Origin of the sequence: Labrenzia sp. VG12 (assembly GCF_002237595.1) — a bacterium.
Taxonomy (GTDB): Bacteria; Pseudomonadota; Alphaproteobacteria; order Rhizobiales; family Stappiaceae; genus Roseibium.
In genome coordinates this window covers 4,229,061-4,283,929 of the sequence record NZ_CP022529.1, presented here as the reverse complement: position 1 = coordinate 4,283,929, position 54,869 = coordinate 4,229,061, and the positions used below count along the sequence as shown (strand labels likewise).

Below are 54,869 nucleotides of genomic sequence, written 5' to 3'. Positions count from 1 at the left end.
TCCGGCGATTTCGCGCAGGGCATGGCGGCGCATGAATCTGAAATCTACGAACTTGCCGGCGAAAACTTCAACATCGGCTCGCCGAAGCAGCTCGGCGACATTCTCTTCGGCAAGATGGGCCTTCCTGGCGGCAAGAAAACCAAGACCGGTGCCTGGTCGACCTCTGCCCAGGTGCTGGAAGACCTCGCCGCCGAAGGCCATGAACTGCCGTCGAAGATCGTTGCCTGGCGTCAGCTCTCCAAGCTGAAGTCGACCTATTCGGATGCACTTCCCGGCTACATCAACCCGACCACGGGCCGGGTCCATACGTCCTATGCGCTGGCAGCAACCACCACCGGGCGCCTGTCGTCATCCGAACCGAACCTGCAGAACATTCCGGTCAGGACCGAAGCGGGCCGAAAAATCCGCAAGGCCTTTGTTGCAGAAAAAGGCCACAAGCTGATTTCGGCCGACTACAGCCAGATCGAGTTGCGCGTGCTCGCCCATATGGCCGATATACCCCAGCTCAAGAAGGCCTTTGACGACGGGCTCGACATTCACGCCATGACGGCCAGCGAAATGTTCGGCACGCCGATCGAGGGCATGGACCCGATGGTGCGCCGCCGCGCCAAGGCCATCAACTTCGGCATCATCTACGGCATATCGGCCTTTGGCCTGGCCAACCAGCTCGGCATCGCACGCGGTGAGGCAGGCGATTACATCAAGACCTATTTCGAGCGCTTCCCGGGTATCAAGGACTACATGGAAGCGACCAAGAAACAGGTGCATGCGAACGGTTTCGTCACCACCATCTTCGGCCGCAAGGCGCATTATCCGGACGTGAACACCAAGAACCCGAACATGCGGGCCTTCTATGAGCGCGCCGCGATCAACGCCCCGATCCAGGGCTCGGCCTCCGACATCCTGCGCCGCGCCATGGTGCGCATGGAGGACCGGCTGACGGCGTCCAAACTCACTGCGCAAATGCTGTTGCAGGTGCATGATGAACTGATTTTCGAAGTCCCGGACGGCGAAGTGGATGACACCATCCCGGTGATCCGCGACGTCATGGAAAATGCCTGCGATCCGGCGCTGAAACTCTCCGTCCCGCTGCAGGTCGATGCAAGGGCGGCGGACAATTGGGACGAGGCACACTAGGGGAGCCTCGTCCTGTTTCCGGTTCAAAGACATGGCGCGCGCCTTTGCCTGCGGGAGTGGCGCCATGACGATGCAAAAGCCATGCATCGCTGGATCGGCAATGCCGAGGTCATGCGGCACCTGACCTGGGGGACCGGAAGCCTTTCGGAGACAGAGACCTATCTGGCATCGCTCATCGCCAGACAGCGCCGTCACCCCCGGAAGGAATACTTCCTGGCCGTCGAAACGAGTGTGGACAGCGTCGTCATAGGCGATGCCGGGTTTACCTGGGTCTCGCCCGGAACGGTGGAAATCGGATATTTCCTCGAACCTGATCAGTGGGGCAAGGGCCTTGGCCTGGAAGCTGCCAGGCTGATCATCGACCTGGCCACCGATCTTGGCGCAGAAACGATTGCGGCGACCTGTTTCAAGGACAATTGGCGCTCGGAGCGCGTGATGCAGGCCTGCGGCATGACCCGGCAGCCACATCCGGATCCGGACGTTCTGAAATACGCCTTGTCAACACCGGGAAATACCGATTCCCGAAAGCGCCTTACACCATCGCCATAACCCTGGACGGCCCTCCCGTGCCACCGCGGTTCTTTGGCGCTCCGACAATCAAGGTGGCACCGCTGGCGGGCAGGGCATCGAGATTGGCGATGCATTCCAGGCCCCAGCGGTTGCTGGGCAGCCAGCTGTAGTGAACGGCGAAATCCTTTGAAATGCCGTGATCCAGCGACAGGCTGTCAACGGCGATGCCAACCACGTTGGCCTCTTCCATCAGCATTTGCGTGGCTTCCACGTGAAAGCCCGGGAAATGCATGACCCCGTCCGCATCGGCATTGCGGAACTTGTCGCTGTTCACATGCGCATCCCAGCCCGAATTCATGGCCACGCAGGCGCCTTCCGGGATGTCGCCATGGGCCGCAATCCAGGCCTTCAGATCGTCCGGGGTCACCTGGGCGTCCGGGTTCTCCGCCGCCCTGGCCTTGATGTCGACAATACAGAGCGGCGCGACCAGGTTCTCGACGGGAATTTCGGCAACGGACTGACCGTCGGCCGAAAAGTGCAGCGGCGCATCCAGATGCGTGCCGGTGTGTTCGTTGACGCGCAACTCAAAAAGATTGTAGCCGTCCTTGGCAATGTCGAAGATCCGGCTCATTTCAAACTGCTGACCGCCGCCGAAGGCCGGGAAGGTCGGGTGCATCTCGTGGGTCATGTCCGAAATCTTAGTCGGTGCCTGGGCCATGGCCGGCATGGCGCCGGTGAAGGAGGCAGCAGTCGCGACACCAGCGCTGACGGCGGTTGCCCTGAAGAAGTCCCGCCGGGACAGCATGCGTTGCTTGACGGACTGGATGACGCAGAAATCGCACATGAGAATTCCCTCCAATTGACAAGGCACCGGCCCGTTTCGGAGCCGGGCCTTGCCAATCCTAGCAGAATTACTCAGGCGTGCAGCTTGCCGCTGCAATCAACCCGGCCGCGATGCCGCCTGCGATCTCGCGTTGACCCAGATGAGCCGTCTGACGCATGGACATGAAAACCTCCACCAGACTGCCGGCAAGCTGGTCAGGGTCGAGCGGCTGCAGGGTCTCAAGATTCAGGTCTGCCGGCAGGTCTCTCAAATCGGCGGCAACCGGTTGACCCTTGCAGGCAAAGTCCTGACCTGCCAGATCAAACACGTAGGTATTTGCCATTTGCGGAACACGGAGATTGATCACCTGTGCCAGAGGTTCGAAAACCAGCTGCCAGCGGGTCTCCGGATTGGACAACCGGTTCAGAACACCAAAGGCCTCCGTGGAGGTGATGCCCTTTCTGGCGAACCGGGTGGCATTGGCGGCGATCGCAAAGCGGTCGAGACTGTTGTCCTCATCGGACCGCTGGCGTTCGGGAATAGGCATGTCGCCGCCAAATCCCCGGTATTGGCCAAGGTGATCAAATGACAGCTCGTAGCCGTTGTTTGTCAGCGCCGGAACCGGCAAACCGGCGCCCGTGTTCACGGACAATCCGTCTGCCGTCGGTGTCACGACCGCCGCCTCACCCGTGCCGTCAAACAGGAAATAGTGGATCGGCACTAGTCCCTCGATGCGGATCCTGTCCAGCGACGCCAGCGCCTCCTCCACCGACCCGGATGTGTCGAGCAGGTACTGGATGAATTCAAGCTCGCTCAGGGCCGGCGCAGCCTGGGGACCACCATAGACAGCCGCCTCGTTCCACATGAGCGTAACCACCAGACCCGCACTATTCATGCCGGCCGTCGGCATGCCGGGCCCGATCTGATTGACAGTGATGCTGCCAAAACGGGCCACCCATTTCGCCGGTGCCGCCTCCAAGACGGACTGACGCCGGATCTTTGCCGGGTTCAAGATGAGATAGCCCGCGCCGGTTTCGGCAAAATCGAAATTGTAACTGAGAAGGGGCGCGGTCTGCGCCGGAAAGGCGACAGTGGAACAGGCCATGCCCTGGGTTACCGGGACAGCAATGGCAAGGCAAAACACCGCAAGGGCGCGGACCCGTTGTTTGAGCCGCCGAACAGGAACATCCATGGTTTCCTCTTGTTTCATGCGCTAATCTGAAGTTCAGACATGCGCCGTGGGTCCGGCAGTTCCAAGGAGGATTTCGCCAAGTGCAGCAATCATTCGCCAACAACACCCTTGTTCGCCAGATGCTGCTCGACCTGATGGCGCCCTTCCTGTCACGGCACAGCATTTTGTTGCTTGCCACGCTCGCCGGTCTGGCCGGACTGGTCGGTCCTTTCGGTACCTACGACATCTTTCCACCCGGAGAGAGGCTGATCTATTGGGCCGCGATTGTCCTCGGCACTGCCGGCATCGGCCACGCCGCAACATCCGGCCTGGAACGCACCCTGCGCAGACTGGGTGTTCCCGTCTGGCTCGAACTGGCTGCAATCGCCTTTCTGGCAGCCGTGCCGGTCTGTCTGGTGGTGGCCCTGGTGAGTTTGGTCTTCGGCTTCAACCCGTTTTCGGGTCATCTGCCGGTGCTGTACCTGCAATGTGTTGCCGTTCTCGGCGGTATTGCTGTCCTGTTTCACTTGGCAGCGCCTTCTCCGGTCGCGGACGCGTCGGACGAAAAAGAGCAGCGCGCGGCCAGACCCATGCTGCTCGATCGCCTTCCGGTGGCCAAGCGTGGCCGTATTCTGCGATTGAGCGCGCAGGATCACTACGTAGAGGTGGTCACGGAAAATGGAAACGCCCTGATCGCCATGCGCTTCCGGGATGCAATCGCCGAAGCATCGCCGGAACCGGGCCTGCAATGCCATCGCTCTCACTGGGTGGCGCTGCATGCCATTCAGGGGCGCACACGCAAAGACAAACGCGCCGGGCTAACGACGACTTGTGGTGCTTTCGTCCCCATAGGACGCACCTACAGTACTTCTGTGACGCGGGCGCTGCAGGGCGCGTAGGTCGAGATCTGACCAGGCATCTCGCATCGAAAGGTTCGCCCGTATCGTCCGACCAGTTCAGACACAAATTAACTCTAGGTCCTCTTCTCCTGGGTAGCTAGTTAAAATTGTCCATGCGTTGATTAAGCAAGGTTCCCGAAACCAGTTTTGGTCCAAAGTTCTTTTCTTTTTCAATAACTTTCCCGCCCTAAATTGCATGGCAGACATGTTTATCCGGAAATTAACTTGACCAAGTTTATAAAATCCATATCTGTGTCGTCGTCCCAGACATAAACCGGATACTCAAAGGAAAGGCACCTTGACTGTGCGGACGGTTCTACTTGCCATTTTTTTTACGTTGGCATGCCTGCCGGCAAAAGCGGAGCAGCTGAATGTGTCGCTCATCGGTGGCGGCTATGGCCGCTCCGTGTTTTTTGAATATGGGCAACGTTTCAAAGCCGAGACAGGCATCGACATCAAGTGGACGGTCAAGCACGACGCCGACTACAAACAAAGCCTTAACGGCTGGTTTGAGGGCGCTGAGACCCCTGATGTCATTCAATGGCAGGGCGGCGAACGCCTGTTTCAGTATGTCCGCAAAAACTGGGTTGAGCCGATTACGGACTTTTGGATCGACAATAGCCTGGGTTCGTCTTTCACACCCGCGATCCAGGGAACCGTTACCTATGGCCAAGAGATCTATGGGGTGCCCTACAGTTTCTATCACTGGGGCTTCTACTACAAACACAGCGTGTTCCAGTCGCTGGGGATCCAACCACCTCAAACCTGGGATGACTTGCTGGCCATGTGCACGACAATGCGGGCTGCCGGGCTCGAGCCGATTGTCATTGGCACAAGGTATCACTGGCCCGCAGCCGCCTGGTTCGACTATCTCAATCTGCGCCTCAACGGCAGTGACTTTCATCTCGCGCTGACGCGTGGCGAAATCAATTATACCGACGACAAGGTCAGGGACGTCTTTGATCACTGGAAAGAATTACTTGATGCGGACTGTTTTATCGCCGCCGCCACGCACCGAAAAATGAACTGGCGTGATCCGCTGCCCTATCTCTACCGCGATATGGCTGGAACCGGACTGTTTGGCAACTTCGTTACAGGGGAATTCGCCCCACGGTATGAAGCTGATTTCCGCTTCTTTCCGTTTCCGAAAATCAATGATGTACCAAGGGCGGAAGAGGCGCCGACCGATATTTTCCTTATTCCTGCGCGAAGCAAACACAAGGAAAATGCGAGTAAGTTCCTTGCTTTCATGGCCCGCGCTGACATCCAGGAAGAAATGAGTAGACGGCTCAAGACGATCCCGACCAACAAGTATGCGGCCATTTCCAACGATCGCTTTATTGCCCAGGGGTCTGATCTGCTTCAAACCGCAGATGGTGTTGCCCAGTTTTTCGATCGTGACACGCCAAAACCGATGGCCGACACAGCAACAGTTCTCTTCACGGACTTCATGGAAACGGGCGATGTAGATACAACCCTCGTCGCGCTGGAGGCCGCGAGACGGAAATTCTACCGAAAATCCGCGACGGCAGCTCTTTCTGACCTCACCCTGATCGACTGAGATCCATGCCCCTCTGGTCTAAGCTCCATTTTCAAGATGCAGCCCGCGCTGAGCCGCCAAGCGCGTCAGACCACCCTCAGGTCCGGCGATTTCTTGCCTGCAAGGGCAGATCGCGGCGCGATCGCATTCTGAAGCAGGTCGTTGAGATGCTCTTCCAGGTAGTCAACGATCGGCGACTGGGAGGTCGACTGGGTGTAGATGGCAAGCTGCGTGGCCGGAAGTTTCGGGAAACCGTCCTGCTCCTTGAGTAGTTTCACGCCTTCCTGGATCGCGCCGGAGGGCAGACAGCAGATGCCGGCCCCTGACAGCACCGCGACCTGTGCCGCCGCGACGCTGGTCGTCGTGATCCGCTCATACCACTGGCGCCCGGCGCGGGCGAGCGCGCTGAAGGCGATCTCCCGGAACGGGCAGGGCTCGGGAAACAGGATCAGCGGCAACGGGTCGGTCAGCTGGCAATCGTCACCAACCGCCCAATGCAGCGGTTCTTCCACCACGCCGTCCGGCAACGTCTTGGATCCGGTGACGAGCGCAATGGCCAGGTTGATCTCGTTGTTGCTGAGCATCTCGTGCAAGGTGGCACTGTCGGCAACCGTCATTTCCAGTTTCACATTCGGATGAATGCGCACGAAATTGCAGAAGATCGACTGCAACTGGCCTGTGGCATACCACTCCGGGAGGCCGACATGCACCGTACCGGTGAGTTCCGGCGCCGACAGGCGCAGCCGCGCCTCCTCGTGAGACCGCAGGATTTCCGTCGCGTGCTGATAGAGGATCCGGCCGGCCGGGGTGAGGTTCATGGTGCGCGCATTGCGCTCGATCAGCGGCTTGCCGACCCGGTCTTCCAGCCGGCGCAACTGTGTGCTGACACAGGGCTGGGTCCGGTTGAGCTTGGTTCCGGCATGCGTGACATTGCCGGCTTCGGCAACGGCGACAAAGGCTTCCAGCAACTCAATGTTAAAACGGCCGATCGTCACGTCCCTGCCTCCGTTTTAGCGCTGTCTCCTGTTGGATTGTCCTGCCCTCCAGCGCGCGGCAAGCATAACGTTCCATTATGATGCGCTTCAATTATAAATTTAGGAAAGAGTGAAAAATCCCGTAATCCGGGAGTCTCCTTGTCAAAACGGGTATCCGCCATGACGTTAGCGTTTTCCTTTGACCAGCCGGTGCAACGGCCCGACCAGCAGCCGGTTTTTTCAAAAATCTCGTTGCAGCAAAAAGTTCACCAGGCCATCGCCGCACATACCGAATTCAGTCTTGACCGCATTCTGACCCAGGACAATCGGGTGAAATACACCAATGCCGGATCCAGGGAGGCGTCAACGGACCATCTTGACGAAGTGTTTCATCTGATGCGGCAGCTCAATGAAGGCGGGATCGCGTCAGATACTCTTGGCCGGTTGAGGGAGGACGGGCGGTCTTTCCGGGACGCGCTTGAAGAAACCTGCGCCCGCGTCGCAAAGGATTTTTCCGGCAAACCCCTGACTTATGTCGAACTTGGTCCGGAACCCGTGAAAACGGGTTTTATCCTCAAGACCCTGATCCGCATGGGCGTCATCATTGACCGTTATGTCGCGGTCGACATCAATCCAAAGTCGGCCGGCCCGATGAAGACGGCGCTTGAACTGATCCTGCCGGGCACGGAGCTGATTTTTCTGACGGCCTCCTTCGAAGATGTGCGCCTTGCGGATGTCGTTGGCGATGCAGCCCCGGCAGCGCTGATCACCATGCTGGGTTTCCAGGAAGGCAACGACGATCCGTTCGTCGTCAACGACTGGCTTGCCGCAATCGCCCGGCCCGGAGATCTGCTGCTGTCGGAAAGCCAGCTACACGCGACGGGGCACGTCGACAAGATTTCAAGTTTCTATGCCCACCCGGCGATGCAACGCTTTTCACGCATTGCCTTCGAGCGGGCTGTCGACCGCAATTTGCCGACACTTAACCGTTTCTTTTTGCTGCCGGTTTCCTTTCGCGACGGACAAAGCGCACAGGTGGCTATCCTGGCAGAGGAATTTGCCGGTTCAATCAGTGCAAGAAACTTGCATGTCTCCAACTTCTGCCTGAAACTCACTCTCGAGCAGTACCGTCACTACCGTGAGGAGAGTGGCCGTTTCACGATCATCGGCGAGAGCGCAACGGATGACCAAACACTTCACTTCCAGCTCTCCCGCCGGATATGAGATGACCCAGCGGCAGACCCGGGGACTGACCGCCGCGGGCCTTGCCATTGTTGCCGTCACCTATGGGCTCGCGCGGTATTGCTTCGGCCTGTTTTTGCCGGATATCCGTCTTGAATTCGGGCTTACGCCGGAACTGGTCGGCCTGATCGCAGGCCTCTCCTATCTGGGATATCTCGCGGCGACCTTTGCCGGTTCGTGGTTGTCGACCATGTTCGAGCCACGCCTGCCCATTCTGCTTGGTGGTTGTGCCGCAGCAGCGGGTATGGCGCTGATCGCCTGGTCGCCCTCTCCGGCTTTTCTCGCGCTCGGCGTCTTCATCGCCGGCACCAGCCCGGGCCTTGCCTATCCACCTTTTTCCGATGTGATCGTTCGGCACACGGCGCAAAGCCGCCAGAACGTGGTTTATGCCTGGATCAATTCCGGCACGGGTTTCGGGGTCGCCTTTGCCGGTCCCCTTGCGCTTTATGCCGGTGGCGACTGGCGACTGGCCTGGCTGGTTTTTGCCGGCCTGGCGCTTGTTATCACGCTCTGGAACGGCTTTACGCTGCCGCGGCGAAGCCCGCATCTGGAAACCGGCTCCAGAAAGGTCTCGCTCTGGATCCTGCTGGAGCGCTCTGCCCGGGCCCTCTTCATATCGTCGTTCCTGTTCGGCATCGTGACGGCCGTCTACTGGACCTATGCCGTCGATCTCCTGACCACGCTGACTGGCAACCCGCGTGACGCCATCCTGTTCTGGATCGTGCTCGGAATTGCGGGCGTCACCGGCTGTTTTGCCGGCGGGCTGGTGAACCGATGGGGTCTTGGCCGGGCGTATAAGCTCCTGGCGTTTCTCGTCGGCGGCGCCATTGGCACGTTGCCACTGCTGGCCGCCAGCACACTCGGCATGTTTTTGTCCGCAGCCTGTTTTGGTGCAGGTTTCATCGTCATGACGGCCCTGTTCGGCATGTGGAGCATGCGGATCTTCCGGGCCGCACCCTCCATTGGCTTCGGGTTCACCTTCTTTCTGATCTCACTGGGGCAGGGCGCCGGGCCGGTGCTGAGCGGTTTCCTGATCCCGGTCACCGGGCAGTCCATGCTGTTTTTCGGCGCCGGGCTGATCTGCTGCGCGCTGGCCCTGGTGAATACGGCGAGTGGAAGAACGGCTCCGGCATAACAGGTGGTTATGGTGGGATTTGCCCGCATAACCGCTATTTGCTGGCATTTCCCAAAAATTGCATGCATGGTTGCAGCACGCTGTGATTGATTGAAGAATTGTGAACGGATCCATGATTATCGCCCCTACTGCCGCCAGAGGCAGCCATCTCGACATGGAATTGTGCCGGGCCATGTTTGAAAAAGACCCTGACCGGCTGCTCGAGCTGGTGTCGGACTGGCTGGAGGCCAACAGGTTGTCGCCGTCCGAGGATTTCGAGGTTCCCGCCTATCTCGACAAAGTGCTTGCCCACGCCGACAGGCCCTTTGAGCGCACACGTGACCTGCGCGTTCTGGTGTCCTAAACCAAACCAAAGTGTCATCGTTATCCTTCGCCTTGTCGTCCGACGGGCGTTCCAAACTGGTGTGTTGTTCTCGCGATGATTGTCCGTCCGGCTGTGTCTGCCGACGCCGTGGCCATGAGCCATGTTCTCTCTGAAATTCTTCAATCCTGGCAGAGCGATCGTCCAGGCGATCCAGGTCACGTGCTGGCACATTACGTCGAGCACCCGGATTCGGTCGCCTGCACCGTCGCGATCGCCGCTGACGGCAATCTGAAAGGGTTCCAGTCCCTGAAAATCGCCAGGCCGGAAAACGATTACGACGTCCCGGCGGGGTGGGGCGTTATCGGGACTTATGTCAAGCTGTGCTCGGGCCGCTCCGGCATCGGCAAGCTGCTGTTTACCCGGACACTCGATGCAGCAAGGCAGGCCGGCCTGACCAAAATCGACGCAACCATCGGCAAATCCAATTTCTCTGGTCGCGGCTATTATTCCGCCATGGGCTTTCGAACCTGGCGGGACCTGCCAACGGCAACGGGCAAGTGCCTGACCCTCGTGCCGGGTTGAGCAATCAGACGACCCCCTGATATCGGCAACAACAACCATGTCGTTCCATCTTTGTTCTTGCTCGCATCAGAAATATATGCTTGCCTGACCTGCATCTTCTGGTAGAGGGCAATCATGGTCAGCCGGGTCACAACGGTCGCGTTTCAGGGCATCGAAGCCGTGCCCGTGGATGTTCAGGTTCATGTCGGCCCTGGTGCCGTCGCCTTCAATGTGGTCGGCCTGCCGGACAAGGCGGTCGCTGAAAGCCGGGAACGGGTGCGGGCGGCCCTGTCTGCTTCCGGACTGGCCCTGCCGGCCAAACGGGTCACCGTCAATCTGGCACCTGCGGACCTGCCCAAGGAAGGCTCCCACTATGACCTGCCGATCGCTCTCGGCATCATGGCTGCCATCGGCGCCATTCCGGCAGAATTCCTGGATGGATACGCGGTTCTGGGAGAACTCGGCCTTGACGGTACGCTGGCGCCGGTCGCCGGTGTTCTTCCCGCCGCAATGGGGGCAACGGCGCTCGGCAAGGGCCTGATCTGCCCGCAAGCCAGCGGCAGCGAAGCCGCCTGGGCCGACGCGGACATGGACATTCTGGCGCCGCGCTCGCTGATCCAGCTCGCCAACCATTTCAAGGGAACGCAAGTGCTCACCCGCCCGGTGGCGCGCCTGCAGGGTGATCTTGGTCCCTTGCCGGATCTCGCCGAGGTCAAGGGCCAGGAGACCGCCCGGCGCGCGCTGGAAATCGCGGCAGCAGGTGGCCACAACCTCCTGATGACCGGACCGCCCGGTTCCGGAAAGTCCATGCTGGCGAGCCGCTTGCCCTCGATCCTGCCGCCTCTCACCCCGCGCGAGCTTCTGGAAGTCTCGATGATCGCTTCGCTCTCCGGAGAACTTGCAGAAGGCAAACTGACCGACAGGCGGCCGTTCCGGGCGCCGCATCACTCCGCCTCCATGGCCGCACTTGTGGGCGGCGGTCTGAAGGCCCGCCCGGGCGAGGTTTCCCTTGCCCATAACGGCGTGCTGTTTCTCGACGAATTGCCCGAGTTCAATCCGCAGGTGCTCGACAGTCTGCGCCAGCCACTGGAATCCGGCGAAGCCGTGATCGCCCGGGCCAATCACCGTGTGACCTACCCGGCACGGATCCAGCTGGTTGCGGCCATGAACCCCTGCCGCTGCGGTCATGCGGGAACCCCGGGCCACCAGTGCCGACGCGGTGAGCGCTGCGTCACCGATTATCAGGCCCGTGTCTCCGGCCCGCTGCTCGACAGGATCGATGTCCGGATCGAGGTGCCGGCCGTCACCGCCGCGGACCTGATCGGCCCGGTGGCCAGTGAAAGTTCCGCCGATGTCGCGAAGCGTGTCGCCGCCGCGCGCAAGATCCAGGAAGACCGGTTCTTCAAACTGGGCCTTGCCTGCCGCACCAACGCCCAGGCACCGGCTTCCGCTGTCGAAACCATGGCTCAGCCGGACGACAAGGGTCTTGCGTTTCTGCGCGACATCGCCGAACGCCTCGCCTTGAGCGCCCGCGGCTATCACCGGGTTCTGAAACTGGCCCGCACACTTGCCGATCTCGACGGACTGGAGCAGGTCGGGCGCATTCATCTGGCGGAGGCCATGAGCTACCGAGGGCAGGACATGACCCGGCGCGCGGCATAAGAAATTCTTTTTGATGGAGGAGATCCGTCATCGCCGGTATGAAGTCCCCTCTAGCATTGAACTTTCAGAAAGTGTCCAACTTGAGCGTCAATGATCAAATCAAGGAACGCGCCCGGGGCTGTCTCCTTGGCCAACTCACCGGTGATGCCCTCGGATCTGCTGTGGAGTTCAAGGATTCCTACGAAATTGCTGACCGTTATCCGGATGGTGTGCGGACACTCAAGGATGGCGGGACCTGGAACCTGATTGCCGGACAGCCAACAGATGACAGCGAGATGGCGCTCGCGCTGGCGCGCAGTCTGGTGGTGGCCGGCAGGTTTGACGCCGGGCTTGTCGCTGACGCCTATGTGCGCTGGTTGCAGTCAGACCCCTTTGATATCGGTTACACCACCTCAAGTGGCCTTGAGGCTATCTCGGCCGGGCGCCGTGCAACCTCGGGAAGCCAGGCCAACGGTGCCTTGATGCGCATCAGCCCGGCAGGCATCTTTGCAAACGCTGATCCCGGACTGGCCGCCAGGATCGCAGCGAAGGATGCTCTTCTGACCCATCCTCATCCGGTTTGTCAGTCTGCAAATGCGGCCTACGCAGCCGCGATTGCGGTCGGCATTGCAGGTGGTGACTGTGCGGATATGTGGCAGGCCGCCCATGAGCATGCGGCGTCAGGTTCAAAATACCGATCGGGCGCAGCTCCGGTTCGGGATCGCCTGGAAGCGGCTCGTCGCGGCCCGCCCGAGGACTTTCAAGAGAGGACTTTCAAGATCAGATGGGCTGGGTGCTGACCGCCTTTCAGAACGCCTTCTTCCATCTGTTTTCAGGTGGTGCGCTGGAGGACGCGGTTGTCTGGACCGTTGGCAGCGGTGGCGATACCGACACAAATGCGGCAATTGCGGGCGCCTTGCTGGGATCGTTGCAAGGTGAGGGCAGCATTCCGGCGCAATGGCGCGAGGCTGTCCTGTCGTGCCGGCCCGATCAAAACAGCGCCACCGCACATCCCCGACCGGAGGAATACTGGCCTGTTGATGCACTTGATCTTGCCGACAGACTGGTGCGCGCTCGGGCTGCTTCGGCCGAGCGTCACGAGAGTGGTCAAGCCGATCTATCCTGAACCACCTGGTGAAACGCCTCGATCAGTTTCGGGATGGTGGCACCGTTGAGCCGTGCGACATTGACCCGACCGCCCTTGACCACGTGGATGCCATGATCTCGGGTCAGGGCGCGCTCCTGATCGCTGTCCAGCGGCAAAAGGGAAAACATACCGGATTGTCCGCCCAGAAACGCCAGCGTGTCCCGCTGGTACCGTTCCTGCTCCAGCAGGACTATTTGCTGCCGAATACCGGCTACACGCAGGCGCATCTCGTCAAGCTCCCACAACCAGAGCGCCTTGAGATCGGGATCCTGCAATATGCGCCGTACCACTGCGGGGCCATGGTCCGGTGCATGTGAACTGCCGGAACGAATGATGGCGGAAACCGCGCGCTGAAGGCGGGCTCTGGTTTCCGGCCTGCTCTTCAGGAAAAGCGCACCGGCACGATCCCGGTAGATGCCAAAGGATTTCGATAGCGTCACGCAGACAATGCATTCCTCGAAACGCGCGACAATCTTCCTGAGCGGCTCGCAATCGGCTTCAAAGCCCTTGCCGAAGCCGAGATAGGCTAGATCGATCCAGGGAACCACCCCGAGCCGCTCGAGATGGTCCAGAAGCCGGCCAAACTGCTCGTCTGTCATGTCAACGCCGGTTGGATTGTGGCAAGCACCCTGAAACAGGAAGAGATCGCCGGGTCTGGCTGCTTCAAGTCCCGACAGCATCTCTTCAAACCGCATTTGGACACGCGACTTGTCGTAGTAGGGAACCGAACGCCACTGCGCGCCGGCCGCTGTCAGGATTGGCACGTAATTGCCGTATGTCGGGGTCTGCAACCAGATTGTCGGGCTGGCGGGCAACTGCGCGGCAAGATCCGCAACGACCCTCAGGGCAACGGCGCCACCGGCCGTTTGCGCGCTGACGAACTGATAGTCGGAGTAGGCACTGTTTCCGCACAGCTCCTTTCCGAGAAGGCTGCAATAGACCGGATCGCCCGTCAGGGCGGTGTAGGCCTTGGTTTCCTGCCAGTCGATCAGGTCCCTTTCGGCGCGCTTCACGGAAGTCAGGATCGGGGTCTGACCCTGTTCATTTTCATAGACCCCTACTGTGAGGTTCAGTTTGTCGGTACGAGGATCCTGTGCAAAGAGATCTGCCCCGATCATGATCGGGTCGACAGGATAGTCGCCAACGCCTCCAAACATGCCTGCCTTCCCCCGTGCTTGACCTGCACCTGAAGCGCACAGCTTCACGCCAGGGTTCTGCCCATCTCAATAGCGCGGTCGCGCGCCCTGGTCATTGCCTCATTGATGATTTGACCAAATCCGGCCTGCTGCAGACACGAGACTGCCGCGTGTGTTGTGCCACCAGGTGAGGTGACACGCTGTCTCAGTTCGCAGAAGGTCAACTCCGTGTCCGCCGCCATTCGGGCTGCGCCGAGCGCCGTCTGCAACGTCAGGCGGCGCGCATCCTCGGCCGCAAGACCAAGGTTTTGCCCTGCGCGGACCATTTCCTCCATCAACAGGAAGAAATAGGCTGGCCCGCTGCCCGCGACGGCAGTCACTGCATCGAGCTGAGTTTCTGTCGGGAACCGGAGGCTCAAGCCTATGGAGGACAAGATGTCCATTGCCTGGTCGAGATGCGCAGCCGACACATGCCGGTTCGCATAGAAGCCCGTCGCACCAAGCCCGAACGTCGCGGGAGAATTCGGCATCGCCCGCAGAATTGCGACAAGCTCACCGAGAATTTCCTCCAGCACAGCTGTCGTTGTACCCGCGGCAATGCTGATGACCAACTTGCCCTCCAGGACAATCGCATCAGCAATCTGTTTCGCAACCACCGGGACTACGTCAGGTTTGACTGCAAGCACAATGATGCTCGCCCGGCGGCAGGCTTCAACAAGATCTACCGTTGTGCCGACCTCGAAGCGTTCCTGCAACTCCAGACGTCGGGCCTTGCCTGGTTCGACGATCCGAAGATCGGAGGGCGATGTGCCTGCCTCCAGCAAGCCCGCGACCATGGCTGACGCCATGTTACCGCCGCCAATGAAAGTGATTTGCTGGCTCATGATCGGTCTCAGAACCGTGTCACAACTGTCGCCCCGACGGACTGGAACTTGTCCATATCCATCAGGACCTGCACAGAGGCTTCCAGGCTGATCTGCTCGCCAACCAACTGATCCGGCGCCAGTTTGCCAGAAAGAACCATGTCCAGCATCGCCCCGTACCGGTGCGCCTGCATGCCGTGACTGCCAAGGATTTCCAGTTCGTCGGCAATCACTTTGGCCATGGGTATCTGCGGCTGTGCATGGTCGGCGAGCATCAGGCCAACCTGAACATGCTTGCCGCGCTTGCGCAGGTTGCTGACGGAATTGAAGCAGGTTGTCGGATGGCCAAGTGCATCCAGCGACACATGGACGCCACCTCTTGTCGCCTCGATCACTTCCTCGGCGATCCGGTCGGATTTCGCGGCGTTTATCGTTTTGACGGCTCCGAAATCAGCCGCAAGCGCCAGTTTGTCGTCAGCAATGTCCACCGCAATCACATTGGCGCCGACCGCATTGGCGATCATGATCGCCGACAGTCCGACGCCGCCACATCCATGCACCGCAACCCACTGTCCGGCGGACGTCTTCCCCTGGTCGACAACTGCCCGGAAGGATGTCGCAAAACGGCAACCGAGGCTGGCGGCCGTTGCAAATGCAATGCTGTCTGGCAGCGCGACCAGATTGAGGTCCGCGTGATGTATGCCGACATATTCGGCGAAGGAGCCCCAATGGGTGAAGCCGGGCTGGAACTGGCTCTCGCAGACCTGTTGATGGCCGGCGTGACATTCCGGACAGGAACCGCAGCCGCCGACGAACGGCACCGTGACACGGTCGCCAACCTTCCAGTTCTTGACATCCTTGCCAATGGCCTGAACGGTGCCGGCGAGTTCGTGGCCGGGCACATGCGGCAGCGTGATATCCGGATCGTGGCCCATCCAGCCGTGCCAGTCGCTGCGACAGACGCCGGTGGCTTCAACCTTCAGCACCACACCATGCGGTTCGGGCACCGGATCGGGCACTGTGGCCACGGTCGGGGCCTGCGCGAAGGTTTCATAAAGCACGGCTTTCATGGGCGGTTTCTCTTGGCTGATGAGCGGAATGAACGATCAGTATCCTAGCTGATCCGGCTGAAAGAGCTTTGCCGAATTCACTTCAATTTCGAAGTTTTTGAGGCTAATCTGCCAAAATCAAAACAATTTGTAGCAGATGCTTCTCCATGTCGAAGATAGACCGAATTGACGCCGACATCCTGTCCCGTCTGCAAAGCGACGGCAGACTGTCCAATGCCAGACTTGCCGAACAGGTTTCCTTGAGTGAAACACCTTGCTGGCGGCGCTTGAAACGTCTTGAGAAAACCGGGGTGATCGAGGGCTATCAGGCGGTCGTCAACCGGCGTGCGCTCGGACTTGGCGTGATGGCCTTTGTGCAGCTGACCTGCTCCGAACATGACGAGGAGACAACCGCGGAATTCCAGAACGCCATCGAGGCCAGCCCACAGGTCCTGTCCTGCCACAACACAACGGGGGACGCCGATTTTCTGCTGCAGGTCGTGGCCAGCGACCTCGACGATTACAGCCGTTTTGTCGAACAGGTCATCCGCAGGCTGCCGGGCGTGACCAGTATCCGCTCCAATCTCTCCCTGAGGGAACTGAAATCGTCCAACAGGCTTCCCATTCCGGAGGCTGTCTTCCGCTGACAGGCGGGCTGATCCGTGTGCTTCTTAAGCGACTTGTTAGGATCTGGCTGCCAGTATGCCCTCTCAGACTGAAGACCAGCCCGAACCGGAAAAAGCGATGGCGGACGGAGTGAAGCCGAAAAAATCATCGGTCAGCCAAACCGAATGGACCCTCTATTCCCTGGCCGTTGCCACCGCCACCCTTGTGACGCTGGCAGCCATTGTGGCTCACCTGACCTGATCTCCTGCATGAGACCGCAGCAGCCGGTCAAACCCTTGTGCCACCTCAGCTTCCTTGCAATGGCAACCGCCGCTCACCATGTGATTTCGCAGGTTATCACCCCCAACGCATACAAGGAGACGCCATATGCTGGTCACCACCACAAACACCATCCAGGGCCGGGATCTGGACTACAAGGGCCTGGTGACCGGTGAGGCGATCCTCGGGGCAAATCTCTTCAAGGACCTTTTTGCCGGTATTCGCGACATTGTCGGCGGCCGCTCCGGTGCCTATGAGGAAGAACTCGCCAAGGCACGCGAGATTGCCGTCAATGAAATGTGCCAGCAGGCCCAGGCCATGGGTGCCAATGCGGTGATCGGCGTCGATCTCGACTATGAAACCGTTGGCCAGAACGGCTCCATGCTGATGGTCAGCGCCACCGGAACCGCCGTGATTGTCCGCTAAGTCCAAGCGTGGCCCCTTCCATTCGTATCGCACCAGGGTTTCCTGAAACCGAACGGCTCACTGCCGTTCGGCTGTTCTGGCAGGCTTTTTCGGGAAAGCTGGGCACCGTCATGGCGCCGGAAGCAAAGGCTCTTGAGTTCCTGGAACGCGTGATGGATCCCGGCTTTGCGCTTGGCGCCCTCAACCGGGAGGGTCAACTGATCGGTCTGGCCGGTTTCAAGACAGCGGAAGGGGCGCTGGTCGGGGGTGGTCTGAAAGACATGACTTCGGTCTACGGCCTGATCGGAGGAACCTGGCGCGGATTGCTGCTTGACGTTCTGGAACGGGAGACGGAGCCGGACTGCCTGCTGATGGACGGCATCTTCGTGGCCAAGCAGGCACGCGGCCAGGGTGTCGGCAGCGCCTTGCTTGAGGCCATCTGCAACGAGGCCCGTCAACGTGGTCTTTCCCGCGTGCGCCTCGATGTGATCGACAGCAACCCCAGGGCAAGGGCGCTCTATGAACGGGCAGGCTTTGCCGCGATCAGCGAGGAGAAAACGGAGATTTTTGAATTCCTGTTCGGCTTTGCGTCGTCGACACGGATGGAACGGGCGGTTTGAAGCCTGTCACCGGATTCCAGCATCTTGTGTCTCCGAGAAGGCGCAACGCATTCCGGCCCAATGATTTTTCCGGTCTTTCCCGTTTTTCCGATTGATGCTCTAGTGCCGAAAACACCGGACCAGGAGCTTCAGGAATGTCCTCACACGGCTATGAAGGCGGGCGGCTCAATCTGCCCTTTGTCGGCATCTGCACCTTCGGCAAGTATCCCCACCAGCCGGACTGGGACAATATCGACGCGGATGTTGCCGTTCTGGGTGCCCCGTTTGATTTTGGCACCCAGTGGCGCTCCGGTGCGCGCATGGGGCCGCGGGCGATCCGTGAGGCCTCGACCCTGTTTTCCTTCGGTCATGCCGGCGCCTATGACTTTGAGGACGACATCACCTATCTGACCCCGGAAACGACCCGGATCGTCGATCTGGGCGACGCGGACATTGTCCACACCGACACGATGGAAAGCCACAAGCGGATCGAGTTCGGTGTGCGCAAGATCCTCGCTGCCGGTGCCCTGCCCGTGGTGCTGGGCGGCGACCATTCGATCAACATTCCCTGTATCAACGCTTTTGACGGCGAAGATCCCATCCACGTGGTGCAGATCGATGCCCATCTCGACTTTGTCGACGAGCGGCACGGGGTGCGCTATGGCCACGGCAATCCGATGCGGCGGGCCGCCGAAAAGCCCTATGTGACCGGCCTGACCCAGATCGGCATCCGCAACGTTTCCTCAACCGCGCGGGACGGCTATGAGGATGCCCGCCGCATGGGCTCGGACATCCAGTCAGTCCGCCACGTGCGCAAGCTCGGCACCGAGGGCATGCTGGCGCGCATTCCGGAAGGAAAACGCTATTATCTGACCATCGACATCGACGCGTTCGATCCGTCGATCGCACCGGGCACGGGCACGCCCAGCCATGGCGGCTTTCTCTATTACGAGGTGCTGGAACTGATCGACGGCCTGGCAAGACGCGGTGACATTGTCGGCATCGACCTGGTGGAAGTGGCGCCGGACTATGATCCGACCGGCACCACCAGCATTCTGGCCGCGCAGATCCTGATGAACACGATCGGCCGGGTGCTGCATCACCGGTAGGCCTGGTCTTTCGTGCTTCAGCGGAACTCTTAACACCCAATCTGAAGTGCAATTTCCGTCGCACGGTCCCAGGAAATGCCATCTCTCTGATCTACGGCCAATGGATGGATCTGGTCGTCATGAATTCTTATCTGTGGCCGTTGCGTCCCCCAGAAGACGTCCACAGGCAGGTTGACCATCGTTTCACCGCGCTTGTGATAGCCGGGCAGTGCGACCAACAGCCAGCCAAAAGATCCGTCACCTGTCTGATCCTGCGCGAAGGTTTCGACATAGCGAAAGAAATTTGCCTTGCTCTGGGACACCCAAACACCCCAGAGAAAACCGTCCGCACAGTCCCTGATCGGAATTTCAAGTGTTGCGCGAATAAAATAGGTTTCGCCATCCACAACGCAAAGATCGCTGTCAATTTTCACACGCTTTGCGCGTTCTTCTTTGGGCAACCCCGCGATATGTGGTGGCTCCTGAGGTGCAAACGACGGTCCACCTTCCTGCACTATGCCGCAACACGTGCAGGTGTACGAGAAAGTTTTTCTGTGGCCGTCGATTGCAATTGGCATAGGCCTTAAAGACCTTCGAACAGCGCCGTCGACAGATACCGCTCGGCGAAGGACGGGATGATGATGACGATGTTCTTGCCTGCCATCTCCTCCCGCTGACCGACCCGGATGGCTGCCGTCAGTGCAGCGCCCGAGGAAATGCCGACCGGCAGGCCCTCGGTCCTGGCGACTTCGCGCGCCATGGCGAAGGCGTCCTCATTGGCAACGGTCTGGACTTCGTCGAATACGCTCGTGTCGAGAATGGCTGGCACGAACCCGGCGCCAATGCCCTGGATCTTGTGCGGACCCGGTTCGCCGCCGGACAGGATCGGACTGTCGGCCGGCTCCACCGCAACAACGTGGAGACCCGGCTTGCGCGATTTCAGTACCTGGGAAACGCCGGTGATGGTGCCACCGGTGCCGATGCCGGAGACAAACACGTCGACCTTGCCGTCCGTGTCGTTCCAGATTTCCTCCGCCGTGGTGTTGCGGTGGATCTCCGGGTTGGCCGGGTTTTCGAACTGCTGCGGCATGATCGCGCCATCGATATCGGCGATCAGTTCCTCGGCGCGGGCGATCGCGCCCTTCATGCCTTTCGGGCCTTCGGTCAGCTCCAGTTCCGCGCCCAGGATCTTGAACATCTTGCGGCGTTCGACCGACATGGTTTCGGGCATCACCAGGATCAGCCGGTAGCCCTTGGCGGCAGCAACAAAAGCAAGCGCGATGCCGGTGTTGCCGGATGTCGGTTCCACGAGTGTGGTCTTGCCCGGTTCGATCTTGCCGTCCGCTTCCATCGCCTCGATCATCGCGACACCGATACGGTCCTTCACGCTGGAAATCGGGTTGAAGAATTCCAACTTGGCCAGAAGATTGGCTTTCACGCCGTGGGCCTTGGCAAGGCGGTCCAGGCGAACGATCGGCGTGTCGCCAATGGTCTCGGTGATCGAGCCATAGATCTTGCCGCGGCCGCTGGTCTTCATGGTCATGACGGGTCTCCCTGATCGGCCGGGGAGGGATCCGCCGGCATCCTTATTCACTTGAAACGGTAAGATAATACGGGGCCCGGCAAGATTTAAGAGGCGCAAAATGCCTTTGCAGGCGGTCCCGTAAAACCTTTTTCCAGAAATCCTTCAAGGCGTGGAAAGCAACAGGCCGGGCAGGTCCGACATGTTCTCGAACAGAATTCCCCCGGCTTCCGTCATCGCCTCCCGGTCACAGGCCGGATCCTCGACAAAGGCAAAAACCCGCATGCCGGCCGCTGTTGCGGCTCTGACCCCGGGGACACTGTCCTCCACCACCACACAGGTCTCCGGCGCGTGGCCCATCTTTTGCGCCGCGAGCAGAAAGACATCCGGCGCCGGCTTGCCGCGCGCGCAGTCTTCTGCGGAATAGAGCCGTCCTTCCAGCCGCGGCAACAGACCGGAGCTGCCAAGGGTGGTTCTCATTTTCCGGTACTTGCCCGACGACCCGACACAATAGGGAATACCCGCCGCGTCAAGCCTGTCCAGAACCTCGACGATCCCTCTGATGGCCGGCACACCTGCCTTGAAGCGTTCCAGATCCCGCTGGCGGACCTCTTCGGGCCAATCGGCCGGCAGGGTTTTTCCAGTCAGCTCTTCGATCTTCCGTTGCACGTCTTCCAGTGTCCGGCCCATGAACAGCTTCTGACAATCCGGTCCGGTCATCGGATGACCCAGTTCGGTGACCATTTCGGCGAGGTTCTGATTGGCCATGCGTTCGGTATCAACGAGGACGCCGTCGCAGTCGAAGATCACAAGGCTTGGAGGCATTGGCATGGTATCCCCGATCACGATCAGCTGCGGCCGGTCGAGCCGAAACCGCCGGTGCCGCGTTCCGTTTCGGACAGACTGTCAACCTCGCGAATGGAGGCCTGCAGGCAGGGCGCAATCACCATCTGGGCAATGCGCTCGCCGCGGGTGATCTCAAACGCGGCATCACCGAGATTGATCAGGATCACCTTCACCTCGCCGCGATAGTCGGCATCGATCGTGCCGGGCGTGTTCAGGACCGTGACCCCGTGTTTGGCGGCAAGTCCGGACCGGGGCCGAACCTGCGCTTCGAACCCGGCGGGCAGGGCCATGGCCAGGCCCGTCGGGACCAGGGCACGCGCGCCAGGAGCGAGCTGCATGGGCGCGTCAACGGCGGCATAAAGGTCCAGCCCGGCGGCAAGGTCCGACTGATAGGCGGGCAGAGGCAGGTCTCGTCCATGCTCGAGACGTTTCAATTCCAGGGTAACGGTCATCGGATTTCCAGCTGTGCGGTTTCAAGGCGAGTGACGACATTCGCGAGGCCCTGTCAAGTTTGGCAGGGGGATCAGATTATTCCGCATTAAAATCAGACAACTACTTGCGGTCGTTACACAGTCCTGAAACACTCTCACCCATCGTAATGTTGCCGTGTTTGGGAGATTTGCAACATGAGACGTATGATTTTCGCATTGACCGCCAGCCTTATGCTGGCAAGCACCCCCGCAGCCCTTGCGCAGACCGTCGGATTTGCCGAAGCCATCAAGATCCTGGCGGCCAGCTGCGGCAGTGACATTGAAAAATTCTGCAAGTCCGCAACCCTTGCCAATAACGGCATCGGCCAGTGCCTGGACAAGAACCAGGCCAAGGTTTCCCAGAAATGCAACGCCGATCGTGTCGTTGTGCGGTCCCTGATCGAAGAACGCCTCGCGGCCCAGGCGGCCGCGCCGAAAATCTGCGCGCGCGATGCCGCCCAGCGCTGCCAGGGTGTCAAGCCGGGCGCCGGCCATGTTCTGCGCTGCCTGCTGAAAGCCCAGCGCACCGTCAGCGCCAAATGCAACACCGCCATCGACCTGGCTGGTTATCGCTAATTCCGGACTCGGGAGCTTCCTATGAAAAAGATCCTTCTGGCCGGTTTTTCGGCCGCCATTCTTGCCGTCTCCACCGTTGCCGGTTCGGCACAGACCGAGCTCAGCCGCAACCAGATCATCAATTCGCTTCAGGGCGCACAACAGAAAGTGGATGTCAGCGCGGACGATCTGCAAAAAGCAGCCTTTGAGAATATCCAGAAATATCCGGGCGCCAACTCACCCGGCAACCTGCCGCTTTGGGACAAGCTTGCCTCCCTGCGCCAGTTCAACATCGAAATCACCTTCGACTTCGACAGCGCACGTATCAAACCGTCGTCTTACGAGGCCGTCGGCCTGATCGCGGACGCCCTGCACACGCCCTATCTGCAAGGCCAGACTTTCTACATCGTCGGTCACACCGATGCCAAAGGCGCGCGCGAATACAATCTGGAACTGTCCATCCGGCGCGCCAAGGCCATTCGCGAAGCCCTGGTCACAACCTTCCAGGTGCCCGGCAAGTACCTGTTTGCGGTCGGCATGGGCGAAGAACAGCTGCGCGATCCGGCCAACCCGGACGCCGCTGTCAACCGTCGCGTCCAGCTGATCAACGTCGGATATCGTTGATCTGAAGGACGAGCAAAAACCAACCGTCCGCCAGAATCTGGCGGGCGGTTCTTTTTACAATACCTTTTAATACTCTTAATTGTTCATCAATCCTGAACAGCGATTTCGCAATTTCTGGTCTAAAGGAAACGCACCCAAGGACCTATTCTCCAGCACAGACTGAAAAAGTGATGGAGTTGACCGGTGGGTTCGACGCAGCAATCAATATCGCCCGTTTTCTTCGCCCATGGCGCGCCGACGCTCGCCCTTGAAGACACTGCCGCGAGCCGGTTTCTGAAAGGCTTTGCCGCCTCTCAGCCGACACCAAGGGCAATTGTCATCCTGTCTGCACATTGGGAAACGGAGGGACTGAAGATGTCCGCGCCCGGTCCCTTGCGCACCTATCACGATTTCCGCGGATTTCCGGCCCCCCTCTTCGACATCACCTACCCGGCCGTTGCCGACGAAGCTCATGTCGACGAGGCCGCGCGCCTTCTGGAGGCCGCCGGTCACGACCTGGAACTGGACAGCGACTGGGGGCTCGATCACGGCGCCTGGGTGCCATTGTCGCTGGCCTATCCGACCGCCAGCATACCCGTGGTCGCCCTGTCCTTGCCCCATGACAGCACCCCATCCTCGGTCCATGCGCTCGGCAAGGCCCTGTCACCGCTCAAGGACAAGGGCGTTCTTCTGGCCGGTTCCGGAAGCACAACCCACAACTTGCGGGAATTCGGGCCTCAAGGATCGCAGCCCCCCGACTGGGCGGCCGATTTCGACCGTTGGCTGGATGACGGCCTGCAATCCGGATCAATCGGCTATTTCGACGATCTGGAACGTGCACCGTCCTTCCGCAGAAGTCACCCGACAGATGAACACCTGCTGCCGCTCTTCTTCGCGTTTGGCGCAGGTGGTCCGGATGCAAGGGCTCAATTGCTCCATCGCAGCTACGAATACGGCTCGATCAGCATGAGCTATTTCCGTTTCGCCGCCTGACCGAAAGGCTTTATCTGGCGGCCAGTTCTTCTGCCGCGCGCGCAATGATCCGGCGGGCCACCTCGACCTTGTCCAGCTCGGGCCAGTCCTCCACACCGCTTCGGCTGACGAGGCGGATGGTATTGGCGTCTCCTCCCATGATGCCGGTTTCCGGACTGACGTCATTGGCGACGATCCAGTCGGCTTTCTTGCGTTCCAGCTTGCCGCGGGCATTGTCGATCAGGTTCTGGGTCTCCGCGGCAAAGCCGATCAGCAGCTTTGGCCTGAGACTGTCGTGATGGCCGATGGTCGCCAGAATGTCCGGGTTTTCGGTCAGGTCCAGGGCAGGCGGCTTGCCGCTGCCGTCCTTCTTGATCTTTTCCGAGCCCTCGCTGGCAACACGCCAGTCGGCCACGGCTGCTGCCATGATCGCGATATCCGCCGGCAGGTTGCTTTCGACAGCCGCCAGCATCGCTGATGCCGACTCCACGTGGACGACATTGATATTGGCGGGATCGGCCAGTGTCACCGGACCTGAGACAAGGGTGACACGCGCGCCGGCCTCAAAGGCGGCTCTGGCCAGCGCGTGCCCCTGTTTGCCGGAGGACCGGTTGGCGATGTAGCGCACCGGATCGATCGGCTCGTGCGTCGGGCCGGAGGTGATCAGCACGTGCCGTCCTGCCAAAGGCAACGCCCCGTCAGCCATCGCATGCTCCCGCAGCGTGGCTTCGGCCGCGGCGACGATCTCCAGCGGCTCGCTCATGCGGCCGATACCTGCTTCACCCTTTTCCGCCATTTCCCCGCGCGCCGGACCACAAATGGCCATACCACGCTCCGTCAGCGTGGCCAGGTTGCGCTGGGTCGCCGGGTTCTGCCACATTTTGGGGTTCATCGCAGGTGCCAGCAGCACCGGTTTGTCGGTCGCCAGCAGCACGGCGGTCGCCAGGTCATCGGCAATACCGTGGGCCATCCTGGCCATAAGATCGGCAGTCGCTGGCGCAATCAGGATCAGGTCATGGTCGCGGGCCAGCCGGATATGGCCGACATCGTGCTCGGCCTCCCGGTCGAACAGGTTGGTGAACACTTTCTCGGCGGAAAGCGCCCCGACAGAGAGCGGCGTGATGAATTCCTGCGCGCCCCGGGTCATCACCGGGATCACCCGAGCCCCGCGCTCCTTCAGCCGGCGGATCAGATCGAGGGACTTGTAGGCAGCGATGCCGCCACTGATGATCAGAACGATCTCTTTGCCGCTCAGCATCTACTCGTTACTCCCGATGGTCGCGGTGGATGGTCCGTCAGAACCCGGTTCTGAAATCTCTCGGGGCGGGCGAAATGACCTGGGCTCCCTTGCCGGTCACCTGATAAACGGCGAGGCCGCGTTCATTCAGACCGTTTGGCTTGAACCGGAACAGGCCGTCAATGCCGATAAATCCGTCCCGGTTGGTCAGGATACGTTGCTCGAACCGTTGCTGGCCGGCCGAGCGGATCAGGCCCGCGGCCAAGGTGACCCCGTCATAAACCAGGCTGGCATTGCGCGGCGGCGCTGCGCCATAGGTGCTCTGATACCGCTGCGCAAACGCCAGGAAGCCCTTGTCCTCCGGTCCGGCGAACCAGGCACCGGCGAGCGCCGGGTTGTTCTTGATCTGGGGTGTGTCCCACTGGCCAGAGCCAAGCAGTTTGACCGTGCCGAGATTGGCTCCCTGGCCGACAAGGGTCTGGACCACAACGGATGGCACACCGCTGCCGGCGGGCACAAACAGGGAATCGATGCTGGTCATCACCGATTTCAGCGCAGACGCCTTGGCCACGAGATCCGACGTGTCTGACCCGTTCAGCTTGTAGCGCTGGATGGTGGCGATGCGCCCGGCCGTTCGTCCGACTTCCTGCCGGAACGCGGCTTCCACGACGGCCCCATAGGAGCCTTCCGGAATGAGCGCGGCGTAGGACCGTTTCTGCTGGCTGGCCGCATAGCCGATGATGCGCTTGGTGTCGGTTTCGGGCAGGAAACTCAACAGATAAACATTGCGGCTGGCAACAGCCGTGTCCGTGGAGAAGGCAATCACCGGCACACCGGTCGCCCGCGCTGCCTGGGCGGCACCGGCCACGGCTGGTGAAAACACCGGGCCCAGGATCAGCTCGGCGCCCTCCGAAATGGCGGCCTGGGCCGCCGCCCGGCCACCCTCCGCCGTCCCGCCGGTGTCCTTCACCAGAAGCTGCAAGCCGGCATTCGGGAAATTCTGGAGGGCAAGGGCCGCCGCGTTCTTGAACACCGTGCCAATGGAGGCATTGCCTCCGGCGCTTGCGAGCGGCAAGAGAAGCCCGACGCGCACACCGCCTGTGCCAATGACTTCACCCGTCACCTGAGGCTGTGCACTTGGCTGCACCTGATCGCCCGGAAGCGAACCGAGGCTGGAGCCGAGGCAGCCGCCAAGCAGCATGGTACTGGCGCCGGCCAGTGCCGTTCTCAAGAAAACGCGTCTGCGCTGATTATGCCCGTCGCCCTGCATTCCGCTTGCCATTTCTTACGATCCACCCATTGGAAAAGACTTACGTATTCACCATGGTCCTGTCCAGTTTTAGAGGCCTTTCAACGGCATATCGCCCGGATCAATAGTGGATTTGCCTTGCATCGGTTGTCCCGGGCTTGTAGCGCAAGGGACAAGACACCCCTGCAAGAAGGCTCCACTGGTCCACCCGGGGGTACAACTGGAGGCCCTATGAGCACCGATATTGCCGCTTCGGAGGCCCGAAACCGTTTCAGCCTTGGCGAACACGCCTTTTCCGCGCCGCGACTTGAGCCGGCGCTCTACATTGTTTCAACGCCCATCGGCAATCTTGGTGACATCACCGTCAGGGCACTCGAGACCCTGGCCGCGGCAGGTGTCATTGCCTGCGAGGATACACGCGTGACGGCAACGCTCACGCAGCGCTTTTCCCTGAAGACACCGCTGATGGCCTACCACGAACACAATGCCGACAAGCAGCGACCGAAGATCCTGGAAACGCTTGCCGCCGGCGAGGCCGTGGCGCTGGTGTCGGATGCCGGGACCCCGCTTGTGTCCGACCCGGGTTACCGGCTTGTCCGCGACGTGCTCGCCGAAGGGTATCAGGTGGTTCCGATCCCCGGGGCGTCTGCGCCGCTTGCCGGCCTGGTTGCCTCAGGCCTGCCCAGCGACACGGTGCTGTTCGCCGGATTTCTGCCGCAGAAAGGCGGGCCGAAGACCCGGCGACTTGAAGAACTGGCCAAAACCCCGGCCACGCTGGTCTTCTTTGAGTCCCCGCACCGAACCGGTGCGACTTTGCAGCTGATGTCAGACGTGCTTGGTGCGGACCGCGAAGGTGTGGTCGCGCGCGAGCTCACCAAACGGTTCGAGACCTTCGAGCGCGGCAGCCTTGCCGAGCTCGCCACCCGTTTTGATGGCGCACAGGTCAAGGGCGAAATCGTCATCCTGATCGGTCCGCCGGAAGACAGGCAGGAAGCCTCCTCGGACGATCTCGACAGCCTGCTGCAGGCAGCGCTTGGGGACATGCCGGTCAGCGCGGCTGCCAAGAAGGTTGCCAAGGCTACGGGTCTCGACCGCAGCGAAGTCTACAAGCGTGCCCTTGAACTGAAAACGGATGGCAGCTGATGGCCCGGCAAGCCGGTCATGGCGACACGGAAAAACGCCGGCGTGCCCACGCGCTCGGCCTGTCGGCGGAGAACCTTGCCGCCTGGTATCTGCGCCTGACCGGCTGGCGCATCCTGAAGCATCGCTACAAGACCAGGGCCGGAGAGATCGACCTGATTGCAAAGCGGCGGAAGACCGTTGCGTTTGTCGAGGTGAAGGCGCGCCGAACCAGACAGGCGGCGCTCGAAGCCGTCACGCCCGCCAGTCAGAGACGGATTACAAGGGCCGCGAAGATCTTTGTCTCCCAGCACGCCAGGGCCGGGTTCTACACGCTGAGATTTGACATCATTGTCATCCGCCCCTGGGCGCTGCCGGAGCGGATCGTGAATGCGTTTGAGGCCAGAGACTGAAAAACCCGCGCAGGCCGATGCCGCGCGGGTTTGAAAAACGTCGGAAACGTCAGAAACCTCAGTTCGGCTTCTGCTCGCCACCTTCCTGCTGGGCGGCAGCCTGCTGAGCCATGTTCTGGCGGTACAGCTGGGCAAAGTCGATCGGATCAAGCATCAGCGGCGGGAAGCCACCGTTGCGGGTCGCTTCGGACAGGATGTTGCGGGCATACGGGAAGATCATGCGCGGGCACTCGATCATGACGAACGGGTGCATGTGCTCTTTCGGCACGCCGGTGATCTTGAAGAGGCCTGCATAGACCAGCTCCACGTTGAACATCACCATGTCCGGGCGTTCTGCCTTGGCATTCAGCGTCAGGATCACTTCGAACTGATCGTCACCCATCTGCTGGGCGCCGACATTCACGTTGATGTCGAGCTTGGGCTGCTCGCCCTGGGTCAGCGAACGCGGTGCGTTCGGGTTTTCGAAGGACAGATCCTTGATGTACTGGCCGAGGATGTGCATGCCCGGCGCTGCGGCGCCTTCTGCCTGCGGCGCTGCGCCGCCGTCATTGGTGTCGGTCATCGTCTCAATTCCGTTTCGCGGTGCTGATCTGAAACAGGGGCGAAATATCCCTCCGGTTGGCCGCCGGCCCGCGTGATCCGGACAACCGTTTAGCGGGTGGCTACCATCTAGAACCATTGGATACAAGGGCCACGCCTTGCCAGAACCCGGATTCCGCTTCAAAAGGGAAAAGGTTTACTTCCGCGCGCAAGGCCCCATGCCCGACCAACCCACGTCAAATATCACGCTGCCACACAGACGCTTGAAGCTCGACACGCTTGTGAGACTGCGCTGGCTGGCGGTCGGCGGCCAGTCGGCGGCCCTCCTTGTGGTCTATGTCGGCCTTGGATATCCGATGCCCGCCGGGCCGGCCTTTGCCATGGTTGCGCTTTCCGCCTGGCTGAACATCTTCCTGAAGATCCGCTGGCCTTCGGCCATGCGCCTGTCCGAGCGGGCGGCAACGTTTCAACTGGCCTATGACATCCTGCAAATGAGCGGACTGCTCTACCTGACCGGCGGCCTCGGCAACCCGTTTGCCTTCCTGCTGATGGCCCCGGTCATGGTTTCCGCTGCCGGCCTGTCGGCGCGCTACACCGTCATTCTCGGCATTCTGGCAACCGTCTGCGCCAGCGTTCTGGCGGTCGTTCACATGCCCTTGCCCTGGCCCGTCGGTGACGAGTTCTCGTTACCCGTCGTCTATTCGGCCGGCATCTGGATCGCGCTCGTCTCCACGCTCGGCTTCATGGCAATCTATGCCTTTCGGGTTGCGGAAGAAGCCCGCCAGTTGGCCGATGCACTCGCCGCCACCGAACTGGTGCTGGCGCGCGAACAGCACCTGAATGCCCTGGATGGCCTGGCAACCGCGGCAGCGCACGAGCTTGGCACACCCCTTGCGACGATCTATCTCGCCGCCAAGGAACTGGCCGACGAATTCGAAGACGGCGACCACCGCGCCGAGGACCTGGCGCTGATCCATTCGCAGGCCGAGCGCTGCCGCGGGATCCTGCGGCAACTGACCAGCCTGTCCAGCGAAGCTGACCGCACCTATCAGCGCATGCCCGTCTCTCAACTGCTTGAAGACGTCATCGACCCGCATCGCGGCACCGGCGTTGCCATTCACTCCGACTGGACCGGAACCGGACCCGAACCGGTCGGAACCCGCAATGCCGCCATCCGGTACGGATTGGGCAACCTGGTGGAAAATGCCGTCGACTTTGCCAAGTCACGCGTGGATGTCACAGCCACCTGGGACACTTCAGCCCTGGCCATTTCAATCAAGGATGACGGGCCGGGCTTTTCCGTCGATATCCTCGGCAGGATCGGTGATCCCTACGTATCCGTTCGCGGCGGCAAGTCGTCGCTACTGGACACCGGTGGCGGGCTCGGCCTCGGAATTTTCATCGCCAAGACCCTTTTGGAGCGTACCGGCGCCAAACTGGCGCTGGAAAATCTTGCCCCGCCCCACACCGGGGCGCATATCCGCGTCAGCTGGCCGCGCCAGGTTTTCGAACAGGCAAGCGGAGTGGACGAAACGATGTTTTCGGCCCATAACGGCAACAAGACACAAATTAGTCACATGCCGGCCAACGCCTCATCCGATACGCAAGTCGAGACGTAAAGATAAAAACGGTAAGATCACATGACGGACCAGACACACACACTGAGCCAAGCGGAGGACATGAGCCTCCTGATCGTCGACGACGACAAACCGTTCCAGCAACGTCTGGCACGCGCAATGGAAAAGCGCGGTTTTGCGACCGACACCGCTGATGGTGTTCAGGACGCTGCCGCAAAGATTGCCCATAATGCGCCCGCCTTTGCCATTGTCGACATGCGTCTGGAAGACGGCAACGGTCTCGACGTGATCGAACAGATCCGGCAAAAGCGTCCGGATGCCAGGGCGATTGTCCTGACCGGCTACGGAAACATCGCAACGGCCGTCACCGCGGTGAAACTGGGCGCCATCGACTACCTGGCCAAACCGGCAGATCCGGATGACATCGTTGCGGCCTTGGCGCGCAAACCCGAAGACAAGGCGGAGCCGCCCGAAAACCCGATGTCTGCCGACCGGGTGCGCTGGGAACATATCCAGAGGGTCTACGAGCTCTGCGACCGGAATGTTTCGGAAACAGCGCGGCGTCTCAACATGCACCGGCGGACCCTGCAACGGATCCTGGCCAAGCGGGCGCCGCGCTGAACAGACGCTTTGCATTCATTGCAGGCTTGCCCTTTCGCCGCCACTTTGCCTAAGTATTGCCATTCGTTCACAGGCTGTGAAGACAAATGCACGACCATTCTGGTGCATTTGTCTTCACGGCCTAAACCCGCGCTCCCACGGAGATCGCTTATGCGGCTTGCTGCTGCCCGAACATTTGTCTTGCCCCGGCTGAAGGCCGGATTGCTGGCTGCCGCAAGCGCCACGCTGATTGCCACCGGCCCAGCCGCATTTGCCCAGACCGCGCCGGAAACCCTCAGGATCAACGTGGAACCGCCGGAACCGGGCATTCGCTCGATCACCGTCGACAAGAAATACCGTCCGATCATCAGCCGCGACGACAGAGGCGTTGTCATCGACACCCAGGGCAGCGGCGCATCGCGCCCGGGCTGTGACGTCAAACTGGAAGTGACGCTGGAAAACAGCCGTGTCCTGCACAGGGACGCCAATATCTGCTCCGGCAATACGCTCGTCGTCGACGTTTCGAGCGACGGCAAGCCCGGTGCGGTTGCCCGCGTGGTCGGAACCGACAGCGGCACCATCGCCGGTCCTGTGAGCCAGCCCACCAGCGAGCGCCCGCAGGCCACGGTCTTGCCGCCCCAGGGACAGGGTGAAAACTCTTCGATTACCGAGATCAAGCCGCCGGAGGACGGTGGTGTGCTCAAGCCACTCGAGCAGGTCAACACGCCGATCTCGACTGGACAGGACGGAACCTCGACGGCCTCGCTCCCCAACACCGATTTTGAAACCACCGTCCGGGATACCATCAACGGCCCGGCCAACAGCCAGCCCGTGCTGGTGACCGCCAACGAAGCACGCCAGTGGCTGGCCGAACCCGGTTCGCAACCAGGTTCCCCCTCCATGCTGCAGCACGCGGTGCCACAGACAGACGACCGGGACTTCCGGGCAGACTGCAGCACCCAGTCCGGCTTTGCAAAAATCACGTTCCAGCAAGCACCCCAGGGCCTTCTGGAAGGCATGCCGCAGGCGGTGCGCATCACGGCGGGCGACTTCAACGCGACGTACAACGCCTTCGGGTCCTCAAGCGCCAATGAAGCCGGCGTCTCGCTGCCGGAAGTCAATATCGAGATGACCGACCCGCTCTGGGAGGCAATGATCCGTCAGTCCGAACTGTCCATCGCCGTGGAAGGCCTGCCCGCTCACAGCGTCTCGCTGAAGGGCAGCGCCAATCCGGTGCGGCTGTTTGTGGCAACCTGTTCCCTGCCGCAGCAGATTGTCTCTGACGACGCCTTCGGCGCCAATGCCGAGGAGCCGAGTTCCGACCTTTCCTGTTCCGAATTGGGCCGTGTGCGCTCCCAGGAGGCTGTCCGGCCCGGCCAGATTGTCTTCCGCAATGCCAGCCAGCAGCCGATCGAAGTTCACTGGGTCGATTATCGCGGCGGTGAACGGCCCTATGCCCGGCTTGAGCCGGGGCAGATCCTGGAGCAGCAGACCTATGTCTCGCATGCCTGGACGGTACGTGGTTCGGGCGGCGAGTGCCGCGGGATCTATGTCACGCGCACGCCTTACCGCGAGGTCGTGATCCAGGGCCCGCCCAGTTTCAACGCGCCCGGCAACAACGGCTTCGGCGCCGGCGACACCTGGGGCAATCCGAATGGCGGCTTCGACGGACAACCCGGCAACGGCTTTCCGGCCGGTCCACTTCCGCCGGGATCGATCGAAGGCAACAACCAACCGGTCTTCCAGCCACAACAGACGGCCAGGGCCAATGTCGCGGATTATCTGTGCACCGCCGGGATCGACCTGAACGTGGTGTTCACGCCGGACATGTCGAGTGCCACGGTCGCTGAAATGGGATATGGCGCCGTCACCCTGCAGCGGCAGGGCGGCGCGAACACGTTCTATTTCGAATCACAAGGTCATGTGCTTAAGGGTCAGCTTCAGAACGCGACCTGGTCACGACCGGGCCTAAGAGATGTATTTTGCGCCAGACGCTAACGATTTAAAGCTGAATTATTCAAGTAAAGCACGCTAAAGTTGCGCTCTTCTGCGTCATTCTGTCCAACTGATTCAGTGATCGATCCAATTTTACTCAAATTGGCTCAAGCTTAAGCAATTGGTCAATAATTTCACGCGATCCTCGACGGACACTACCCAAGAGGAATTGCAAGACCATGTCGTTCGCACGTTGGCCCATTACCTGGAAGATCAGTCTTCCGATCGCAACCATTCTCGTCTTCACCGCTGCCATCTGCGTCGTCAGCCTGAACAGCCTTTACAGCGCCATGTTCGCCGAGCGCATGGCCAAGATCGAAGACATGTCGAATGGCGCGGTCGCGATTGCCGCCCATTACCACGCCCTTGAAAAAAACGGCACGATGAGCCGTGAAGAGGCTCAGGAAGCAGCGAAAACAGCCATTGGTGCCGTACGTTTCGAAGGCGACAACTACCTCTTCGTCTACAATGTTGACGGCACCAACCTGATGCATCCGAAGACTACGCTTATCGGCACCAACATGATGGACTTCAAGGACAAGACAGGCGTCCCCATCATCAAGGAACTGATCAAGAAGGCGAATGCCGGTGGTGGGTCGCTGCTGTACTACTGGCCGCGTGCCAACAGCGAGGTCGCTATTGCGAAGTATGGCTGGGGCGCCGCCTACAAGCCATGGAACTGGATGATCGGCACCGGCGTCTATGTGGACGACATGGATGCCGCCTACTGGAGCGCTGCGACGACCATTCTGGCGCTTGCCGCCATCGGGGCCCTGATTGCCATCGCGATCGCGATTGTGGCGGTCCGCAACACGGTTGGCCCGCTGCGCGCCCTGACCAACAACATGAACACGCTCGCCGACGGCAACACCGATATCGCCATAGAAGGCGCTGACCGCGGCGATGAAATCGGCCAGATGGCCTCTGCCATGGAAATCTTCGTGCGCAATGAGCGCGAACGCCGGTCCCTGGAAGACCAGCAGAATGCGGCCCAGGAAGACACGGCCCGCAAGGGCGCCGAGATCCAGCAGCTCAGTGGCGATTTCGACCAGCAGATCATGGAGATGCTCAACATCATCGACAGCTCCGTTCAGAACCTGCAGGCAGCCTCTGCCGACATGACCGGCGTTGCCGCCCAGACCACCGAGCAAAGCGGACTGGTGTCCAACGCCTCATCGCAAGCCGCCCACAATGTGGAAACGGTGGCGGCCGCAGCCGAAGAGCTGTCCGCCTCCGTCAATGAAATCCGTCGCCAGGTGCAGTCTTCCAGCGAGATTGCATCGCGTGCCGCCAACGAGGCCCAGTCGACCAACCAGCGCATGCATGGCCTGTCGGAAAGCGCCAGCCGCATTGGTGAGGTCGTGACGCTCATCCAGGCGATTGCCGAACAGACCAACCTCCTGGCACTCAATGCCACCATCGAGGCGGCCCGCGCCGGGGAAGCCGGCAAGGGGTTTGCGGTTGTTGCTGCAGAAGTGAAGGAACTGGCCAACCAGACGTCCAAGGCAACCGAGGAGATTTCCAGCCAGATCACCGCGATCCAGGAAGAAACCGGTCACGCCGCAAGCGCGATTTCGTCGGTGACCGAGATCATCAACAACATGAACGAGATCGCCTCTTCCATTGCCTCTTCCGTCGAGGAACAGGGCGTGGCCACACAGGAAATCGCCAGCAACGCGACCGAAGCCTCGCGCAGCACGGTGGAAGTCACGACCAACATCGAGACCGTTGCCTCGGCAGCCGAAAACACCCGCGATACGGCGGAAAAGGTCGACAGTTCGGCCCAGCAGCTGAAGGAAAACGCAGGCATGCTGCGCGACCAGGTCGGCACCTTCCTGCAGGAAGTGCGCAAGCGCTCGGTGGCCTGATCCAAAAACTGCCGGCAGGCGCCGCCAAAGGTGCCTGCCATACATTCCGCTTCATCCTGAGGAGGGCCAACGGGCCCGTCTCGAAGGATGAAGCTTTTTTGGTTGAACCGTCTGAGGTGCCTGCAAAAGGCACGACATCAGACCAGGGACGGCTTCGCGGTCAGATCTTGCGCAGGGCGACCTTGGAGATGCGGTGGCTGGCGTTCTTGGAGAGGATCAGATCCGCGCGTGGGCGGGTCGGCAGGATATTCTCCCGCAGGTTGACGAGGTTGATCTCGTTCCAGATACGCGTCGAGGTTTCGACGGCTTCCTCATCCGTGATACGGGAATACTTGTGAAAATAGGAGCCGGGATCGCGGAAGGCGGTCTCGCGCAGGCGCATGAAGCGGTCGACATACCACTTGCGCAAGAGATCCTCATCCGCGTCCATATAGACCGAGAAATCGAAGAAATCCGACACGAACGGGACGGCCAGGCCGTCTTTCGGCAATTCCCGCGTCTGCAGCACGTTGAGGCCTTCGACGATCAGGATATCCGGCCGGTCGACGGTGACCGTATGCCCCGGCATGACATCGTAATAGAAGTGCGAATAGACCGGCGCCCGAACGAAACGCTTGCCGGCCTTGATGTCTGACAGGAACTTCAGGAGACGCGGCCGGTCGAAGCTTTCCGGAAAGCCCTTCTTGGACATCAGGCCTTCGGCTTCCAGCACCGCATTCGGATAAAGAAAGCCGTCCGTGGTGATCAGGTCCACCTTGGGGCTGGCCGGCCAGCGGGCCAGGAGTTCGCGCAGCACACGCGACGTGGTGGACTTGCCAACGGAGACAGAGCCCGCAACACCGATGATGAAGGGGGTCTTGTTGTCTCTCGTGCCGAGAAAGTTCTGGGTGGCCTGGTAGATGCTGATCGTGGCCTCGGCATAAAAGGCCAGAAGGCGGGAAAGGGGCAGGTAGATGGTCTCGACCTGCTCCATCGACACCGGGGCATTCAGACCCTGAAGCTGCGCCACTTCATGGGCGTCCAGCGTCATGGGCGTATCGGCACGCAACCGGGACCACTGGCGCTCTGTGAACACCTGGTAGGGGGACAGATCCATGTCCAGGGCGGTTGCGACTTTCTGATCCATCACTCGCGCAGTCCCCGTTCAGCGGAACGCTTCTCAGTCTTGCGGCCGGGACGCCTTTTCTTCCAGTCCGGTCTGTCCCGTGCGGCGACCGAGTTCCTTCATAACATCCTGCAGCGGAACATTTGATACGTTCAGAACCACCAACAAATGATAAAGCACATCGGCGGCCTCGGCCGTCAACTCTTCCCGATCCTCTTGAACGGCGGCAATGGCCGCCTCGACCGCTTCTTCCCCCAGCTTCTGGGCGCATTTGGCAACGCCCTTGTTCACCAGCTTGCGCGTATAGGACTTTTCATCGTCGCTCGTTGCGCGCGCGGTCACAATGGCGTCGAGTTGCTCCAATGTGAAGTCGGTCATTCGGCTAGTCCCTTACGTCACCCGAAAGTATTGGTCAGGCGTCAAGACGCATCGGCACGCCGGCGTCGCTCATGTGCTGTTTGGCTTCGTGGATGGTGTATTCGCCAAAGTGGAAGATGGAGGCCGCCAGAACGGCCGTTGCGTGGCCGTCGCGCACGCCTTCGACCATGTGATCCAGAGTGCCGACCCCACCGGAGGCAATCACCGGCACCGGCACCGCATCGGCAATTGCCCGGGTCAGCGCAATGTTGTAGCCGGCCTTTGTTCCGTCCCGGTCCATGGAGGTCACCAGCAGCTCGCCCGCGCCAAGCTCTACGACCTTCCTGGCAAATTCAATGGCATCGATGCCGGTCGGATTGCGGCCGCCATGGGTGAAGATCTCGAATTTTTCTGGCTCGCCCGGCTGGTTGACCTGTTTGGCGTCAATCGAGACGACAATGCACTGGGCGCCGAACTTTTCGGCTGCCTCGCGCACGAAATCCGGGTTCTTGACGGCCGCGGTGTTGATCGAGACCTTGTCGGCGCCCGCAATCAGCAGCTTGCGGATGTCTTCCACGGTGCGCACGCCACCGCCGACGGTGACCGGCATGAAGCAGGCTTCGGCAGTCCGGCGGACAACATCATAGATCGTGTCCCGGCCCTCATGGCTGGCGGTGATGTCGAGAAAGCAGAGCTCATCCGCCCCGGCCGCATCATAGGCCTTGGCCGCTTCCACCGGATCGCCGGCATCGACGAGATCAACAAAGTTGACCCCCTTGACGACACGGCCGTCCTTGACGTCGAGGCAGGGAATGACACGGGCCTTGAGGGTCATGAGGCTTTCCTTCGTGCTGCCTGGATCAGATCCATGGCTTCTGCCGGATCGAGGCGTCCATCATAGAGTGCCCGGCCGGAAATGGCGCCTTCCAGAATGGCGCAATCCGGCTCCAGCAGCCGGTGGATGTCATCGATCGAGGCCAGGCCGCCCGAGGCGATCACCGGAATGGAGACCGATCGTGCGAGTTCAAGTGTGGAGGGAATGTTCAGGCCCTTCAACACGCCGTCGCGGTCGATGTCGGTATAGATGATCGCCGAAACCCCGGCATCCTCAAACTGTTTTGCAAGATCAATCGCGGTGAGCTCAGACGTTTCCGCCCAGCCTTCCACCGCAACATAGCCGCCCTTGGCGTCAATGCCGACGGCGACCTTGCCCGGGAATTTTTTGCAAGCCTCTTTGACCAGCTCCGGATCACGCACGGCCACCGTGCCGAGGATCACCCGCGAAATGCCTTTTTCCAGCCAGGTCTCGATATGCTCCAGTGTGCGGATGCCGCCGCCAAGCTGCACCGGGTTCGCTGTCGCCGACAAGATGGCATCAACGGCTGCCCCATTGACGCTTTCACCGGCAAAGGCACCGTTGAGATCAACCACATGCAGCCATTCAAAGCCCTGGTCTTCAAAGGCTTTTGCCTGGGCGCCGGGATCGTCGTTGAAGACGGTCGCCTGGTCCATGTCGCCCAGTTTCAGGCGCACACACTGGCCATCCTTCAGATCGATGGCAGGAAAAAGGATCATGACGTCTTACATTCCTTCCACGATGACGATCTCGCCATCGGCAACTTTCTGGCGGATTTTGACCGCCTCCTGATATTCGGGCGAATTGTAGCAATCGACCGCATGCTGGTAGCTCGGAAACTCGATCACCACGTTACGGGCCCGGCCGGCCCCCTCGATGGCGTTGGTCTTGCCGCCGCGGGCCAGGAAATTGGCGCCGAAACGCTCAAATGCCGGTTTCGCCGTTTCGACATAGGCCGGATATCCGTCCGGATCGCGTACATCGACGCGCGCAATCCAATAGCCTTTGCTCATGAAATCCTCCCGTTTGATTATGGTGCCCAGTCCAGGAAATTCGCGATCAGCTCCAGACCGAGCCGCTGGCTTTTTTCCGGGTGAAACTGGGTGCCGATCATGTTGTCCTTTGCGACCATCGCCGTAAACGTTCCGGCATAGTCGAATGTTGCAAGCCGGTCGGCGTCGTTGGCGCAGGCAAAGTGGAAGGAATGCACAAAATAGGCATGCAGTCCGTCCGGGCCGGTCTCGATCCCGGCGAAAACCGGATGGCTTTCAGCGCGCACGTCGATGGTGTTCCAGCCCATATGCGGGATCTTGAGCGCCGGGTCCGACGGTTTCATCTCCGAGACGTCACCGTCAATCCAGCCAAGGCCGTCAACGATCTCGAATTCCAGCCCGCGCGAGGCCATCAGCTGCATGCCGACGCAGATGCCGAAGAACGGTTTGCCCTGTTTCCGGACGGTTTCTTCCAGCGCTTCCGGCATGCCTTCAACGGCCCAGAGGCCCCGCTTGCAGTCGGCAAAGGCACCAACGCCGGGCAGCACGATCCGGTCCGCTTTCAGAACCCGCTCCGGGTCCGACGTGACGATGACATCCGGAACATGCGCGTGAGCGCGGGCCGCGCGCTCGAACGCCTTTTCGGCCGAGCGCAGATTGCCCGAGCCGTAGTCGATAATGGCTATTGTCATTGACGGGTCTCCGGACCGAGCGTCAGGCCGACCACCTGCTCACTGCCGACCCTTGGGACGATCGGCGGGCGGGCGGGTGCCTCGCGGTCTTGGCGAAGTCTTGCCGGGGACATCTGGTCCGCGGCCTTGTGAAGAAAACGAAGTTCGGCTTCCGCCTTGTTGACGGCATCGATGATACCGACCACACGCCAGCCCTTGCGCTCCAGCGACCAGCGGCGCAGCGCCTGTGCCTCGAAGGCAAACAGGAACGCGATCGTAAGCGCGATCACGCCCATCGCCTCCTGGCTGACGGCAAGCGCCAGCAGCTCGACCGCCAGCGTCACGGCGAGATAACCGAGCAGCACCAGCCACATCCGGTGCACAAGCAGCCAGATGATGGAAAACAGGAAAGCCAGCGCGGAAAAGCCGTCGGGAACAAATTCCAGCCGGTCCGTCTGGTTCGGGTCGCCCGCCAGATCGTCAAATTCGGGCGGCGCCATGACGACATAGGTGCTCATGGTCTCAAACTCACCTATCCGCCGAGCTGGCCCTTGGTGGTGGGCACCCGGTCCGCCTGGCGCGGATCGATCTCCACGGCCTTGCGCAGGGTGCGCGCGACCGCCTTGAAACAGGTCTCGGCAATATGATGGCAATTGGAGCCATACAAATTGGCGATATGAAGGGTGATCCCGGCATTCATTGCAAAGGCGCGGAAAAACTCCTCGAAGAGCTCCGTATCGAAGTCGCCGACCTTGTCCCGGTCGAAGGTCACGTCCCAGACCAGGAACGGGCGGCCGGAAACATCCAGTGCACAGCGGGTCAGCGCCTCGTCCATCGCCAGATGGGTATCGGCATACCGCGTGATGCCGGCCATGTCGCCCAAGGCACCAGAGATTGCCTGGCCCAGGGCGATGCCCGTGTCCTCGACGGTATGGTGAAAGTCGATATGGGTGTCGCCTTCGGCGCGTACCTTGATGTCGATCAGCGAATGTCGCGCAAGCTGCTCCAGCATATGGTCGAAAAACCCGACGCCGGTCTGCACGTCATAGGCGCCCGTGCCGTCCAGGTTGATCTCGACCGCGATGCGGGTTTCCTTGGTGTCGCGCGATACACTCGCAGTGCGCATAAGCTGATGTCCTTAAGATTGGAAGAACCGGCGGTGTTGTAGCAGCCTGACACGGCTAAGAAAATAGCGACTTCGCAACGCAGCGGTACGGTTTGGCCAGGAAGCGCGTCTTCAAGGCCGCGCTACAGCACCTTGCCAGGGTGCGTCCACATATTCCCCCTCATCCTGAGGAGGACCCTTGGCACGTCTCGAAGGACGGGCTGCAAACTCCTGGCGCAAGCGGCCCATCCTTCGAGACGGATCTTGCGATCCTCCTCAGGATGAGGTGGTGTTGTGAGGCGTCGTTTTCAGAAAATGCGCCAACCTTAGGAGACAAGCATGTTCCAGAAAGCTGTTGCAGAAGGTGGTCTTGCCGTCGTGACCGGCGCCGCCAGCGGTGTTGGTCTTGTCGCCGCAACGCGGTTTGCCGAAGCCGGCCTTGGCGTGGTCCTGGCTGACCTGCCAGGCGAAGCCCTTGAAACGGCGACCGAGACCATTCGTGCTGCTGCAAACGCAGAGGCAACCGTCCTCGCCATCCCGACCGATGTCTCCGACATGGATCAGGTCGCAGCGCTCGCCGACAGGGCGTTCGCGGCGGGTCCTGTTGCCGTTCTGATGAACAATGCCGGGATCAGCCTGCCGACAAAGGCCTGGAGCGAGATGGACAACTGGGCCCGGCTGATGGACATCAACTTCTTTGGGGTCCTCAGGGGTGTTCAGGCCTTCACGCCGCGGATGATAGAGGCAAACCGTCCGGCGGTGATCATCAATACCGGCTCCAAGCAGGGCATTACCACGCCGCCGGGCAACCCCGGCTACAATGCCAGCAAGACAGCCGTCAAAGTGCTGAGCGAGCAGCTGGCCCACGAGCTGCGCGAAGCCGGCGCACCGATGTCCGTGCACCTCTTCGTGCCCGGCTTCACCTATACCGGCATGATCCAGAAGTTCATTCCGGAAAAACCGGCTTCTGCCTGGACCAGCGAACAGACGGTCGACTACTTCATCGAGCGGATGTCGGCAGGAGACTTCTACGTGCTCTGTCCCGACAATGACGTCGACAGCACCCGCGACAAACGCCGGGCAGAATGGGCGATCGGCGACATCATCAAGAACCGGCCTCCGCTCAGCCGCTGGCATCCGGACTACAAGGACGCCTTCGCGGACTTCGAAAAATCGGGAAAAAACTGACCAACGCGGCAAAATCTGGCGCGAGTCGCGTCTTGGTGGTATGGACGGGGCGCCCAGCTGAAAATTGAAGGATCTGAAATCCATGCCGACGAGCCCGTTCGCCCCCAAGACCGCCCTCGACCGCCTCATGCTGCCCGTGGATGTGCCCACGGTTGCTGACGCGGAAAGGCTGGTGAAGCAGACGGAAGGCAAGGTCGGGGTCTACAAGATCGGCATGGAACTGCAATTTGCCGGTGGACTGGAATTCGCGCGCGACCTCGCCAGCGACGGCAAGAAGATCTTTCTCGACGTCAAGCTGCACGATATCGACAACACGATTGAAAAGGCGGTCCGGAACGTTGCCAAGATGGGCATGACCTTCATGACGCTGCATGCCTATCCGAAAACCATGCGGGCGGCGGTAAAAGGGCTTCTGGCCGAGGGCAATCCGGATCTCTGCCTGCTGGGTGTGACCGTGCTGACGTCCATGGACGAGCAGGACCTTGTCGATGCAGGCTATCGCGGGCCTGTCGCCGATGTGGTTGCCGAGCGGGCTCGGGACGCCCGCGCGGCCGGCATGGGCGGTATTGTCTGCGCGGCGACGGAAGCCACCAGGATGCGCGAGATCCTCGGCGATGAGCTGGTGATCGTCACCCCAGGTATCCGGCCTGCCGGCAGCGCAGCTGGTGACCAGCGCCGCGTGATGACGCCGAAGGATGCCATTGAAGCCGGCAGCGACTATCTGGTGGTCGGCCGCCCGATCAGCCAGGCAGCAGATCCGGGTGCTGCAGCCGATGCGGTGGTGGCTGAGATCGAGGAAGCGTTGCAGGGCACAGAGTCAGCGGCCTGACATCCAGTCAGATGTCATGCCGCGCGTCTGCCCTCCAACCCTAACCCTACACAATATGCGTTCAGTCTATGACTCCACTGACCGGAAAACCGCATTGTTCGGCCACCTTGCGGTAGGATGCAGTGAACCCGCTTAAAGACGCTGAATAGACCAGCCCGCTCGGCCCGACGATATCGATCTGGCCGTTGCGCTGCATCGCCTGCAACACCCGCTGATTGTCCTCGAACGGAAAGTCGGTCTGCGCATAGGCAAAGCCTTCCTGATCGAAATCGGCATGGACAGTCGCGGTGGCGCTGTCGCCGTCATCGAAGATGAAATTGACGGTCTCGCCGTTTTTCAGAACTGTCGCGTGGCCCCGGATCGCGCGCTCGTTCAATTGAACATTCGGAAACACATCTGGTGGCAGCGCGTCTCCATTGGAGATCGTGAAACCGACGGTCGGCTCGCCGTCGCCGCCTGTCCACATGGAGCAGGTGATCCGCAGATCCTCTCCGGTGTCGACCGTGACAACCAGGACAGTCCAGTCCTTGTAGTCATAATACTGGTCTTTCGCCTGGGCTCCCGTGGCACCCAGGACAAGAGCGCCTGCCAGAACGGCCCGTCTGAAAATCATGTCCCAACCCCTTGAGTATTCATTCCCTTCCGAAAACGCCGTCAGTTAACACTGATTTGGTCGACCGGCGAAAGGCTGCCCGACAAAAAGAAACCACCGCCGGAGCGGTGGTCAAGGTTGCTACAATCACGTGATTTTTCTGAAAGGTCACGCGGCCTGATTGTCGCCATTGGCGCCGGAGCGCAGCAGCATGCCATAGAGATCACGGGGGTCGTCCGGGTCGGCGAGCAGGTCGAGTTTCTCGAAATGGCCGGTGCCTGGCAGCATGTCGTGCACATACCGCAGAGCGGCAAAGTCTTCGATGGCAAAGCCGACGCTGTCGAACAGCGTGATCTGGTTCTCGGAGGTCCGGCCGGCCGCCTTGCCGGCATAGACCTGCCAGAGCTCGATCACCGGATGGTCGTCTGCGAGCTGCTGGCATTCGCCTTCAATGCGGGTCTGCTCCGGGAATTCGACGAAGATGTCGGAACGCAGCAGGATGTCCTTGTGCAGCTCGGTCTTGCCCGGGCAGTCGCCGCCAACGGCGTTGATGTGCACGCCCGAGCCGACCATGTTGTCGGTCAGAATCGTGGCCAGTTTCTTGTCGGCCGTCGCTGTCGTGATGATCTGTGCGCCTTCAATCGCATCTTCCGGCGTCTTGCAGATTGTCACATTGATACCGGAACCGGCCAGGTTGCGCGCCAGGCGAATGCTGGCTTCCGGCTCGACGTCATAGGCGCGGATTTCGGTGATGCCGAGTTGGTCCTTGAAGGCCAGGCACTGGAAATCGGACTGGGCGCCATTGCCGATCACCGCCATGGTGGTCGAGCCTTTCGGCGCCAGATATTTCGCGGCCAGTGCGGAATTGGCGGCCGTGCGCAGGGCCGTCAGGATGGTCATCTCGGTCAGGAGCAGCGGATATCCGGTGGTCAGATCGGAAAGAACGCCAAAACCGGTCACGGTCTGCATGCCCTCGCGGGTGTTGCCCGGATGGCCGTTGACATATTTGAAGCCGAAGGTCTTGCCGTCGCTGGTCGGCATCAGTTCGATCACACCCTGGGGCGCATGCGCCGGAATGCGCGGGATCTTGTCGAAGCTTTCCCAGCGCAGGAAGTCCTCTTCGATATAATCGGCAATGCCACGCATGACGGTCTCGACACCCACGGCACGCACATTGCGCATCATGTTGTCGACGCTGACAAAGGGCACATAGGCCAGATCGGACGGAGCGAGGTTGATGGGGCTTTTTGTCATGGTCCGGTCCTTTAAAAACTTCTGGTCGGGCGGTCGAAGACCCGGCGGCCGAACAGGCTGCCGGTCAGGTCGACCATGAGACGCGCGGTTTTTCCGCGTTCGTCCAGGAAAGGGTTGAGCTCGACGAGATCGAGCGAGGTGACAAGGCCGCTGTCGTGGAGCATTTCCATGACCAGGTGGGCCTCGCGGAAGGACGCCCCGCCCGGCACGGTCGTGCCGACGGCCGGTGCAATGCCGGGATCGAGGAAATCGACATCGAGGCTGACATGCAGCAGGCCATTCTCGGCGCGCACCCGCTCCAGGAACGGCCGCAACAGGTTGTGGATGCCTTCCTCGTCAATGCGGCGCATGTCGCTGACGCCGACGCCATGGTCGAGCAACAGCTTGCGCTCTTCATCGTCAATGGAACGCACACCGAGGATCTCGACATTTTCCGGCTTGAGGGTGTGCTCGAACGGAGCGCCAAGCATGTCGTCAAAGCCCGGCAGGCCGCACAGAAACGCAAGCGGGGTGCCGTGCAGGTTGCCACTGTCCGTACTGTCGAAGGTGTGGAAGTCCGAATGGGCGTCGAGCCACAGCACGAATAGCGGCCGGTTCTGCGCCGCCGCAGCCCGCGCCTGACCGGAAACGGTGCCAGCCGCCATGGCATGGTCACCACCCAGATAGACCGGAACCACCGGCGCTTCGCCGAGTTCAGCTGCCTTGTCGTGCAGAGATCGCGTCCAGGCCACATAGGCCGGGTAGTTCTTCAGAACCGGGTTCGGCGGCGTCAGCTTGCCAACATCCGCGGGCTGCAGGTTACCGTGGTCAACGACGGTATGGCCCAGCGCCTCCAGTGTTTCGGCAAGGCCTGCTGTCCGATAGGCATCCGGCCCCATCAGGCAGCCACGCTGGCCTGCGCCTTCATCCACCGGCGCGCCGACCAGGACGATCTGTTTCTTGACGACGTTCACGAGTTTCTCCGCCCGAATTCGCTTTCCGGGACTGTGCTAAAACGTCGCGGCGGAGTAAATCAGGACACTTGATCAAATGTTCAGTCAAATTTATCACTTTGATAAGTCAAAGTGAGCAAAGTGATAAAATGGACGATCTGGATCTGAGACTGGTCTCGCTTCTGCGCCATGACGGGCGCAGGTCGGTGTCCGAACTGGCAGGTGACTTGAAAGTATCGCGGGCCACCGTTCGATCGCGCATGGAGAAACTTCTCGAAACCGGTGAAATTCTCGGGTTCACCGCCGTCTTGCGGGATGACTGGCGCGATCTGCCGATCCGCGCCGTCACCCTCGTGGTGGTGGACGGGCACAATACCGACCCGGTCATCCGCCGCCTGAGCGCGATGACCGAGGTGCGCGCCATACACTCCACCAATGGCAAGTGGGATCTTGTGCTGGATATCGCGACAAGAGATCTCGCCGCCTTTGACGATGCGCTCAACCGGATCCGCCTGATCGAGGGCATCACCGGCACGGAGACAAATCTCCTGCTGAACACCCGCAAGGGCCCGGCGGCTTCGGCCAGCGAGTTCAAGGACGTCCTGGGGTAGTTTCAGGCATTGCTTCTTTTTCGTCATCCCGGACGCAGCGCAGCGAAGATCCGGGATCGGAGAACCGAGGCTTGTCTGCGATCAATCACCCGATAGCTCTCTAGCTCCCCGGTCCCGGCTCGCGCTTCGCTTGGCCGGGATGACGCTCGAGGGATTTGCGTACGGACAGATCGCAAATCGGGTCGCGCCGACCTGCTGCGCCGACTAAGATCGGATCACATCAGACGACATGACGAGACTGCCATGACCAAAGCCCTAGACCTTGCCAGCCTGACATCCGACCCGAAGCCGATCGCCGTCGGCGTGGAAGCGGCCGAAAATTATGGTGTTGTCCGTCAGACGCTGAAGCGGATCACCGAGGACTGGCGCGAGCAACCGAGCCTGGAACAGCTTGCAAGGGAAGTCGGCCTGCAGCCGATCCAGTTGCAACGGGTGTTTTCGCGCTGGGCGGGCCTGACACCGAAACAGTTCCTCCAGGCGATCACCCTGGACCATGCCAAAGCTCTCCTGCGCGACTCCGCCAGCGTTCTGGATGCGACCTACGAGGTCGGCCTCTCCGGGTCCGGCCGCCTGCACGATCTCTTTGTCACCCATGAAGCCATGACACCGGGCGATTATCGCAATCGCGGCGGCGGGCTCTCCATTGCCTACGGCTTTCATCCCTCTCCCTTCGGGCAGGTGCTGGTCATGGCGACGGACAAGGGCCTCGCCGGGCTCGGCTTTGCCGATCCGGGCGAAGAGGAGAGCGCCCTTGCGGACATGTGCGAGCGCTGGCCCGCCGCACGCTTCACGCAGGACCAGGAAGCGACTGCAAACTACGCCCAGCGCGTGTTCGACCCGGGCAAATGGCAGGAAGACCAACCGCTGAACATCGTCATGATCGGCACGGATTTCGAAATCCGGGTCTGGCAGACGCTCTTGAAAATCCCGATGGGAGCGGCAACCACCTATTCAGACATTGCCGCCTGCCTCGGCAAACCCAAGGCGTCCCGGGCCGTCGGAACCGCGGTCGGCCGCAACCCGATCTCCTTCGTCGTGCCCTGCCACCGGGTGCTTGCCAAGGGCGGCAAACTCGGCGGCTACCACTGGGGTCTCACCCGCAAGCGGGCCATCCTGGGCTGGGAAAGCGGGTTGTCCGGACCGGTGCTGGAGTGTGTTTGAGGAAACAGGAGTGCTCTCTTGGTTGTCATCCCGGTTTGACGCGCAAGCGGCAAGACCGGGACCCAGTAATCACCGACGGTGTTTACTGGGTCCCCGCCTTCGCGGGGATGACAACTGAGGGACTTTCTAGTGCACCGGTCCTTCGGGCATCGGGTAGTTGCCCGTGATCTCCCAGCCGAAGGCGGTGAGGCGTTCGGCGGCCATGGGGGTGAGGTCGCCGGTGATCAGGAAATCGACGCCAGTGGGCGGGAAGGGCAGTCCGGCAAGGCCTTCATGCATGGTGGAGAAGGTCCGGGCGACCGTTTCGGTCCAGGACACCATGTCGAGCGGCAGGATCACGGCCGCAATGCCATCCCGGCGGATCGCAACCGGATAACCGGAGACGTCCTTGATGTCTCCCAGGCCCGAAACAGTGCGATTATAGGTCTCCAGAAGGATCACGCGGCGCAGCTGGAAATAGGCGATGTCGCGGCTGTCGGCGTCACCGGCCTTGGAGGCGATCACGTCGAGGTCCTTCACGCCGGGCATTGCCTGAAGCTGATAGGCGATCGCCGCCTTCTCGGAGATCGTGTAGAAGGGATTGGCTGCCATTTTCGAGATGGTTGCTTCCGAGACGCCGGCATTGCGGAACGCCGCCGCCGTGCGCTCTTCCAGTTCCGCCGGTGTGCTGTCGACAATCAGGTTACGGAAATTGTCCGCCTGGCGCACCGCGTTGATGACGATCCCGCCCGGCAGCAGGCTGGTGATGGCACTGACCGTCCAGCTGCCTGCGGTTGTCACGCTGGCGGTTTCGTTGAGCTTGTCCGACAGCGGTTTATAGAAAGTGTAAGGGTCAACGCCCAGCTGAACGGCCAATTCCCGCTCGGCCTTGGCCTGGCCCGTAATTGCCTTGGCAAGGTCTGCCGGGGAGCCACCCTTGCCGCTGACAGCCGCTTCGACCCCCTTGCCGATCCGGCTGAACATGCGGCCGACGCCCGAGACCGTGCTCTTTGCCGTGCCGACCGGGTCGGTGACCGTGCTTTCCACAAATTCGACCGGTTTCATGGCCGCCTGCTTCAGGCCATCAACAAAACTGGCGTCGTTTTTCAGGCCTTCCAGGGCAACCAGGACCTTCAATTCCGTCAGACGCTGCTTCAGCAGCCCGTCACCCTCGATCTGTTCAACGCCGAGGTCGGTCTGAACCTGATAGATGCGCAGAAACCCGTCGCTTCGGACCGGCGACAGAACCGCGTATCCGGGACCGAGCTGCTTGCCGCCAAGAACCTTGGCAGGATCCTGTTCCGGCGGCGTTTCGTATTGCTCTGTCAAAGCCGTCGCGGCGCCGCACAGAAGCGCGCTGCCGACCAAGAAAGCTGCCAGGCGATTGGGGGTTCTGGGGGACGTCAAGATCAAGCGGGCCTCCTTGGAGCGGATGCCGGCTCGTTGCTACTCGGGCGCCTGTCCGCTACGCGCCAAGACTTCACCGGCAAGATAAAGCGAACCGCAGATCAGGATCCTTGGGGGTTCGCCATCCTTTGAGGCACAAGCTGCCACATCTGCAAGGGCCGCGTCCAGCGATTGAAACGGTGTTGCCTCCAGACCGGCACAGCGGGCGAGGTCCGCGAGGTCCTCCGGTGTCCGTCCCGTAGCCGTCGAAACAATCGGCACCGTGCCGACATGTCGCGCCAGACCCTCAAACGGACGGAAGAACCCCACCGGGTCCTTGGTCGTCAGCATGCCCACTATCAGGTAGAGCGGGCGTGGTGCGCGTTCTTCCTGTTCGCCCATGAAGCGGGCCACGGAAATGCCGGCCCCCGGATTATGGCCACCGTCGAGCCAGATTTCAGACCCGTCCGGGCACATCCCGACCAGATCCCCATGGGTGATCGGCTGCAGCCGGCCGGGCCAGGCAACGTTTCTGAGGCCTTCCGAGACAACAGCTTCTTCGGGAAGAAGACCGGCCGCCTTGAGGGTGGCAATTGCAAGGCCCGCATTGGCGATCTGGTGATGACCGCCAAGCACCGGCAGCGGCAGATCGATCAGTTCGTCTTCGTCCTGAAACGCCAGGCGCCCCTGGTCGGCCTGGGCCACAAAATCCTGTCCGAAAACCTGAAGCGGTGCCCGGCCGCGTGCGGCCTGGCGGGTGATGACGGCCAGTGCATCGCTTTCCTGCGTTGCACTGATCACGGGAACGCCCGGCTTGATGATCCCGGCTTTCTCCGCGGCAATCGTGCCGATGTCATCGCCAAGAAACTTCTCATGATCCATGGACACCGGCGTGATGACGGTTGCCAACGGATTATCGATCACATTGGTCGCGTCCAGCCGTCCGCCAAGTCCGACCTCAAGCAGCAGAATGTCGGCCGGATGTTCGGCAAACAGAAGCAGGGCTGCAGCCGTGGTGATTTCAAAGAAGGTGATTTCCGCGCCGTCATTGGCGTCTTCACAGCGGTGAAGCGCATCGTAAAGCACGGGATCGGACACATAGTTCCCGTCGGTCCCCAGCCGGATACGTTCATTGAAGGAAACAAGGTGCGGCGAGGTGTAGACGTGGCATCGCTTGCCGGACGCTTCCAGGATGGCCCGCATGGTGGCCGTTACCGAGCCCTTGCCGTTGGTGCCGGCGACGTGAATGACGGGTGGCAACCTTGTCTCGGGATTGCCCAGCGCGGTCAGCAACCGGTGCATGCGTCCGAGGGAAAGGTCGATTTCCTTCGGATGCAGGGCCAGCAGGCGGTCCAGAATTTTCGTGACTTGATCCAAGGCGCCCTCCTGAAGGGTCCCTTTGTTCCGTTTAACGCGTCTAACGCCTTTACGGGAAGGCCGCCTGCGAAACAAGCGGGCGGCCCTGAAATGTCGTCTGACGCCGCTTTCGCGACGCAATTAGGTGATTGAACGCCCTAGCTGGCCGGTTCCGCTTCCTTGGCAGGCTCCTCAGCCGGTTCCGACGGTTTGGCCTCGGCGTCGGCTTCAACGTCCGGCTCTTTCGGTGCTTCCAGCCGCGGCAGTTCGACTTCCCGCTTCAGCAGAATGCCGCAGATCTGGGACAGGGTGTCCCGCATCCGCTGGCGCGGCACCACCATGTCGATCATGCCGTGGTCGAGCAGGTATTCGGCCGTCTGGAAGTCGTCCGGAAGCTTTTCACGCACGGTCTGTTCGATGACGCGCCGTCCGGCAAACCCGATCTGCGCTCCCGGTTCGGCAATGTGAATATCGCCCAGCATGGCGTAGGAGGCCGAGACGCCACCGGTGGTCGGGTTGGTCAGAACCACAACATAGGGAAGCCCCGCCTCGCGCAGCATCTGAACGCCGACCGTGGTGCGCGGCATCTGCATCAGCGACAGGATACCTTCCTGCATGCGGGCACCGCCGGAGGCAGCAAACATGACAAAGGGCGTCTTGTCTTCAACTGCTTTCAGCATGCCTGCCAGGATCGCTTCACCGGCCGCCATGCCGAGGGATCCGGCAATGAAATCAAAATTCTGAACGGCAGCGGTGAAATCCATGCCGTTGATCTTGCCCTGCGCAACCAGAACCGCTTCTTCCTCGCCGGATTTGCTGCGGGCTTCCTTCAGACGGTCAGTGTAGCGCTTGGAGTCGCGGAACTTGTGCGGATCGGCCTGGACGTCCGGGGTCTTGACGTTCTCGTAGGTGCCGCCGTCAAACAGGGCATCCAGACGCTTGCGCGCCGGCATGCGCATGTGGTGGCCGGAATTCGGAATGACCCAGAGATTGGCCTCCAGGTCCCGGTGAAACACCATCTCTCCGGTTTCCGGGCACTTGATCCAGAGATTCTCCGGAACTTCGCGCTTCTTCCAGAGATCACGGATCTTGGGGCGTACGATAGAGTTGATCCAGTTCACGTCAAACGCGTCCCGTTGTCTTTTAAGAACACTCAAGGTGCTCAGGTTACCATTGGCGGAGATATGGGTTCCGCCGGAAGGAGTTCAATTCAGGCCGAGCGCGCTCTTGCGCAACCGGAGGCAAGATCCGCCACAACATCGGCCACAGCCTGGACGGTGCGGTCGGTTGCCTTGCCGGCCTCGTCGAGGCTGTCGCGAATGGCGTTGACCAGAACCGACCCGACGACGACGCCGTCTGCGTCCTTGCCGATCACGGCCGCCTGGTCCGCCGTCTTCACACCGAAACCGACTGCGACCGGCAGGTCGGTATGACCCTTGATGCGGTTGACCGCTGCCGTGACCCGGCCGGTGTCGGCGATATTGGCGCCGGTGATGCCCGTGACCGAGACGTAATAGACGAAACCGGATGTGTTGGCCAGAACGGCGGGCAGCCGCTTGTCATCTGTGGTCGGGGTCGCCAGTCGGATGAAATTGAGACCGGCTTCAAGTGCCGGGATGCACAACTCGTCATCGGCCTCGGCCGGAATGTCGACGATGATGAAGCCGTCAACGCCGGCTTCCTTGGCAACCTGGACGAATTTCTTCGGCTCGCGCACATAGATGGGATTGTAATACCCCATCAGGATGATGGGCGTGTCCTGATCCTGCTTGCGGAAATTGCGCACCATGTCCAGGGTCTTGTCCATGGTGTGGCCGGCTGCCAGCGCGCGCTGGTTGCCCAGCTGGATCGGAATGCCTTCCGCCATCGGATCGGAAAAGGGCATGCCCAGTTCGATCACGTCGGCACCGGCGGCCGGAAGCGCGTTGAGAACAGCCTGCGACGTTTCCAGATCCGGATCGCCCGCGGTGATAAAGGTGACCAAGGCCGGCCGTCCGGCGTCCGCACAGGCTTTAAAACGGCGGTCGATACGCGTTTCCGTCATTCACAGCTACCCTTTTTCACGTCTGGCGGAGGATCCGCAGCGTTTCCCGTGTCAGCGATGTACGGGGGCAGTGCGGGCCGTGTCAATCTATCTCGTGCAGTTTCGCAAGCCGGAGGCCATGTCCGGACCCGGGCGTTACCGGCTGGGATAGTCGATCAGGCCGATCGCGCGCAGAGCGGAATCCGCACGGTAGATATGTTCGCTGCCCATGGATTTGGAACGGCCCGCGCGCGCAAGGGGTCCCCCCGTGCCGCGAAGGACGGTGGCGAGGGGCGCTGCCGACGGCGCGCTCAACTGAAGGGCCTGCAAGGTGCTCATATCAATAACCAAAATCGCGGCGTATCGCCGCCAGAAGTCTCAACAAGGCTGGAACTTATGATTTTTTTGCAGTGCAGCAATAGCGGTTCACGCAGGTCAGGTCCGCGTTTTCTGCATGGCTGATCTGTTCAATACGCAGCGTAAGGGGTTGGAAAAATGCACTCTGTGCGCTTATATTGAAAACACTGTGAAGCCAACTAAGAAAAAGGAGCTGTAATTGGCCCATTCTCTGTTCGAGCCTGCACCGGAGCCCTTTGGCGAAAAACTGTGGCGCCGCGTCAAGGCACTCGGAAATCCTGCCCCGTCTGCCCAGCCAGATACCCCATCATCCTACAGCGATCCGGCGCTGGTGCGTCAGGCGAACCACCTGGATGCCCGCGGCCGACAGGAACTGCTGGAAACGCTGCTGGCCACAAAGCCCATCAAAAGATAAGGGCCCCGCGGTCTGGCCGCGCGGCCCTCGTTCTGCAAAACGCATTGCCTGCAGTTACACAGGCTCAGGCGCAGCCTTAACGACGCTTGAAATGCTTGTTAAAGGCGTGGCCGGCAATTTCGGTGCGCTCAAGGCCAAGATCGGCCAGCTGTGCGGCACTCATGTGGTTCAGGTGTGCGATTTCGTTGGCAACCTTGCGTGAAGCACGGATGTCACGGACGAAACCGGTCAGAAGATCGAAAGCCATTTTCGTGTTCCTTGTCCGTGGACCGGCGCCCCAGCGCCGGCGAATTCATTCAATGCCCACAATTTAGGCTTTCCAGAGCGATGCACAACGCATGATTCCGCATTGCAGCAGCGCCACAACTGCAGAGCTGGTTAACTGGTGTAAAGCATGACCCGGCGCCCCGGACCGTTACAAGGCGGGCGGGCTTGACGGCGCCTATGACCAGCACTTCAAAGAAAAAGCCGCATACCAACCGGTACGCGGCTTACTGTTCTCACAGCGGCTCAGACTTCAGAGATCGAAACCGAGCATCTGGCCAACGGCAAAGACGTCCTTGTCGCCCCGGCCACACAGGTTCATGACAATGATCTGGTCCTTGTCCATCTGCGGGGCGAGCTTGACCACATGAGCGAGCGCATGTGACGGCTCAAGCGCTGGAATGATGCCTTCAACACGGGTCAGCATCTGAAAGGCGTCCAGCGCTTCGGTGTCCATGATCGGCACGTAGTCAACGCGGCCGATTTCCTTCAGCCACGAATGCTCCGGACCGATGCCCGGATAATCGAGGCCGGCAGAAATCGAATGGCCTTCCAGGATCTGACCGTCATCATCCTGAAGCAGGTAGGTGCGGTTGCCATGCAGAACGCCCGGCTTGCCGGCGGTCAGAGACGCGCAGTGCTCTTCGCCTTCCAGGCCGTGACCGCCGGCTTCAACGCCGTAGATCTTGACGTCCTTGTCGTCGAGGAACGGATGGAACAGGCCGATGGCATTGGAGCCGCCGCCAACGGCGGCAACAAGCGCATCCGGCAGGCGGCCTTCGGCTTCCATCATCTGGTCGCGCAGTTCCTTGCCGATCACCGACTGGAAATCGCGCACCATTTCCGGATAGGGATGCGGGCCGGCTGCCGTGCCGATCAGGTAGTAGGTGTCTTCGACATTGGTCACCCAGTCACGCAGCGCCTCGTTCATGGCGTCTTTCAGCGTGCCGGCACCCGCCGTGACCGGGACGATCTCCGCCCCGAGCAGCTTCATGCGGAAGACGTTCGGCTTCTGCCGCTCCACATCGGTCTTGCCCATATAGACAACGCAGGGAAGACCGAAGCGGGCGCAGACCGTGGCGGTCGCCACACCATGCTGACCGGCGCCGGTTTCCGCGATGATGCGGGTCTTGCCCATGCGCTTGGCCAACAGGATCTGCCCAAGGCAGTTGTTGATCTTGTGCGATCCCGTGTGGTTCAGCTCGTCGCGCTTGAAATAAATCTTCGCGCCACCGAGTTCCTGCGTCAGGCGCTCGGCAAAATAGAGCGGCGAAGGCCGGCCGGTATAATGCTTGTTCAGCGTCTCGACTTCAGCGTGGAAAGCCGGATCGTTCTTGGCGTCCTTGTAGTGCTGCTCCAGATCGAGGATCAGCGGCATCAGGGTCTCGGCCACGTATCGGCCACCGAAAATGCCGAAATGTCCGCGATCGTCCGGTCCGGTCCGGATGCTGTTGGCCATATCGTTCACGCGTAAACTCCTTGAAATCCGGTCACTCAGCCGGGAACCTTGACGCCCTTGGCCGCGGCCAGAAAAGCGCGAATGAGATCACTGTCCTTGACGCCCTTCTCCCGCTCGACGCCGGAAGACACATCCACCGCCGTCACGCCGCTCAGCCGGATGGCCTCTGCAACATTGTCCGGGTCCAGTCCTCCGGAAAGCATGAAGGGTTTCTTCAGGTCAATATCCTTCAGGATCCGCCAGTCATAAGACACTCCGTTGCCACCCGGCAGCTCCGAGCCCTTGGGGGGCTTGGCGTCAAACAGCAGCCAGTCAGCAACCATAGCGTAGTACTGCGCGGCTTCCAGATCGGCCTTCTCGGAAATCGACATGGCCTTCATGACCCTGGTGCCGTGCATGACCTTGGCCGCAGCCAGGGATTCCGGGGCTTCTTCGCCGTGAAACTGGATGATGTCCGGGTTGACCAGTTCCTTGATCCGCGACAATCCGTCCAGATCCATGTTGACGGTCACCGCGACAATCTCGGCCTTGCCCCGGGCCATGTCGGCCAGCTTGCAGGCTTGCGAAAGCGTGACGTGGCGCGGGCTTTTCGGGAAAAACATCAGCCCGACCATATCCGCACCGGCCTCCAGCGCGGCTTCCATGGTGTCCTCGGTCGATAGACCGCAAATTTTGACCTTAATATCCGACATGGTTTCGAGGTATCGCCGGTGGCGCGTGGTTTGTCAAAAAAGAAAAGCTGCAGTCGTCCACTTGGGCGAAGGCCTTTCCATCGTCATCCCGGACGATCAACGGGAGATCCGGGACCGGGGAGGCGCCACCCTGTCTACGCAAGAACCCGACATGCCTTCGGCTCCCGGTTTCGGCTCGCGCTGCGCTTTGCCGGGATGAAGATGGAGGAGTATTACACTTTCCTATCCATCGTCATCCCGGACGCAGCATAGCGGAGATCCGGGATCAGGGAGCCGAGGTGTCAGCTATTTTCTCACCTCAAGTCACGTTGAACGCCGCGATTGCCGCCATGTTGACGATGTCGCTGTCCTTTGCACCGAGCGGCACAATCTGGATCGGTTTGTCGAAGCCGACCAGAAGCGGGCCGATCACCGTCGCACCACCCAGCTCCTGCAGCATCTTGGTGGAGATGGAAGCAGAGTGGAACGCCGGCATGACCAGAACATTGGCGGGCCCGGACAGGCGGCAGAACGGATAAGAGCTCATCCGCTCGGGATTGAGCGCGACATCGGCAGCCATTTCGCCGTCATATTCGAAATCGACCCGGCGCCGGTCGAGGATCTTGACCGC

63 protein-coding genes (2 of these 63 cut by a window edge) are annotated in these 54,869 nt (G+C 60.8%); 30 read left to right on the top strand and 33 right to left on the bottom strand.

The features are described 5' to 3' along the window. Together polA and CHH27_RS19950 are read left to right on the top strand one after the other, a co-directional pair. Window positions 1-1,137: the 3' portion of a DNA polymerase I gene (polA, locus tag CHH27_RS19955; RefSeq protein ID WP_094073148.1), read on the top strand. Its footprint begins 1,848 nt before the window's first position; 1,137 of the gene's 2,985 nt are visible here — the last part of the coding sequence; its start codon lies beyond the left edge, outside the window; it ends in the stop codon at window positions 1,135-1,137. Window positions 1,138-1,149: 12 nt separating this feature from the next. Further along, window positions 1,150-1,686 carry a GNAT family N-acetyltransferase gene (locus tag CHH27_RS19950; protein ID WP_371681859.1) on the top strand — a complete coding sequence of 179 codons (537 nt, stop codon included), beginning with the start codon at window positions 1,150-1,152 and terminating at the stop codon, window positions 1,684-1,686. Here CHH27_RS19950 and CHH27_RS19945 read toward each other — a convergent pair. Together CHH27_RS19945 and CHH27_RS19940 are read right to left on the bottom strand one after the other, a co-directional pair. Then, window positions 1,670-2,491 (bottom strand): cyclase family protein, encoded by an 822-nt coding sequence (locus CHH27_RS19945; RefSeq protein WP_094073146.1) that lies wholly within the window; start codon window positions 2,489-2,491, stop codon window positions 1,670-1,672. The two genes, CHH27_RS19950 and CHH27_RS19945, sit on opposite strands and share 17 nt — an antisense overlap. Before the next feature lie 67 nt (window positions 2,492-2,558). Continuing rightward, window positions 2,559-3,662 (bottom strand): linear amide C-N hydrolase, encoded by a 1,104-nt coding sequence (locus tag CHH27_RS19940; RefSeq protein ID WP_157739005.1) that lies wholly within the window; start codon window positions 3,660-3,662, stop codon window positions 2,559-2,561. Between the two features lie 80 nt (window positions 3,663-3,742). On the opposite strand from CHH27_RS19940, the gene CHH27_RS19935 reads away from it, so the two are divergent. Next, on the top strand, window positions 3,743-4,540 hold the full coding sequence (locus CHH27_RS19935; RefSeq protein ID WP_094073144.1) for a LytTR family DNA-binding domain-containing protein: 798 nt from the start codon (window positions 3,743-3,745) through the stop codon (window positions 4,538-4,540). 304 nt (window positions 4,541-4,844) lie between these two features. Beyond that, window positions 4,845-6,101, top strand: a complete 1,257-nt coding sequence (locus CHH27_RS19930; protein WP_247646311.1) for an ABC transporter substrate-binding protein — start codon at window positions 4,845-4,847, stop codon at window positions 6,099-6,101. Window positions 6,102-6,166: 65 nt separating this feature from the next. On the opposite strand, the gene CHH27_RS19925 is transcribed toward CHH27_RS19930, so the two are convergent. After that, on the bottom strand, window positions 6,167-7,075 hold the full coding sequence (locus tag CHH27_RS19925; protein ID WP_094073142.1) for a LysR family transcriptional regulator: 909 nt from the start codon (window positions 7,073-7,075) through the stop codon (window positions 6,167-6,169). Between the two features lie 159 nt (window positions 7,076-7,234). Here CHH27_RS19925 and CHH27_RS19920 point away from each other — a divergent pair, with 159 nt between their 5' ends. The 7 genes from CHH27_RS19920 to CHH27_RS28535 all read left to right on the top strand — a co-directional run bounded on the left by CHH27_RS19920 (window position 7,235) and on the right by CHH27_RS28535 (window position 13,063). Then, a complete protein-coding gene (locus CHH27_RS19920; protein ID WP_094073141.1) occupies window positions 7,235-8,278 on the top strand; it encodes a hypothetical protein in 1,044 nt (347 codons plus the stop codon). A 1-nt stretch (window position 8,279) separates the two neighbouring features. Further along, entirely contained in the window at window positions 8,280-9,431 is a 1,152-nt protein-coding gene (locus CHH27_RS19915) for a YbfB/YjiJ family MFS transporter (protein WP_157739003.1), read from the top strand. Window positions 9,432-9,543: 112 nt separating this feature from the next. Further along, a complete protein-coding gene (locus tag CHH27_RS19910; protein WP_157739002.1) occupies window positions 9,544-9,774 on the top strand; it encodes a hypothetical protein in 231 nt (76 codons plus the stop codon). A gap of 114 nt (window positions 9,775-9,888) precedes the next feature. Further along, window positions 9,889-10,317: a GNAT family N-acetyltransferase gene (locus CHH27_RS19905; RefSeq protein ID WP_247646135.1), complete on the top strand. Its 429-nt coding sequence runs from the start codon at window positions 9,889-9,891 to the stop codon at window positions 10,315-10,317. A 114-nt stretch (window positions 10,318-10,431) separates the two neighbouring features. Beyond that, the gene (locus CHH27_RS19900; protein WP_094073137.1) at window positions 10,432-11,958 is read left to right on the top strand and encodes a YifB family Mg chelatase-like AAA ATPase; all 1,527 of its coding nucleotides are present in this window, start codon (window positions 10,432-10,434) and stop codon (window positions 11,956-11,958) included. An 80-nt stretch (window positions 11,959-12,038) separates the two neighbouring features. Further along, entirely contained in the window at window positions 12,039-12,737 is a 699-nt protein-coding gene (locus CHH27_RS28540) for an ADP-ribosylglycohydrolase family protein (protein WP_198338258.1), read from the top strand. After that, window positions 12,722-13,063, top strand: a complete 342-nt coding sequence (locus CHH27_RS28535) for an ADP-ribosylglycohydrolase family protein (RefSeq protein ID WP_198338257.1) — start codon at window positions 12,722-12,724, stop codon at window positions 13,061-13,063. The genes CHH27_RS28540 and CHH27_RS28535 overlap by 16 nt, the downstream gene beginning before the upstream one ends. On the opposite strand, the gene CHH27_RS19890 is transcribed toward CHH27_RS28535, so the two are convergent. From CHH27_RS19890 to CHH27_RS19880, 3 genes are read right to left on the bottom strand one after another with little or no spacing between them, the layout of a single operon-like run. Further along, on the bottom strand, window positions 13,045-14,241 hold the full coding sequence (locus CHH27_RS19890) for an aromatic amino acid transaminase (RefSeq protein WP_094073136.1): 1,197 nt from the start codon (window positions 14,239-14,241) through the stop codon (window positions 13,045-13,047). The genes CHH27_RS28535 and CHH27_RS19890 overlap by 19 nt on opposite strands. Before the next feature lie 44 nt (window positions 14,242-14,285). Continuing rightward, a complete protein-coding gene (gene proC, locus CHH27_RS19885) occupies window positions 14,286-15,104 on the bottom strand; it encodes a pyrroline-5-carboxylate reductase (RefSeq protein WP_094073135.1) in 819 nt (272 codons plus the stop codon). Window positions 15,105-15,112: 8 nt separating this feature from the next. Further along, entirely contained in the window at window positions 15,113-16,153 is a 1,041-nt protein-coding gene (locus CHH27_RS19880; RefSeq protein WP_094073134.1) for a zinc-dependent alcohol dehydrogenase family protein, read from the bottom strand. 146 nt (window positions 16,154-16,299) lie between these two features. Between CHH27_RS19880 and CHH27_RS19875 the strand changes: the two genes are divergently transcribed. The 5 genes from CHH27_RS19875 (at window position 16,300) to speB (ending at window position 19,130) form a co-directional block, all read left to right on the top strand. Beyond that, the gene (locus CHH27_RS19875; protein WP_094073133.1) at window positions 16,300-16,779 is read left to right on the top strand and encodes an Lrp/AsnC family transcriptional regulator; all 480 of its coding nucleotides are present in this window, start codon (window positions 16,300-16,302) and stop codon (window positions 16,777-16,779) included. Window positions 16,780-16,834: 55 nt separating this feature from the next. Beyond that, window positions 16,835-16,999, top strand: coding sequence for a hypothetical protein (locus tag CHH27_RS27745; RefSeq protein WP_157739001.1), 165 nt, complete (start codon window positions 16,835-16,837; stop codon window positions 16,997-16,999). Window positions 17,000-17,125: 126 nt separating this feature from the next. Further along, window positions 17,126-17,443, top strand: coding sequence for a heavy metal-binding domain-containing protein (locus tag CHH27_RS19870; RefSeq protein WP_094073132.1), 318 nt, complete (start codon window positions 17,126-17,128; stop codon window positions 17,441-17,443). Window positions 17,444-17,451: 8 nt separating this feature from the next. After that, window positions 17,452-18,042, top strand: a complete 591-nt coding sequence (locus CHH27_RS19865; protein ID WP_208988298.1) for a GNAT family N-acetyltransferase — start codon at window positions 17,452-17,454, stop codon at window positions 18,040-18,042. A 134-nt stretch (window positions 18,043-18,176) separates the two neighbouring features. Then, window positions 18,177-19,130: an agmatinase gene (gene speB, locus CHH27_RS19860; protein WP_094073131.1), complete on the top strand. Its 954-nt coding sequence runs from the start codon at window positions 18,177-18,179 to the stop codon at window positions 19,128-19,130. Between the two features lie 29 nt (window positions 19,131-19,159). Here the strand turns inward: speB and CHH27_RS19855 are convergent, their stop codons facing one another. The 4 genes from CHH27_RS19855 to dut all read right to left on the bottom strand — a co-directional run bounded on the left by CHH27_RS19855 (window position 19,160) and on the right by dut (window position 21,929). Continuing rightward, window positions 19,160-19,687, bottom strand: a complete 528-nt coding sequence (locus tag CHH27_RS19855) for a DUF2199 domain-containing protein (protein WP_094073130.1) — start codon at window positions 19,685-19,687, stop codon at window positions 19,160-19,162. 5 nt (window positions 19,688-19,692) lie between these two features. Next, window positions 19,693-20,652, bottom strand: coding sequence for a cysteine synthase A (gene cysK, locus CHH27_RS19850; RefSeq protein ID WP_094073129.1), 960 nt, complete (start codon window positions 20,650-20,652; stop codon window positions 19,693-19,695). A 144-nt stretch (window positions 20,653-20,796) separates the two neighbouring features. After that, window positions 20,797-21,456 (bottom strand): HAD family phosphatase, encoded by a 660-nt coding sequence (locus tag CHH27_RS19845; RefSeq protein WP_094074884.1) that lies wholly within the window; start codon window positions 21,454-21,456, stop codon window positions 20,797-20,799. Between the two features lie 23 nt (window positions 21,457-21,479). Continuing rightward, on the bottom strand, window positions 21,480-21,929 hold the full coding sequence (gene dut, locus CHH27_RS19840; protein WP_094073128.1) for a dUTP diphosphatase: 450 nt from the start codon (window positions 21,927-21,929) through the stop codon (window positions 21,480-21,482). Between the two features lie 174 nt (window positions 21,930-22,103). Here dut and CHH27_RS19835 point away from each other — a divergent pair, with 174 nt between their 5' ends. The 3 genes from CHH27_RS19835 to CHH27_RS19825 all read left to right on the top strand — a co-directional run bounded on the left by CHH27_RS19835 (window position 22,104) and on the right by CHH27_RS19825 (window position 24,098). Continuing rightward, window positions 22,104-22,523, top strand: coding sequence for a hypothetical protein (locus tag CHH27_RS19835; RefSeq protein ID WP_208988297.1), 420 nt, complete (start codon window positions 22,104-22,106; stop codon window positions 22,521-22,523). Window positions 22,524-22,544: 21 nt separating this feature from the next. Further along, window positions 22,545-23,126 (top strand): OmpA family protein, encoded by a 582-nt coding sequence (locus CHH27_RS19830; RefSeq protein WP_094073127.1) that lies wholly within the window; start codon window positions 22,545-22,547, stop codon window positions 23,124-23,126. Between the two features lie 183 nt (window positions 23,127-23,309). Beyond that, complete coding sequence (locus CHH27_RS19825; RefSeq protein ID WP_094073126.1) at window positions 23,310-24,098, top strand: class III extradiol ring-cleavage dioxygenase; 789 nt, start codon at window positions 23,310-23,312, stop codon at window positions 24,096-24,098. A gap of 10 nt (window positions 24,099-24,108) precedes the next feature. On the opposite strand, the gene coaBC is transcribed toward CHH27_RS19825, so the two are convergent. Together coaBC and CHH27_RS19815 are read right to left on the bottom strand one after the other, a co-directional pair. Then, complete coding sequence (coaBC, locus tag CHH27_RS19820) at window positions 24,109-25,335, bottom strand: bifunctional phosphopantothenoylcysteine decarboxylase/phosphopantothenate--cysteine ligase CoaBC (protein WP_094073125.1); 1,227 nt, start codon at window positions 25,333-25,335, stop codon at window positions 24,109-24,111. Between the two features lie 37 nt (window positions 25,336-25,372). Continuing rightward, window positions 25,373-26,596 carry a penicillin-binding protein activator gene (locus CHH27_RS19815; RefSeq protein WP_094073124.1) on the bottom strand — a complete coding sequence of 408 codons (1,224 nt, stop codon included), beginning with the start codon at window positions 26,594-26,596 and terminating at the stop codon, window positions 25,373-25,375. Between the two features lie 198 nt (window positions 26,597-26,794). Between CHH27_RS19815 and rsmI the strand changes: the two genes are divergently transcribed. Continuing rightward, window positions 26,795-27,706, top strand: coding sequence for a 16S rRNA (cytidine(1402)-2'-O)-methyltransferase (gene rsmI, locus CHH27_RS19810; protein ID WP_094073123.1), 912 nt, complete (start codon window positions 26,795-26,797; stop codon window positions 27,704-27,706). Next, window positions 27,706-28,095 carry a YraN family protein gene (locus tag CHH27_RS19805; protein WP_094073122.1) on the top strand — a complete coding sequence of 130 codons (390 nt, stop codon included), beginning with the start codon at window positions 27,706-27,708 and terminating at the stop codon, window positions 28,093-28,095. The genes rsmI and CHH27_RS19805 overlap by 1 nt, the downstream gene beginning before the upstream one ends. A 58-nt stretch (window positions 28,096-28,153) precedes the next feature. Here CHH27_RS19805 and secB read toward each other — a convergent pair whose 3' ends face one another. Next, complete coding sequence (secB, locus tag CHH27_RS19800; RefSeq protein WP_094073121.1) at window positions 28,154-28,657, bottom strand: protein-export chaperone SecB; 504 nt, start codon at window positions 28,655-28,657, stop codon at window positions 28,154-28,156. A gap of 196 nt (window positions 28,658-28,853) precedes the next feature. Between secB and CHH27_RS19795 the strand changes: the two genes are divergently transcribed. The 4 genes from CHH27_RS19795 to CHH27_RS19780 all read left to right on the top strand — a co-directional run bounded on the left by CHH27_RS19795 (window position 28,854) and on the right by CHH27_RS19780 (window position 34,675). Then, window positions 28,854-30,254: an ActS/PrrB/RegB family redox-sensitive histidine kinase gene (locus tag CHH27_RS19795; protein WP_094073120.1), complete on the top strand. Its 1,401-nt coding sequence runs from the start codon at window positions 28,854-28,856 to the stop codon at window positions 30,252-30,254. 21 nt (window positions 30,255-30,275) lie between these two features. Continuing rightward, complete coding sequence (locus CHH27_RS19790; RefSeq protein ID WP_094073119.1) at window positions 30,276-30,833, top strand: ActR/PrrA/RegA family redox response regulator transcription factor; 558 nt, start codon at window positions 30,276-30,278, stop codon at window positions 30,831-30,833. A 150-nt stretch (window positions 30,834-30,983) separates the two neighbouring features. Continuing rightward, on the top strand, window positions 30,984-32,810 hold the full coding sequence (locus CHH27_RS19785) for a hypothetical protein (protein WP_094073118.1): 1,827 nt from the start codon (window positions 30,984-30,986) through the stop codon (window positions 32,808-32,810). Between the two features lie 176 nt (window positions 32,811-32,986). Then, the gene (locus CHH27_RS19780; protein WP_094073117.1) at window positions 32,987-34,675 is read left to right on the top strand and encodes a methyl-accepting chemotaxis protein; all 1,689 of its coding nucleotides are present in this window, start codon (window positions 32,987-32,989) and stop codon (window positions 34,673-34,675) included. 160 nt (window positions 34,676-34,835) lie between these two features. On the opposite strand, the gene coaA is transcribed toward CHH27_RS19780, so the two are convergent. The 8 genes from coaA to hisB are packed head-to-tail and all read right to left on the bottom strand — an operon-like array spanning window position 34,836 to window position 39,782. Further along, entirely contained in the window at window positions 34,836-35,801 is a 966-nt protein-coding gene (gene coaA / locus CHH27_RS19775) for a type I pantothenate kinase (protein WP_094073116.1), read from the bottom strand. A 33-nt stretch (window positions 35,802-35,834) separates the two neighbouring features. Then, on the bottom strand, window positions 35,835-36,158 hold the full coding sequence (locus CHH27_RS19770; RefSeq protein ID WP_094073115.1) for a phosphoribosyl-ATP diphosphatase: 324 nt from the start codon (window positions 36,156-36,158) through the stop codon (window positions 35,835-35,837). 34 nt (window positions 36,159-36,192) lie between these two features. Next, entirely contained in the window at window positions 36,193-36,972 is a 780-nt protein-coding gene (hisF, locus tag CHH27_RS19765; protein WP_094073114.1) for an imidazole glycerol phosphate synthase subunit HisF, read from the bottom strand. Next, a complete protein-coding gene (hisA, locus tag CHH27_RS19760) occupies window positions 36,969-37,712 on the bottom strand; it encodes a 1-(5-phosphoribosyl)-5-[(5-phosphoribosylamino)methylideneamino]imidazole-4-carboxamide isomerase (RefSeq protein WP_094073113.1) in 744 nt (247 codons plus the stop codon). Before hisA ends, hisF begins: the two co-directional genes overlap by 4 nt. A gap of 6 nt (window positions 37,713-37,718) precedes the next feature. Continuing rightward, complete coding sequence (locus tag CHH27_RS19755) at window positions 37,719-38,006, bottom strand: DUF1330 domain-containing protein (RefSeq protein WP_094073112.1); 288 nt, start codon at window positions 38,004-38,006, stop codon at window positions 37,719-37,721. Between the two features lie 17 nt (window positions 38,007-38,023). Then, window positions 38,024-38,677: an imidazole glycerol phosphate synthase subunit HisH gene (gene hisH / locus CHH27_RS19750; protein ID WP_094073111.1), complete on the bottom strand. Its 654-nt coding sequence runs from the start codon at window positions 38,675-38,677 to the stop codon at window positions 38,024-38,026. Continuing rightward, on the bottom strand, window positions 38,674-39,174 hold the full coding sequence (locus tag CHH27_RS19745) for a DUF2628 domain-containing protein (RefSeq protein WP_094073110.1): 501 nt from the start codon (window positions 39,172-39,174) through the stop codon (window positions 38,674-38,676). The genes hisH and CHH27_RS19745 overlap by 4 nt, the downstream gene beginning before the upstream one ends. Before the next feature lie 14 nt (window positions 39,175-39,188). Then, the gene (hisB, locus tag CHH27_RS19740; protein WP_094073109.1) at window positions 39,189-39,782 is read right to left on the bottom strand and encodes an imidazoleglycerol-phosphate dehydratase HisB; all 594 of its coding nucleotides are present in this window, start codon (window positions 39,780-39,782) and stop codon (window positions 39,189-39,191) included. A 318-nt stretch (window positions 39,783-40,100) separates the two neighbouring features. Here hisB and CHH27_RS19735 point away from each other — a divergent pair, with 318 nt between their 5' ends. Both CHH27_RS19735 and pyrF read left to right on the top strand, forming a co-directional pair. Continuing rightward, window positions 40,101-40,949 carry an SDR family oxidoreductase gene (locus CHH27_RS19735; protein ID WP_094073108.1) on the top strand — a complete coding sequence of 283 codons (849 nt, stop codon included), beginning with the start codon at window positions 40,101-40,103 and terminating at the stop codon, window positions 40,947-40,949. A gap of 82 nt (window positions 40,950-41,031) precedes the next feature. After that, window positions 41,032-41,778: an orotidine-5'-phosphate decarboxylase gene (gene pyrF / locus CHH27_RS19730; protein ID WP_094074882.1), complete on the top strand. Its 747-nt coding sequence runs from the start codon at window positions 41,032-41,034 to the stop codon at window positions 41,776-41,778. A gap of 61 nt (window positions 41,779-41,839) precedes the next feature. Here pyrF and CHH27_RS19725 read toward each other — a convergent pair whose 3' ends face one another. From CHH27_RS19725 to rocF, 3 genes are all read right to left on the bottom strand, one after another. Then, complete coding sequence (locus tag CHH27_RS19725) at window positions 41,840-42,391, bottom strand: hypothetical protein (protein ID WP_094073107.1); 552 nt, start codon at window positions 42,389-42,391, stop codon at window positions 41,840-41,842. Between the two features lie 147 nt (window positions 42,392-42,538). Then, window positions 42,539-43,624 carry an ornithine cyclodeaminase gene (locus CHH27_RS19720; RefSeq protein WP_094073106.1) on the bottom strand — a complete coding sequence of 362 codons (1,086 nt, stop codon included), beginning with the start codon at window positions 43,622-43,624 and terminating at the stop codon, window positions 42,539-42,541. 11 nt (window positions 43,625-43,635) lie between these two features. Continuing rightward, the gene (gene rocF, locus CHH27_RS19715; RefSeq protein ID WP_247646309.1) at window positions 43,636-44,502 is read right to left on the bottom strand and encodes an arginase; all 867 of its coding nucleotides are present in this window, start codon (window positions 44,500-44,502) and stop codon (window positions 43,636-43,638) included. Window positions 44,503-44,705: 203 nt separating this feature from the next. Between rocF and CHH27_RS19710 the strand changes: the two genes are divergently transcribed. Both CHH27_RS19710 and CHH27_RS19705 read left to right on the top strand, forming a co-directional pair. Beyond that, complete coding sequence (locus tag CHH27_RS19710; protein ID WP_094073104.1) at window positions 44,706-45,167, top strand: Lrp/AsnC family transcriptional regulator; 462 nt, start codon at window positions 44,706-44,708, stop codon at window positions 45,165-45,167. 243 nt (window positions 45,168-45,410) lie between these two features. Next, complete coding sequence (locus tag CHH27_RS19705) at window positions 45,411-46,328, top strand: bifunctional helix-turn-helix domain-containing protein/methylated-DNA--[protein]-cysteine S-methyltransferase (protein WP_094073103.1); 918 nt, start codon at window positions 45,411-45,413, stop codon at window positions 46,326-46,328. A 126-nt stretch (window positions 46,329-46,454) separates the two neighbouring features. On the opposite strand, the gene CHH27_RS19700 is transcribed toward CHH27_RS19705, so the two are convergent. From CHH27_RS19700 to CHH27_RS19680, 5 genes are all read right to left on the bottom strand, one after another. Beyond that, on the bottom strand, window positions 46,455-47,720 hold the full coding sequence (locus tag CHH27_RS19700) for a hypothetical protein (RefSeq protein WP_208988296.1): 1,266 nt from the start codon (window positions 47,718-47,720) through the stop codon (window positions 46,455-46,457). A gap of 33 nt (window positions 47,721-47,753) precedes the next feature. Then, complete coding sequence (locus CHH27_RS19695; RefSeq protein WP_094073101.1) at window positions 47,754-49,070, bottom strand: folylpolyglutamate synthase/dihydrofolate synthase family protein; 1,317 nt, start codon at window positions 49,068-49,070, stop codon at window positions 47,754-47,756. A 137-nt stretch (window positions 49,071-49,207) separates the two neighbouring features. Further along, entirely contained in the window at window positions 49,208-50,170 is a 963-nt protein-coding gene (accD, locus tag CHH27_RS19690; protein WP_094073100.1) for an acetyl-CoA carboxylase, carboxyltransferase subunit beta, read from the bottom strand. Between the two features lie 89 nt (window positions 50,171-50,259). Further along, a complete protein-coding gene (gene trpA, locus CHH27_RS19685) occupies window positions 50,260-51,093 on the bottom strand; it encodes a tryptophan synthase subunit alpha (protein ID WP_094073099.1) in 834 nt (277 codons plus the stop codon). A 135-nt stretch (window positions 51,094-51,228) separates the two neighbouring features. After that, the gene (locus tag CHH27_RS19680) at window positions 51,229-51,411 is read right to left on the bottom strand and encodes a hypothetical protein (RefSeq protein ID WP_094073098.1); all 183 of its coding nucleotides are present in this window, start codon (window positions 51,409-51,411) and stop codon (window positions 51,229-51,231) included. Window positions 51,412-51,628: 217 nt separating this feature from the next. Between CHH27_RS19680 and CHH27_RS19675 the strand changes: the two genes are divergently transcribed. Next, entirely contained in the window at window positions 51,629-51,844 is a 216-nt protein-coding gene (locus CHH27_RS19675) for a hypothetical protein (protein ID WP_094073097.1), read from the top strand. Window positions 51,845-51,920: 76 nt separating this feature from the next. On the opposite strand, the gene CHH27_RS19670 is transcribed toward CHH27_RS19675, so the two are convergent. The 4 genes from CHH27_RS19670 to CHH27_RS19655 all read right to left on the bottom strand — a co-directional run. After that, the gene (locus CHH27_RS19670; protein ID WP_094073096.1) at window positions 51,921-52,091 is read right to left on the bottom strand and encodes a DUF1127 domain-containing protein; all 171 of its coding nucleotides are present in this window, start codon (window positions 52,089-52,091) and stop codon (window positions 51,921-51,923) included. Between the two features lie 270 nt (window positions 52,092-52,361). Beyond that, complete coding sequence (gene trpB, locus CHH27_RS19665; RefSeq protein WP_094073095.1) at window positions 52,362-53,567, bottom strand: tryptophan synthase subunit beta; 1,206 nt, start codon at window positions 53,565-53,567, stop codon at window positions 52,362-52,364. A 35-nt stretch (window positions 53,568-53,602) separates the two neighbouring features. Further along, window positions 53,603-54,259, bottom strand: coding sequence for a phosphoribosylanthranilate isomerase (locus tag CHH27_RS19660; protein WP_094073094.1), 657 nt, complete (start codon window positions 54,257-54,259; stop codon window positions 53,603-53,605). A 298-nt stretch (window positions 54,260-54,557) separates the two neighbouring features. Beyond that, a protein-coding gene (locus CHH27_RS19655) for an NADP-dependent malic enzyme (protein ID WP_094073093.1) crosses the window boundary here: on the bottom strand, window positions 54,558-54,869 show its final stretch. It continues 1,968 nt past the right edge of the window; only the last 312 of its 2,280 coding nucleotides appear in the window; its start codon lies off the right edge, out of view; its stop codon occupies window positions 54,558-54,560.

Coding starts and splice junctions, on each gene's coding strand:
- CHH27_RS19755 (WP_094073112.1), bottom strand. CDS start 38,006: ATGAGCAAAGGCTATTGGATTGCGCGCGTCGATGTACGCGATCCGGAC.
- trpB (WP_094073095.1), bottom strand. CDS start 53,567: ATGGCCAACAGCATCCGGACCGGACCGGACGATCGCGGACATTTCGGC.
- CHH27_RS19835 (WP_208988297.1), top strand. CDS start 22,104: ATGAGACGTATGATTTTCGCATTGACCGCCAGCCTTATGCTGGCAAGC.
- hisA (WP_094073113.1), bottom strand. CDS start 37,712: ATGATCCTTTTTCCTGCCATCGATCTGAAGGATGGCCAGTGTGTGCGC.
- hisB (WP_094073109.1), bottom strand. CDS start 39,782: ATGCGCACTGCGAGTGTATCGCGCGACACCAAGGAAACCCGCATCGCG.
- CHH27_RS19890 (WP_094073136.1), bottom strand. CDS start 14,241: ATGTTTGGAGGCGTTGGCGACTATCCTGTCGACCCGATCATGATCGGG.
- proC (WP_094073135.1), bottom strand. CDS start 15,104: ATGAGCCAGCAAATCACTTTCATTGGCGGCGGTAACATGGCGTCAGCC.
- CHH27_RS28535 (WP_198338257.1), top strand. CDS start 12,722: ATGGGCTGGGTGCTGACCGCCTTTCAGAACGCCTTCTTCCATCTGTTT.
- secB (WP_094073121.1), bottom strand. CDS start 28,657: ATGACCGACACCAATGACGGCGGCGCAGCGCCGCAGGCAGAAGGCGCC.
- hisH (WP_094073111.1), bottom strand. CDS start 38,677: ATGACAATAGCCATTATCGACTACGGCTCGGGCAATCTGCGCTCGGCC.
- CHH27_RS19795 (WP_094073120.1), top strand. CDS start 28,854: ATGCCCGACCAACCCACGTCAAATATCACGCTGCCACACAGACGCTTG.
- CHH27_RS19900 (WP_094073137.1), top strand. CDS start 10,432: ATGGTCAGCCGGGTCACAACGGTCGCGTTTCAGGGCATCGAAGCCGTG.
- CHH27_RS19845 (WP_094074884.1), bottom strand. CDS start 21,456: ATGCCTCCAAGCCTTGTGATCTTCGACTGCGACGGCGTCCTCGTTGAT.
- cysK (WP_094073129.1), bottom strand. CDS start 20,652: ATGACCATGAAGACCAGCGGCCGCGGCAAGATCTATGGCTCGATCACC.
- coaA (WP_094073116.1), bottom strand. CDS start 35,801: ATGGATCAGAAAGTCGCAACCGCCCTGGACATGGATCTGTCCCCCTAC.
- CHH27_RS19855 (WP_094073130.1), bottom strand. CDS start 19,687: ATGCCAATTGCAATCGACGGCCACAGAAAAACTTTCTCGTACACCTGC.
- CHH27_RS19880 (WP_094073134.1), bottom strand. CDS start 16,153: ATGAAAGCCGTGCTTTATGAAACCTTCGCGCAGGCCCCGACCGTGGCC.
- CHH27_RS19945 (WP_094073146.1), bottom strand. CDS start 2,491: ATGTGCGATTTCTGCGTCATCCAGTCCGTCAAGCAACGCATGCTGTCC.
- CHH27_RS19905 (WP_247646135.1), top strand. CDS start 9,889: ATGAGCCATGTTCTCTCTGAAATTCTTCAATCCTGGCAGAGCGATCGT.
- CHH27_RS19785 (WP_094073118.1), top strand. CDS start 30,984: ATGCGGCTTGCTGCTGCCCGAACATTTGTCTTGCCCCGGCTGAAGGCC.
- CHH27_RS19830 (WP_094073127.1), top strand. CDS start 22,545: ATGAAAAAGATCCTTCTGGCCGGTTTTTCGGCCGCCATTCTTGCCGTC.
- CHH27_RS19910 (WP_157739002.1), top strand. CDS start 9,544: ATGATTATCGCCCCTACTGCCGCCAGAGGCAGCCATCTCGACATGGAA.
- CHH27_RS19815 (WP_094073124.1), bottom strand. CDS start 26,596: ATGGCAAGCGGAATGCAGGGCGACGGGCATAATCAGCGCAGACGCGTT.
- CHH27_RS19660 (WP_094073094.1), bottom strand. CDS start 54,259: ATGTCGGATATTAAGGTCAAAATTTGCGGTCTATCGACCGAGGACACC.
- CHH27_RS19940 (WP_157739005.1), bottom strand. CDS start 3,662: ATGGATGTTCCTGTTCGGCGGCTCAAACAACGGGTCCGCGCCCTTGCG.
- CHH27_RS19710 (WP_094073104.1), top strand. CDS start 44,706: ATGGACGATCTGGATCTGAGACTGGTCTCGCTTCTGCGCCATGACGGG.
- CHH27_RS19720 (WP_094073106.1), bottom strand. CDS start 43,624: ATGACAAAAAGCCCCATCAACCTCGCTCCGTCCGATCTGGCCTATGTG.
- CHH27_RS19725 (WP_094073107.1), bottom strand. CDS start 42,391: ATGATTTTCAGACGGGCCGTTCTGGCAGGCGCTCTTGTCCTGGGTGCC.
- CHH27_RS19705 (WP_094073103.1), top strand. CDS start 45,411: ATGACCAAAGCCCTAGACCTTGCCAGCCTGACATCCGACCCGAAGCCG.
- pyrF (WP_094074882.1), top strand. CDS start 41,032: ATGCCGACGAGCCCGTTCGCCCCCAAGACCGCCCTCGACCGCCTCATG.
- CHH27_RS19920 (WP_094073141.1), top strand. CDS start 7,235: ATGACGTTAGCGTTTTCCTTTGACCAGCCGGTGCAACGGCCCGACCAG.
- hisF (WP_094073114.1), bottom strand. CDS start 36,972: ATGACCCTCAAGGCCCGTGTCATTCCCTGCCTCGACGTCAAGGACGGC.
- CHH27_RS19735 (WP_094073108.1), top strand. CDS start 40,101: ATGTTCCAGAAAGCTGTTGCAGAAGGTGGTCTTGCCGTCGTGACCGGC.
- CHH27_RS19670 (WP_094073096.1), bottom strand. CDS start 52,091: ATGGCTTTCGATCTTCTGACCGGTTTCGTCCGTGACATCCGTGCTTCA.
- CHH27_RS27745 (WP_157739001.1), top strand. CDS start 16,835: ATGCCCTCTCAGACTGAAGACCAGCCCGAACCGGAAAAAGCGATGGCG.
- rsmI (WP_094073123.1), top strand. CDS start 26,795: ATGAGCACCGATATTGCCGCTTCGGAGGCCCGAAACCGTTTCAGCCTT.
- CHH27_RS19680 (WP_094073098.1), bottom strand. CDS start 51,411: ATGAGCACCTTGCAGGCCCTTCAGTTGAGCGCGCCGTCGGCAGCGCCC.
- dut (WP_094073128.1), bottom strand. CDS start 21,929: ATGACCGTTACCCTGGAATTGAAACGTCTCGAGCATGGACGAGACCTG.
- CHH27_RS19875 (WP_094073133.1), top strand. CDS start 16,300: ATGTCGAAGATAGACCGAATTGACGCCGACATCCTGTCCCGTCTGCAA.
- rocF (WP_247646309.1), bottom strand. CDS start 44,502: ATGGGGCCGGATGCCTATCGGACAGCAGGCCTTGCCGAAACACTGGAG.
- speB (WP_094073131.1), top strand. CDS start 18,177: ATGTCCTCACACGGCTATGAAGGCGGGCGGCTCAATCTGCCCTTTGTC.
- CHH27_RS19790 (WP_094073119.1), top strand. CDS start 30,276: ATGACGGACCAGACACACACACTGAGCCAAGCGGAGGACATGAGCCTC.
- CHH27_RS19915 (WP_157739003.1), top strand. CDS start 8,280: ATGACCCAGCGGCAGACCCGGGGACTGACCGCCGCGGGCCTTGCCATT.
- CHH27_RS19745 (WP_094073110.1), bottom strand. CDS start 39,174: ATGAGCACCTATGTCGTCATGGCGCCGCCCGAATTTGACGATCTGGCG.
- CHH27_RS19770 (WP_094073115.1), bottom strand. CDS start 36,158: ATGACCGACTTCACATTGGAGCAACTCGACGCCATTGTGACCGCGCGC.
- CHH27_RS19805 (WP_094073122.1), top strand. CDS start 27,706: ATGGCCCGGCAAGCCGGTCATGGCGACACGGAAAAACGCCGGCGTGCC.
- trpA (WP_094073099.1), bottom strand. CDS start 51,093: ATGACGGAAACGCGTATCGACCGCCGTTTTAAAGCCTGTGCGGACGCC.
- CHH27_RS19870 (WP_094073132.1), top strand. CDS start 17,126: ATGCTGGTCACCACCACAAACACCATCCAGGGCCGGGATCTGGACTAC.
- coaBC (WP_094073125.1), bottom strand. CDS start 25,335: ATGCTGAGCGGCAAAGAGATCGTTCTGATCATCAGTGGCGGCATCGCT.
- CHH27_RS19780 (WP_094073117.1), top strand. CDS start 32,987: ATGTCGTTCGCACGTTGGCCCATTACCTGGAAGATCAGTCTTCCGATC.